This is a genomic window from Ruminococcus sp. AM26-12LB (genome assembly GCF_003480785.1).
Classification (GTDB): domain Bacteria; phylum Bacillota; class Clostridia; order Lachnospirales; family Lachnospiraceae; genus Blautia_A; species Blautia_A fusiformis.
In genome coordinates, this window is record NZ_QUJX01000022.1 from 1 (window position 1) to 57671 (window position 57671).

55 protein-coding genes, 1 pseudogene and 1 riboswitch (1 of these 57 running past the window's edge) are annotated in these 57671 nt (G+C 41.8%); of the genes and pseudogenes, 48 read left to right on the plus strand and 8 right to left on the minus strand.

What is annotated here, in order from left to right:
- Positions 1–505 precede the first annotated feature (505 nt).
- The 15 genes from DW694_RS14825 to DW694_RS14890 all read left to right on the plus strand — a co-directional run bounded on the left by DW694_RS14825 (position 506) and on the right by DW694_RS14890 (position 10559).
- On the plus strand, positions 506–916 hold the full coding sequence (locus tag DW694_RS14825) for a single-stranded DNA-binding protein (RefSeq protein WP_015526710.1): 411 nt from the start codon (positions 506–508) through the stop codon (positions 914–916).
- A 29-nt stretch (positions 917–945) separates the two neighbouring features.
- Positions 946–1173, plus strand: a complete 228-nt coding sequence (locus tag DW694_RS14830) for a helix-turn-helix transcriptional regulator (protein ID WP_015526709.1) — start codon at positions 946–948, stop codon at positions 1171–1173.
- A 242-nt stretch (positions 1174–1415) separates the two neighbouring features.
- On the plus strand, positions 1416–1781 hold the full coding sequence (locus tag DW694_RS14835; RefSeq protein WP_015526708.1) for a DUF3847 domain-containing protein: 366 nt from the start codon (positions 1416–1418) through the stop codon (positions 1779–1781).
- Positions 1781–3424, plus strand: a complete 1644-nt coding sequence (gene mobQ, locus DW694_RS14840; RefSeq protein WP_110103167.1) for a MobQ family relaxase — start codon at positions 1781–1783, stop codon at positions 3422–3424. Before DW694_RS14835 ends, mobQ begins: the two co-directional genes overlap by 1 nt.
- A gap of 37 nt (positions 3425–3461) precedes the next feature.
- Positions 3462–5336: an AAA family ATPase gene (locus DW694_RS14845; RefSeq protein ID WP_015526705.1), complete on the plus strand. Its 1875-nt coding sequence runs from the start codon at positions 3462–3464 to the stop codon at positions 5334–5336.
- A 140-nt stretch (positions 5337–5476) separates the two neighbouring features.
- Positions 5477–5944 (plus strand): helix-turn-helix domain-containing protein, encoded by a 468-nt coding sequence (locus DW694_RS14850; RefSeq protein WP_044961321.1) that lies wholly within the window; start codon positions 5477–5479, stop codon positions 5942–5944.
- Positions 5937–6311, plus strand: a complete 375-nt coding sequence (locus DW694_RS14855) for a hypothetical protein (protein WP_044961323.1) — start codon at positions 5937–5939, stop codon at positions 6309–6311. The genes DW694_RS14850 and DW694_RS14855 overlap by 8 nt, the downstream gene beginning before the upstream one ends.
- 242 nt (positions 6312–6553) lie before the next feature.
- Complete coding sequence (locus tag DW694_RS14860; RefSeq protein ID WP_005609451.1) at positions 6554–6793, plus strand: hypothetical protein; 240 nt, start codon at positions 6554–6556, stop codon at positions 6791–6793.
- A gap of 12 nt (positions 6794–6805) precedes the next feature.
- Complete coding sequence (locus DW694_RS17330) at positions 6806–6982, plus strand: hypothetical protein (protein WP_286187194.1); 177 nt, start codon at positions 6806–6808, stop codon at positions 6980–6982.
- Between the two features lie 10 nt (positions 6983–6992).
- Positions 6993–7175, plus strand: a complete 183-nt coding sequence (locus DW694_RS17335; protein ID WP_286187195.1) for a hypothetical protein — start codon at positions 6993–6995, stop codon at positions 7173–7175.
- A gap of 92 nt (positions 7176–7267) precedes the next feature.
- On the plus strand, positions 7268–7477 hold the full coding sequence (locus tag DW694_RS14870; protein ID WP_005609464.1) for a DUF6462 family protein: 210 nt from the start codon (positions 7268–7270) through the stop codon (positions 7475–7477).
- A 93-nt stretch (positions 7478–7570) separates the two neighbouring features.
- Positions 7571–7741: a hypothetical protein gene (locus DW694_RS17015; RefSeq protein WP_015526701.1), complete on the plus strand. Its 171-nt coding sequence runs from the start codon at positions 7571–7573 to the stop codon at positions 7739–7741.
- A 35-nt stretch (positions 7742–7776) separates the two neighbouring features.
- Entirely contained in the window at positions 7777–9012 is a 1236-nt protein-coding gene (locus tag DW694_RS14875) for a tyrosine-type recombinase/integrase (RefSeq protein WP_015526700.1), read from the plus strand.
- Between the two features lie 140 nt (positions 9013–9152).
- Entirely contained in the window at positions 9153–9656 is a 504-nt protein-coding gene (locus tag DW694_RS14880) for a methionine--tRNA ligase subunit beta (RefSeq protein WP_227574222.1), read from the plus strand.
- 315 nt (positions 9657–9971) lie between these two features.
- Positions 9972–10559: a helix-turn-helix transcriptional regulator gene (locus tag DW694_RS14890; protein ID WP_110103169.1), complete on the plus strand. Its 588-nt coding sequence runs from the start codon at positions 9972–9974 to the stop codon at positions 10557–10559.
- Between the two features lie 295 nt (positions 10560–10854).
- Here the strand turns inward: DW694_RS14890 and DW694_RS14895 are convergent, their stop codons facing one another.
- Positions 10855–12006, minus strand: coding sequence for an IS91 family transposase (locus DW694_RS14895; RefSeq protein ID WP_118753251.1), 1152 nt, complete (start codon positions 12004–12006; stop codon positions 10855–10857).
- Positions 11999–12850: a site-specific integrase gene (locus tag DW694_RS14900; RefSeq protein WP_118753252.1), complete on the minus strand. Its 852-nt coding sequence runs from the start codon at positions 12848–12850 to the stop codon at positions 11999–12001. Before DW694_RS14900 ends, DW694_RS14895 begins: the two co-directional genes overlap by 8 nt.
- 693 nt (positions 12851–13543) lie before the next feature.
- Here DW694_RS14900 and DW694_RS14905 point away from each other — a divergent pair.
- From DW694_RS14905 to DW694_RS15005, 21 genes and pseudogenes are all read left to right on the plus strand, one after another.
- Positions 13544–13750 (plus strand): helix-turn-helix transcriptional regulator, encoded by a 207-nt coding sequence (locus tag DW694_RS14905; RefSeq protein ID WP_008789334.1) that lies wholly within the window; start codon positions 13544–13546, stop codon positions 13748–13750.
- A gap of 17 nt (positions 13751–13767) precedes the next feature.
- Positions 13768–16953, plus strand: a complete 3186-nt coding sequence (locus tag DW694_RS14910) for an HsdR family type I site-specific deoxyribonuclease (protein ID WP_173740862.1) — start codon at positions 13768–13770, stop codon at positions 16951–16953.
- Positions 16954–16964: 11 nt separating this feature from the next.
- A complete protein-coding gene (locus tag DW694_RS14915; protein WP_180214239.1) occupies positions 16965–18599 on the plus strand; it encodes a class I SAM-dependent DNA methyltransferase in 1635 nt (544 codons plus the stop codon).
- Positions 18592–19836, plus strand: coding sequence for a restriction endonuclease subunit S (locus DW694_RS14920; protein ID WP_110103170.1), 1245 nt, complete (start codon positions 18592–18594; stop codon positions 19834–19836). The genes DW694_RS14915 and DW694_RS14920 overlap by 8 nt, the downstream gene beginning before the upstream one ends.
- Positions 19837–19874: 38 nt before the next feature.
- Positions 19875–20669, plus strand: a complete 795-nt coding sequence (locus tag DW694_RS14925) for a hypothetical protein (RefSeq protein WP_015526683.1) — start codon at positions 19875–19877, stop codon at positions 20667–20669.
- A gap of 43 nt (positions 20670–20712) precedes the next feature.
- The gene (locus DW694_RS14930; protein ID WP_015526682.1) at positions 20713–21345 is read left to right on the plus strand and encodes a GyrI-like domain-containing protein; all 633 of its coding nucleotides are present in this window, start codon (positions 20713–20715) and stop codon (positions 21343–21345) included.
- A gap of 35 nt (positions 21346–21380) precedes the next feature.
- A complete protein-coding gene (locus DW694_RS14935; protein ID WP_110103171.1) occupies positions 21381–21701 on the plus strand; it encodes a TfoX/Sxy family protein in 321 nt (106 codons plus the stop codon).
- 38 nt (positions 21702–21739) lie between these two features.
- Complete coding sequence (locus DW694_RS14940) at positions 21740–22723, plus strand: WYL domain-containing transcriptional regulator (protein WP_110103172.1); 984 nt, start codon at positions 21740–21742, stop codon at positions 22721–22723.
- Between the two features lie 31 nt (positions 22724–22754).
- Positions 22755–23873, plus strand: a complete 1119-nt coding sequence (locus tag DW694_RS14945) for a PDDEXK nuclease domain-containing protein (RefSeq protein WP_118753269.1) — start codon at positions 22755–22757, stop codon at positions 23871–23873.
- Positions 23874–23920: 47 nt separating this feature from the next.
- Positions 23921–24040, plus strand: a pseudogene (locus DW694_RS14950) (tRNA-binding protein); the annotation flags it as partial.
- 167 nt (positions 24041–24207) lie between these two features.
- Positions 24208–24582: a GntR family transcriptional regulator gene (locus tag DW694_RS14955; RefSeq protein WP_015526677.1), complete on the plus strand. Its 375-nt coding sequence runs from the start codon at positions 24208–24210 to the stop codon at positions 24580–24582.
- 2 nt (positions 24583–24584) lie between these two features.
- Positions 24585–25433, plus strand: a complete 849-nt coding sequence (locus tag DW694_RS14960; protein ID WP_059086424.1) for an ABC transporter ATP-binding protein — start codon at positions 24585–24587, stop codon at positions 25431–25433.
- Positions 25430–26104: an ABC-2 transporter permease gene (locus DW694_RS14965; RefSeq protein WP_059086423.1), complete on the plus strand. Its 675-nt coding sequence runs from the start codon at positions 25430–25432 to the stop codon at positions 26102–26104. Before DW694_RS14960 ends, DW694_RS14965 begins: the two co-directional genes overlap by 4 nt.
- Positions 26105–26259: 155 nt before the next feature.
- Entirely contained in the window at positions 26260–27618 is a 1359-nt protein-coding gene (locus DW694_RS14970; RefSeq protein WP_015526673.1) for an MATE family efflux transporter, read from the plus strand.
- Positions 27619–27759: 141 nt separating this feature from the next.
- A riboswitch (cobalamin riboswitch) is annotated at positions 27760–27934 on the plus strand.
- 135 nt (positions 27935–28069) lie between these two features.
- On the plus strand, positions 28070–28999 hold the full coding sequence (locus DW694_RS14975; protein ID WP_015526672.1) for an ABC transporter permease: 930 nt from the start codon (positions 28070–28072) through the stop codon (positions 28997–28999).
- Between the two features lie 15 nt (positions 29000–29014).
- Positions 29015–29878 carry a nickel transporter permease gene (nikC, locus tag DW694_RS14980; RefSeq protein ID WP_286187204.1) on the plus strand — a complete coding sequence of 288 codons (864 nt, stop codon included), beginning with the start codon at positions 29015–29017 and terminating at the stop codon, positions 29876–29878.
- Entirely contained in the window at positions 29859–30650 is a 792-nt protein-coding gene (locus DW694_RS14985; RefSeq protein ID WP_015526669.1) for an ABC transporter ATP-binding protein, read from the plus strand. The genes nikC and DW694_RS14985 overlap by 20 nt, the downstream gene beginning before the upstream one ends.
- A 9-nt stretch (positions 30651–30659) precedes the next feature.
- Positions 30660–31598, plus strand: coding sequence for an ABC transporter ATP-binding protein (locus tag DW694_RS14990; RefSeq protein ID WP_118753253.1), 939 nt, complete (start codon positions 30660–30662; stop codon positions 31596–31598).
- Between the two features lie 29 nt (positions 31599–31627).
- Positions 31628–33196 (plus strand): nickel ABC transporter substrate-binding protein, encoded by a 1569-nt coding sequence (locus tag DW694_RS14995; RefSeq protein ID WP_256164004.1) that lies wholly within the window; start codon positions 31628–31630, stop codon positions 33194–33196.
- Between the two features lie 3 nt (positions 33197–33199).
- Positions 33200–33952 carry a class I SAM-dependent methyltransferase gene (locus DW694_RS15000; RefSeq protein WP_021650930.1) on the plus strand — a complete coding sequence of 251 codons (753 nt, stop codon included), beginning with the start codon at positions 33200–33202 and terminating at the stop codon, positions 33950–33952.
- Position 33953: 1 nt separating this feature from the next.
- The gene (locus tag DW694_RS15005; RefSeq protein ID WP_118753255.1) at positions 33954–34700 is read left to right on the plus strand and encodes a class I SAM-dependent methyltransferase; all 747 of its coding nucleotides are present in this window, start codon (positions 33954–33956) and stop codon (positions 34698–34700) included.
- A gap of 11 nt (positions 34701–34711) precedes the next feature.
- On the opposite strand, the gene DW694_RS15010 is transcribed toward DW694_RS15005, so the two are convergent.
- Positions 34712–35485, minus strand: coding sequence for an alpha/beta hydrolase (locus tag DW694_RS15010; protein ID WP_118753256.1), 774 nt, complete (start codon positions 35483–35485; stop codon positions 34712–34714).
- 205 nt (positions 35486–35690) lie between these two features.
- On the opposite strand from DW694_RS15010, the gene DW694_RS15015 reads away from it, so the two are divergent.
- The 4 genes from DW694_RS15015 to DW694_RS15030 all read left to right on the plus strand — a co-directional run bounded on the left by DW694_RS15015 (position 35691) and on the right by DW694_RS15030 (position 39855).
- Positions 35691–36566: a NifB/NifX family molybdenum-iron cluster-binding protein gene (locus tag DW694_RS15015; protein ID WP_118753257.1), complete on the plus strand. Its 876-nt coding sequence runs from the start codon at positions 35691–35693 to the stop codon at positions 36564–36566.
- 86 nt (positions 36567–36652) lie between these two features.
- The gene (locus DW694_RS15020) at positions 36653–38035 is read left to right on the plus strand and encodes a hypothetical protein (protein WP_147238639.1); all 1383 of its coding nucleotides are present in this window, start codon (positions 36653–36655) and stop codon (positions 38033–38035) included.
- Between the two features lie 23 nt (positions 38036–38058).
- Positions 38059–39135 carry a U32 family peptidase gene (locus tag DW694_RS15025; protein ID WP_353615833.1) on the plus strand — a complete coding sequence of 359 codons (1077 nt, stop codon included), beginning with the start codon at positions 38059–38061 and terminating at the stop codon, positions 39133–39135.
- Positions 39136–39372: 237 nt separating this feature from the next.
- Positions 39373–39855 (plus strand): GNAT family N-acetyltransferase, encoded by a 483-nt coding sequence (locus DW694_RS15030; protein ID WP_022426115.1) that lies wholly within the window; start codon positions 39373–39375, stop codon positions 39853–39855.
- A 131-nt stretch (positions 39856–39986) separates the two neighbouring features.
- On the opposite strand, the gene DW694_RS15035 is transcribed toward DW694_RS15030, so the two are convergent.
- The gene (locus DW694_RS15035; protein WP_118753258.1) at positions 39987–41006 is read right to left on the minus strand and encodes a LacI family DNA-binding transcriptional regulator; all 1020 of its coding nucleotides are present in this window, start codon (positions 41004–41006) and stop codon (positions 39987–39989) included.
- Positions 41007–41400: 394 nt separating this feature from the next.
- Here DW694_RS15035 and malQ point away from each other — a divergent pair, with 394 nt between their 5' ends.
- A complete protein-coding gene (malQ, locus tag DW694_RS15040; RefSeq protein WP_118753259.1) occupies positions 41401–42909 on the plus strand; it encodes a 4-alpha-glucanotransferase in 1509 nt (502 codons plus the stop codon).
- Positions 42910–43185: 276 nt separating this feature from the next.
- Positions 43186–43815 (plus strand): metal-dependent hydrolase, encoded by a 630-nt coding sequence (locus DW694_RS15045; RefSeq protein ID WP_118753260.1) that lies wholly within the window; start codon positions 43186–43188, stop codon positions 43813–43815.
- 164 nt (positions 43816–43979) lie between these two features.
- On the opposite strand, the gene sstT is transcribed toward DW694_RS15045, so the two are convergent.
- Complete coding sequence (gene sstT / locus DW694_RS15050; protein WP_118753261.1) at positions 43980–45188, minus strand: serine/threonine transporter SstT; 1209 nt, start codon at positions 45186–45188, stop codon at positions 43980–43982.
- A gap of 233 nt (positions 45189–45421) precedes the next feature.
- Positions 45422–46777: an MATE family efflux transporter gene (locus tag DW694_RS15055; RefSeq protein WP_118753262.1), complete on the minus strand. Its 1356-nt coding sequence runs from the start codon at positions 46775–46777 to the stop codon at positions 45422–45424.
- Positions 46778–47014: 237 nt separating this feature from the next.
- Here DW694_RS15055 and DW694_RS15060 point away from each other — a divergent pair, with 237 nt between their 5' ends.
- Complete coding sequence (locus DW694_RS15060) at positions 47015–48172, plus strand: FprA family A-type flavoprotein (protein WP_118753263.1); 1158 nt, start codon at positions 47015–47017, stop codon at positions 48170–48172.
- A 98-nt stretch (positions 48173–48270) separates the two neighbouring features.
- Here DW694_RS15060 and DW694_RS15065 read toward each other — a convergent pair whose 3' ends face one another.
- The gene (locus tag DW694_RS15065; RefSeq protein WP_182465508.1) at positions 48271–50106 is read right to left on the minus strand and encodes an amylosucrase; all 1836 of its coding nucleotides are present in this window, start codon (positions 50104–50106) and stop codon (positions 48271–48273) included.
- Between the two features lie 161 nt (positions 50107–50267).
- A complete protein-coding gene (locus DW694_RS15070) occupies positions 50268–51296 on the minus strand; it encodes a substrate-binding domain-containing protein (RefSeq protein WP_118753264.1) in 1029 nt (342 codons plus the stop codon).
- 296 nt (positions 51297–51592) lie between these two features.
- On the opposite strand from DW694_RS15070, the gene DW694_RS15075 reads away from it, so the two are divergent.
- The 5 genes from DW694_RS15075 to DW694_RS15095 all read left to right on the plus strand — a co-directional run.
- Complete coding sequence (locus DW694_RS15075) at positions 51593–52531, plus strand: ABC transporter permease subunit (RefSeq protein WP_015526649.1); 939 nt, start codon at positions 51593–51595, stop codon at positions 52529–52531.
- A gap of 11 nt (positions 52532–52542) precedes the next feature.
- Positions 52543–53439 (plus strand): carbohydrate ABC transporter permease, encoded by an 897-nt coding sequence (locus tag DW694_RS15080; protein ID WP_015526648.1) that lies wholly within the window; start codon positions 52543–52545, stop codon positions 53437–53439.
- 16 nt (positions 53440–53455) lie between these two features.
- Positions 53456–55141, plus strand: a complete 1686-nt coding sequence (locus DW694_RS15085; RefSeq protein WP_330673476.1) for a hypothetical protein — start codon at positions 53456–53458, stop codon at positions 55139–55141.
- A gap of 52 nt (positions 55142–55193) precedes the next feature.
- Positions 55194–56717 (plus strand): glycoside hydrolase family 32 protein, encoded by a 1524-nt coding sequence (locus tag DW694_RS15090; protein WP_118753265.1) that lies wholly within the window; start codon positions 55194–55196, stop codon positions 56715–56717.
- Between the two features lie 122 nt (positions 56718–56839).
- A protein-coding gene (locus DW694_RS15095; protein WP_118753266.1) for an SEC-C metal-binding domain-containing protein crosses the window boundary here: on the plus strand, positions 56840–57671 show its 5' portion. The gene runs 824 nt beyond the window's last position; the window shows 832 of its 1656 coding nt (coding positions 1–832); its start codon is at positions 56840–56842; the stop codon falls past the right edge of the window.

A 57671-nucleotide genomic window follows, 5' to 3' on the forward strand; every position in this document is an offset into this window, starting at 1 on the left:
TGTACCGACGATTTCAGAATAGGCGTACCGTTCGAGCAGAATTTGCAGCTTTATAGGTAGAGGAACAATTATTTTTCAAAATCATGTCCGTTTTTATACGCCTCAGTACAGAGTATATGAAGGAACTAACGAAAACAAAAGGTAAGGTAATAAAAACGCAAAAAAATATCACGAATTTTTTGCATCGTGCCAGGTCATTTGACTTTAGTAATTAGAGGACGTTTTGAAAATGTTCCTTTGTTGAACCTTGACAACTGATAAGTGCACCCTGGAAGTCTACCAGGAGTCTTGCCATGACCTTTCTTTTCTGAAAGTGAGCGAGATCATAATGACACTCCCGATGATGGGCGGCTGACCGGAGCCTTATGGTCAGTGACCTGTATATGCAGGCAGAGGCAGTCTGAGATGGCTGCAGGTGACAGGGAAACGCACGGAAACCGCTGGCGAAAAAGTAACTGATAATAATATTCACAGGGCGAAATGCCTGGAAAGGATGATAATGACTATGAATAAGGTTATTTTAATGGGAAGATTGACAAAAAATCCGGAAATTAAATATGCCGGGAAAGATAATGATATGGCAGTAGCAAGATACATGCTGGCAGTAAACAGAAGATATAAACGTGATGGGGAACAGGAAGCAGATTTTATTTCCTGTGTAACATTTGGAAAGAGTGCAGAGTTTGCACAGAAATATCTTCATAAAGGAATGCGGATTGTGATCGGTGGTCGTATCAGTACTGGTAATTATAAGGACAAGGATGGAAAGATGATTTATACCACGGATGTAATTGTGGAAGAGCATGAATTTGCTCAGAACAAGGACAACAGCGGTGGTGAAAACTCAACTGGTACACCGAAAACAGATAAGGACGGATTTATGGAAGCAGCAGAAGGTGAGATCCCATTTGACTAATCTGGAATAAGTGGTTGGAGGTGTGGATTATGGGTGTGAGTTATAACAGATTATGGAAAATGCTCATTGATAAAAATATGAAGCGAGTAGAGATGCAATACCTCGCCGGAATCAGCGGAAATATTCTTGCCCGGATGGGAAAAAACAAGTATGTGTCCATGGAGACAGTTGAGAAGATCTGTAAAAAAATGGACTGTACCATTGATGAGATGATGGAATTTACGGATGATGAAAATAGCACGCCGGATACGGCATAATTCTCTTAGCAAGCTAAGAGCGCACTTCTATACAGGCAATTACATCTGCCTGTATCGTGCGACCTGCGGTGCTGTTCCCGGATTTGAGAAATCTTAATCCGGGAATGTAGCGAAATCATAGATTTCGGACAAGGGGATAGCTCCCCTTGCGGCACAGGTGCCTATCTCATTTATATCAGGGAATCAGCATTTATGAGAGAAAGCTGGTTCTTTTTGTTTGTGAAAATAAGGAGAGACAGACAATGACCAGAGAGAAGAACCCCAAATATGAATCCATGTCACTGGAAGAATTGAAAGCCAACATGGAAAAAAGTAAAAAGGAACTTGAACAGGCAATGCACAATAAGAATATTCTGGAACAGAGAAAAAAGCTGATCGAGAGGAAAGAACGATCACACCGATTGGTGGTTAAAGGTGCTGAGTTTGAAAAAGCGTTTCCTATGTCCAAAGATCTTGAGCAGGAGGATTTCCAGAAAGTAATGAATGAAATGAAAGTTCTTAAATACAACAGAGATACAGTCCGGGATAGATATCTGGAGGCAGGAAGAAAGGAACGACAGCAGATTGCTGAAGAAGTAGAGAAAACCACGAAGGGAGATGATAGCTGATGGCACTTTATCATTTTTCTGTAAAGCAGGTATCCAGAGGAAAAGGGCAGACAGTGGTGAATTCGGCTGCGTATATTTCCGGGCAAAAATTGTATAACGATTATTATGGACAAGTCCATGATTACACGAGGAAATCCGGTGTGATGTTTACAGAAATCCTCAAACCGGATTATGTGCCGGAACGATTATCAGACAGGGAAACATTATGGAACGAGGTAGAGAGAGCAGAAAAGGGCAAGCGGGCACAGCTTGCCTATTCTTTTGACATTGCATTGCAGAATGAACTGACGTTAGAGGAGAATATCCAACTGGCGAGAGAATTTTGCCAGGAACAATTTGTGGCACGTGGCATGATTGTGGATCTGGCAGTTCATGAGGGAAAATCAAAAGATGGAGATGAACCGGATAATCCTCATTTTCATGTACTTGCTCCAATTCGTCCTTTTACAGAAGAAGGAATTTGGGGAAATAAACAGAAACGGGAATATGTTTTAGACGAAGAAGGAAACAGGATAAAAGATGCCAAAGGAAAGTATGTCTTCAATGCTGTTTCTACTACCGGTTGGAACGATCCTGAACTTTTAAAGGAATGGAGAAAGGCATGGACCGAGAAAGTGAATGATAAATTCCGGGAGTGTCATATGGCAGCAAGAATCGACCATCGTTCCTATAAAGAACAGGGAATTGATCTGATCCCGACAATTCATGAAGGGTACGAAGTCAGAGCAATGGAGAAGAAGGGAATCAAAACAATCATTGGAGAGTTGAATCGGGCGATCCGGCAATTCAATCAGATGTTCATTTCCTTAAAAGAATCTATCCAGTGGATGAAAACAGCCTATGAAGAAATGAAAATGGAACTGGATCGAAGGCAGCAGAACCCGACGCTTTTGGAGAGTCTGCAAGATTATTATGATAAAAAAACGCAGAATAGCCCGAAACTTTCAAATTTTTATGCGGAGATGGAACGAAGGGGAAAGAAAATTTCAAACTTACAGGAGTTTGCAAAATCCATCAATTATCTTCAGGTACACAACATTGAGACAATGGACGATTTACAAACACGAATTCAGGAACTGAATGGAATTATTTCTGCCAGCAAAGCTGAAATCAGTGAAAAGAGAGAACAACTGAAAAACCTGGAAGATTTGGAAAAGAAGATGCAGGTATTGAAGCAGAATCAGCCGTTGATAGATGAATACAACCACTTCTTTTTCCAGAAAAGACGGGAAAAGTTTTATACGGAGCATAAAAAAGCGATCAATTATTATCGTAAATGTGAGCGTGAACTAAAACCATACCGGGATAAAAAGGGACGGCTGCCAGAATCCAGATGGAAAAAAGAAAAAGAAGATCTCCGTATAATGATTGAAGAATTAAAAGCTGATAATCAGCCCTATCAGGATGAGCTTGCCTTTGTGAAAAAGGTACAGAGATGTGCTGATATTGCCAGGCGAGATCGTGAAATGCCAGAAACAGATACTTCCGGGCTTTCAGAAGAAAAAAGAGAAATGCCGGAGCAGGAATCGAAACAGAAATCTTCTATTCATGGCAGACTGGCGGAGAACCAGAAACTGATTGAGGAAGAAAAAGTGAAAAATCGACAAATGAAGAAAAAACGAAGTAATGAGATAAGTTTATAAAAATCTGTTGCAGGACAGACGGGAAAGGATGATGAAAATGCAGTATACAGAAGAACAGATCGCAAGAGCAAACCAGACAGATCTTGCTTCTTTTCTGAATGCACGGGGAGAACAGTTGGTAAAAAGTGGCAGAGAATACCGTTGGAAAAAGCATGACAGTGTAACGGTATCAGGAAATCGCTGGTATCGTCATAGCCAGAATAAGGGTGGCTATCCGGTGGATTTTGTGATGGAATTTTATCATGCCACATTTCCGGAAGCGGTGAAGATGTTGATCGATGAAGAAGGCGAAGGCAGGCAGAAGTCCTGCCTCGCCCCGTCACCTGACTTCCGGTTACCGGAGAAAAGTGAAACGAATGAGACGGTCATAAAATATCTGACAGAAATCAGGAGGCTTGAGAAAGATCTGGTGGAGGAATGGATTGCCGGTGGGAATATTTACGAAGAAAAGAAACACCATAATGTTGTATTTGTCGGCAGAGATGCAGACGGTATTCCGAGATATGCGCACTGCAGGGGAACTGGCGGGATAAAATATCGGGGAGATGTAGCTGGTTCGGATAAATCTTATGGATTCTGTCACAGAGGAGAGGATAATCAACTGTTTGTATTTGAAGCAGCCATTGATCTGCTGTCATTTATCCAGTTATTTCCAAAAGACTGGAAGAAACGTAGCTACCTGAGCCTGGGCGGAGTCTCCAGTGTGGCACTGATGACTTTTCTTTCTGAACGCCCTCAGATTACTTCGGTTTTCCTGTGCCTGGATAATGATCACGCAGGAAATGAAGCTTGTGAAAAATTGGCAGGAGAAATTCCGGATGGATATCGTGTGATCCGGTTGAAACCTGCCAGAAAAGACTGGAATGAAATTCTCTGTGACGAAAATGCTGACAGAAAGAAAGTGATACAGGAAACCGTTACAATGAAAATGCAGGAGAAAGAAGCACTGGTGCCGATGTTATGTTATAAAGATATTGAACAGACCAGTGTGGAATGGCTGTGGTTCCCTTATATTCCATTTGGAAAACTAACAATCATTCAGGGCAATCCGGGAGAGGGAAAAACCTATTTTGCCATGATGCTGACAGCAGCGTGCACGAACCGTAAGTTGTTTCCAAACATGGAAGATATTGAGCCATTCAATGTGATTTACCAGACAGCAGAGGATGGCATGGGCGATACTATTAAGCCAAGACTGGTGGAAGCAGGAGCAGATCTGAGCCGGGTTATGGTAATTGATGATTCGGAAGAAGTATTGACCTTATCCGATGATCGGATTGAAAAAGCGGTCAGACAGAATCATGTCCGGCTTGTAATCATTGATCCGGTACAGGCATTTATCGGAGCAGATGTGGACATGAACCGGGCAAATGAAGTTCGTCCGGTATTTCGCAAATTGGGTATGATTGCAGAGAAAACCAGTTGTGCTATCGTACTGATTGGTCATTTGAACAAATCTTCTGGGACACAGAGTACTTACCGGGGGCTTGGCTCTATTGATATCATGGCAGCAGTAAGAAGCTTGATTTTTATTGGAAAAGTGAGAAAAGATCCGACAACGAGAGTGTTGATTCATGAAAAAAGTTCTCTTGCACCGCCAGGGGAGACAATGGCTTTTAAACTGGGAGATGAAGAAGGTTTCCGATGGGTGGGAGCTTATGAAATTTCGGCAGATGAATTGTTAGATGGAAAAGAAGGAAAAGCAACCGAAACAAAGCTGGAACGAGGAGCAAAGCTGATTCAGGAACTGCTTGTTGATAAAAACGAAATTTCAATCAGGGAATTAGACGACAAAGCAAAGGAACAGGGAATATCCGGGAGGACAATGCGTGATGTAAGAAGCCGGATGAAGAATGAACTGGAGTATTGGATAAATGAGAAGCAGGAAAACTGTATTCGGTTAAAAGTGTGATTAATATTAAAGAATAATCCAACCAATCAGAACCGTTTAACAATTGTATAGATCGTTGAATTTAATGCTACATTTTAATGCTATAAAAATTGACAAATGTAGCATTAAAATGTATACTTGATTTTAGGAGGTGAGATTCTTTGGACACGTACACAGTAAAAGAAGTTGCCAAAATGATGAATACGTCTGAAGAAACTGTTAGAAGATGGATTCGCTCAGGGAAATTAAAGGCTAATATGGATTCGCGGAAGAAGGGGAGTGTTATCACTGATGCAATGTTGAGAGAATTCACAAGGAATACGCCTAAATATGCTGCTGCATTGGCTAATCCGATAGGAGGAATTGTTGCTGCCTCGACATTGTTGTTAGGAACTTTTGTAGCAAAGAATATTGAAAAAGGTGAAGCAATAAAGAATTCTACTGTTGATTCGGAGGAAATAAAAAAGATATTGAAAGAGAATCTTGTAACGGTTAATGCAAATATAAAAAATAAGAAGAAGGCTATTGCCCAGCTTGAACAGGAAATAGTTGATGAAGAAACAAAGGTAAAAAGCCTGGAATATTTATTGAAAAACATTGAGAATGTAAAGGGGGATGCAAATGAGTGATCTTAGTAAAAAAATAACAGAGTTATTGTCTAATGAATGTAAAGCTGCACCGGATATGACGCATGGTCTGAAAAATATCGGTGATGGGGATATGAAAGAGGGAATGAAAATTATGGTAGATTTTTTTGAAGAAAACGGTATGAGAAAAGGCGCATTGCTTGGTGCAACAGCAACTCTTGCTGGGGTAGGACTAATAGTTGGAGCAAAAAAACTTTATTCAATGAAAAAAGTTCATAAAGAAAAAGGTGAGAAAATTCTTAATGGATTAAAACAGGGAATAGAGAATGAACTGACGGAAAGCATTGAAGATTATGAGTGTACTAAAGAAAGTGAAAAAGCAGAAAACATTCAGGCAGATAATGTGTGATGTAAGAGACCGAATGAAGAATAAACAGGAATATCTGATTAAAAAACGGATGGTGGCAGACAGATTAAGAAGGTACAGCGTTTTATAGATACCTTATCTGCCGTCTGCCACCTGCCGGCGTATGGATATTTTTAAGTGTATAGGAATAAGTAAATTTGGATTGACAGAAAATATAGAAAAGCGTATTATAATAGCAAGAGGTGGGATTTCCCACACAAATGCTTGCGTAGGAGGTGTTGATAATGGAAGCAATGAAAGATTATGTTGCTCATCTGGACAATAAAAAAAGGATTACCCTCAGAGGAGCTGCTTATCAGTATTATAATGTAAAAGAATATGGAAATGGCTGCATTATTCTGGAACCTCGGGAACTGGCAGTGCCAGAGAGCATTTCAGCCAGAACCCTGGCAGATATGGATCGTGCAGTAAGTAACTTTAAAAGAGGAGATGTTTCTCCGGCTATTGACCTGTCAGATTTTTAAAAGGAACAAAGAATGAACTTTAATATACGAATGGGAATCCCTGAAATGCAGGAACTTTGGCTAGATCTGCAGGAGAAATATCGTTCTGGGAATATAAAAAAGAAGGAAGAACAGTTGTATAAAAAAATGGGGAAAGGCTTTAAAGCTGTTATCGGCAGATCCAGGGTATCCAAGTCTTCAAACCCATGAGATAGAGCCATTGTCCAGACGTTATGGAATGAAAGTGTGGCAGTCTTATCTGGAAAACAAAACCAGTGGCGCAATGAGAATGTACTGGGTTTATGGACCAGACCAGAAAGACATTACGATTATCGGACTGGAACCACACCCGGAAGATAAGAAAAATGGCGCATATGACCGAATTTCACTGTCGGATTTATAGAATAAAACTGAATATGGAACTTAACACGAGCAGTTAGTCTATGAAAAAAATAGGGTAGCTGCTTTTTTCATGCCCAAAAGGAGGTGTCGTGTATGGGATATGCACGTAAAGATGTAGAAAAGACAAAGAAAATAGCCAAGAAATTTGTCCGTTATCAGGAAGGGGCAGAACTTTACAGCATTGGGCTGACAAAATTCCAAGAGCTGGCAAAAGAGGCGAAAGCAGTGTACAAGATTGATAAAGTTGCGCTTGTAAATTGTGAGATCTTTGAGAAATATCTGGAGACATTTCGGATTGCGTAGAAAACAGAAGAAACTTGCGGAAGGACGAAAAACAGGGATTGACTTTTTGTCATACGAAAATTATAATGTGGATGTGGAGGAATAAGAACAGATATGGCGAGAACAGGGAGACCAAAATCGGAAAATGTAAAAAAGAAAGTATTGAGTATCCGGGTGGAAGATTCTATGTATAAGCGTATCTGTGATTATGCCGGAAAACACAAAATGACTGTGACAGAAGTTGTCTTGCAGGGACTGGAGAAAGTTTTGAACAGACCTGAATAATATGGAGTCCTTCCTTTATTTGAAGGAGGATTTATATGGCACAGACAAGAAAAGATCTGCGGGGCAGAGTCCTGCGGAAAGGTGAATCACAGAGACGTTCCGATGAGAGGTATGTATATACTTATACGGACCCACTTGGAAGACGTAAATATGTTTATGCACAAGACCTTGTAACGCTTCGGGAAAAAGAAGCACAACTCTTGAAAGATCAGATGGACGGTCTGGATATCTATGTTGCCGGAAAGGCTACTGTAAATTTTGTATTTGACCGTTACATGAGTCTCAAAAACAATCTGAAACCGACGACCAAGAGCAATTATCTGTATATGTATGACCGCTTTGTGCGAGATACATTTGGAAAGCGGAATATAGCAGAGATCAAGTATTCAGATGTAGTGCAATTCTATAATTACCTGGTTGAGAAACAAGAATTGCAGATCAATACACTGGAAACAGTTCATACGTTACTGCATCCGACTTTTCAACTGGCAGTGAGGGATGACATTATCAGAAAAAATCCTTCGGATGGTGTCATGGCAGAGTTAAAGAAAAATTTGGGTATGAAAACCGGTGTGAGACATGCACTGACAATTCCACAGCAGAGAGCATTTATTGAATATATTGCCACGCATCCGATTTATTATCACTGGTGGCCAATCTTTACCGTTTTTCTTGGAACTGGCTGTCGTATCGGTGAAGTGTTGGGATTGAGATGGGAAGACATCAATTATAAGAAGCGGATTATCTGCGTTAATCATAATCTGACGTATTATCCGGTAGGTGAGGATCGTGCCTCAGAAAATCACATTTCAACACCGAAAACAGAAGCTGGGATGCGGACGATTCCTATGCTGGATGCGGTAAAAGATGCTTTTGAAATGATCTGGGAAGAACAGAAAGAGAAAGGCTGGACGGATGCAGAGATTGATGGAATGACAGGATTTATTTTCTGTAACCGTTATGGAAATATAATGAATGCACAGTCAGTCAATCGGGCAATCAAGAGGATATCTTCTTCCTACAATGCGACGGAAGAAGTAGAAGCAAGAAAAGAGCATCGAGAGCCAGTGCTGCTCCCCAACTTTTCGGCACACAATCTGAGACACACTTTTTGTACAAGACTTTGTGAAAGAGAAACCAATCTGAAGGTTATCCAGTCGATCATGGGGCATAAGGATATTCAGACTACTATGGATATCTATGCGGAAGCGACCGAGGAGAAAAAACAGGAAACATTTGAACATTTGGCTGCAACAATGGATGTATTTTAAGAAGGGCTTATGAAGACTTCCATCTGACAACAGAAAGAACCAAATGACATCAAATTGACAACAAATATAATTTGACAATGGTTCATCATGAATAATGATGAAGAGAAGACAATTTAATAGAAACAGCCCAGCGAAGCGTTATGAAGAATAACGAAGAAATGCTAAAAAAATTCCCGACAATGAAGTCCCTGGACGCTGATAAGAAAGCTTCCAAGACTTCCGAAGCAGCTCCGGCAGCTGCAGAAGTGAAAGCTGAGCCTGAAAAGATTGATTTTTCTAAGGTAAAGATTGAGCCTTTGTTTGAGGAAGCAGTTGATTTTGACACATTCAGCAAGTCAGATTTCCGTGCAGTAAAGGTTAAAGAGTGTGTTGCAGTACCGAAGTCAAAGAAACTCTTACAGTTCACTCTTGATGACGGAACAGGCACAGACAGAACTATTTTAAGCGGTATTCACGCTTATTATGAGCCTGAAGAACTGGTTGGAAAGACGCTTATCGCTATCACAAATCTTCCACCGAGAGCTATGATGGGCATTGACTCTTGCGGTATGCTCCTCAGTGCTATCCACGAAGAAGAAGGCGAAGAAAAGCTCCATCTTCTGATGGTTGATGACCATATTCCAGCAGGTGCAAAGCTCTATTAAGATGATGTAAAGATGTACCGTTTTACCGAATAGACGGGACGTACTTCATTTGATAAAAAACTAAAAAACAGCGATTTACATCAAACTTACATCATTTGATGCAGAAATCGGTGCAAGCAAGAAAAAATCGCATAATTAGTACAATGAGTGGGCAATTCCAATCGGAGTTGCCCATTTTTAAAACAAATAGAAATACAAATCGGAAGTTTACGGTCTGTAAAAGACCTTTGACACACGGAAAACATAGATGTCAATGCACTTTGATAGCGAAAATAAGACCTTTCGATTAGTATGAGTATGCAAGGAGGTGACGAGATGGAACTTGGAAAGCAAATAAAAATGCATCGTCAGGAAGCACATTTATCCCAAGAGGAGTTAGCCAATCGTGTTTATGTTTCAAGGCAAACAATCTCAAATTGGGAAAATGATAAAAGCTATCCAGATGTGAATAGTTTGGTATTACTGAGTGAAATCTTTCAAATTTCCCTTGACAATCTAATCAAAGGAGATATTGAAGTTATGAAAGATGTAATTCAAAAAGAAGAAATTGAAAAGATGAATCGCTATGGAAAATCCTACACTATAATGCTAATTGCAACTGCTGTTTCTGCAGTTCCGCTATTTATGTGGCTTGGTGTTTGGGCATTCATTCCTTGGGGAATCATTTGGGCAATCTCTATGTACTTTGCCTTTAAGGTTGAAAAGGTAAAAAAAGATAATGATGTTCAAACCTATAAAGAAATTGTCGCATTTTCTGAGGGAAAACTTTTGGATGATATTCATAAGCAACGAGAAATAGGCAAACGTCCTTATCAAAAAATTCTTTTAGTTATAGGTACTGCGTTGACAACATTTGTTGTTTGCGTTTTAATTGGTTTTCTGATGCACATCCTTTTGAACTAATAGTGATGGAACGCCAAATTCTTTAGGTTAGAATCGATGATGGAGTAAACGAAAAAGCAGTTTTGACATTTCAGTGAACTGCCCCTTCGTTTACTCCATTTTCGATTTGACCTAATTGAACAAAGTGAGCGTCCGAGTAGCTACTACCTATGGACTTTTAATCTTTTGTTCTTATCCATGATTATACAGGATTTCCTATGCTGACGCTACAAAAATCAAGGATTTTCAGATAAATAGGTATAACAATTAAACCTCAGGATTTTGAGGCTTAGAAAACATATAAAAGATTTGGATTTTAACACCTTTGCGGTATTCTCAGTTGTGGTTTCCCAAGATGTCCACCGCAGGATTTACATACATAGATGTTTATCCCGTATAGCTGTTTCAATATTTCTGGCATCTCCTTATCCCTGAGCTTTGAAAGATATTTTTTACATCCGAGGAGATTTCGGCATAAAGTGAGCTTTTTGTGTTTGCTGCGGGAACATAGAAGCCCATAATGCCGGATTCTGACAAAACGTCTGGGTGGCACATGCATCAGAAAACGCCATATAAATTCAACACCAGAAAGGGTCAGTTCCTTCCATTGTCCTTCCTTCCGGTAATCCTTAACAGAAAAAGTAACATTTTCATTGTCCATATGGATGATGCGGTGATTGCTGATAGCGATCCTATGGGTATATTTTCCGAGATAATCAATCACAGATTGTGCACCGTTAAAAGTTTTCTTACAGTAAGGAACCCATTCTATATCATAACAGGAATCTATCAGCTTTTTGAAAGCATAATGATTACGGTATTTTTCTGCTGTTCCATGAAACTCAAGCTGATCTGTATTCCAGAGATTTTTCAACTCATCCATATATTTCTCACGAAAGACTCTGGAGATAGCCCATATGGGTAGAAAAAACTCCGTACCATTGTCTTTCCACTCATTTTTCGGTGTCAGGCCGCCGCCAAGCAGTATCGTATGGATATGGGGATGAAAATTCATTTCTGAGCCCCATGTATGCAGGATGCAGATATAACCAACAGAAGCCCCGAGGTGCTTTGGGTCGGATGTCAGTTCCTGAATGGTAGCGGAAGCCGCATGATACAGCGTGTCATATAACAGTTTCTGGTTACTGTAAATGACAGAGTTCAGAATATCAGGGACTGTAAACACCAGATGGAAATAAGGGGCATCAAGCACATCCTCTCTGCGAGCATCCATCCACATTTCCTTCGGAACAGCCTGACACATGGGACAGCAACGGTTCCGGCAGGAATTATAATGGATCTGGACAGCACCACAGTCTTCGCATACACTGACATTCGCACCATAAGCTCCTGTTTTGCACTTCAGGATGTTCCGGGCAACTTTTGCCTGTTCCGGGGATGGGGAACAGCTTTCAAGGTATGCCGGATAAAAATGCCGGAAAATATCCTGGACGGTGGGTTTATTCATGGCCGGCACCTTCTTTCCTGTCAAAAGGGCTTTGAATGCCCATCAGGGATTTGTTGCTGACATGAAGATATACTTCCGTGGATTTCGGATCACGGTGTCCAAGTAGAGCTTGAATGTTCTGCCGTTCTATGCCCTGTTCCATCAGATGGGTTGCAAAGCTATGGCGCAGACAGTGCGGGGTTGCTGTCTTCGGAAGTTCAGCATCAGCTACTGCCCGCCGCATGACCTGTTCCAAAGTACTGACTGTCAGGTAATTACCGGTAAATTTATTTGGAAACAGGATGCCACGGGGACGACCTTTCTCAAACCAGTATTGTGTAAGGATATCCAGACAACGCTTAGAGAGAATGGTATAGCGGTCCATCCGGTTTTTCGTATCCCGGACATGGATCTGCATATTTGAACGTGAGATGTCATCATAGTGAAGATGGATCACTTCAGAAACCCTCATGCCAGAAGAATACATGATTGCGAACATAGCCTTATATTTGATATCGTCAACAGCAGATAACAAACGGTCAATCTCAGAGGCGGTCAGTACAGTCGGAAGTTTATGTTCCAGGATCATACGCGGAACCGTGATATCATCCCAAAGGATATGCAGGACATTCCGATAGAAAAAACGGATAGCAGAATTATAGAGATTCAAGGTTGTGGCTTTCAGTCCTTCCTCTTTTTTCGCAAGCAAAAAAGTCCTGACATCCTGACAGGTAAGCTCTTCAGGATTCTTATTCTGATATTTCAGAAAATAAGAGACATAGTTTTTATAGCAGTTGATGGAACGTTCTTTAAGGTTACGGATTTTTCCGGCTTCCTCAAGCTGTTCTAAATATTTTTCATACATAATAAAATCCTCCATATAAAATCAGTAGTTATCCAGAACACTGCTTTATATGGAGGTGCATTTGGGTCATAAAACCGCTTGCCAACCAAGCGGAAGGGTGGTATTCTTTTCATAGGCAGTGGGAAGGTCGATCCTGTTTGATTGTTTCGTTGTGGTGACTTAACAATACTACTTTTAGGACTTGCTTTCCACTGTTTTGTTATAGAAAAAAGAAAATCGCTATGCCATAGCCTTGGTAGGCCATCGCGCAGCGATTTTGTTCAATTCCAGTTTGTCAGGTTGCCCTTTGAGAGAGGAGAAATCCTTTTCTCAAAGGGCTTTTTCTATTTATACGGATATTCGCAAACTACAAGATAAAGCCAAAACTTCATATACTCTAAGCACAAGGAGGTTGAGGTTTGGCTATGAATAACAGTTTAGCAAAAGTACACCCGGAGCTTGTTTCGGAGTGGTCGGAAAAGAATTTAACGCTTGCGATGAATGTTAATAATAGAATGTATAATTGAGGTGCTTCGGCATCTCTTTTTTATTATTCTTTAAAAGAGTCGTATTAGGTGTTTGTAAAAAGTGACACCTTGCCGGATAGGAGTTGCGAATAAACCCCTATATCTTGAAAAAATAGATTATTTATAGTATAATGTCAAATGAGTAACTGTAACCAAAAGGAACGGAGAATACGAAGGAGCGTTACAGATGAGAATAAGCTACAATAAACTTCAAAAACTTATGATTGATAATCAAATGAAAAGACAAGATTTAATGCGTGCTGCGGAAATTTCATCGTCTGTTGCAACAAAATTAAATAAGAATGAAACAGTATCCCTTGATGTGCTTATGAGAATTTGCAAAGTATTTCATTGTGATATTGGCGATGTATGTGAAGTCATATTAGACGAATGATATGAGGAGGTCTGAAGATGGCGGCAAGTGGTAAGAAAAATATGTTTAACGAAGCTACCCGTGTCCAAATGCCAGCAATGGTTCATTTGACACGCCTTGGTTATACTTATTTTGGAAAAATAACTGAGGATATGGCAGGGACAGTATATGACCCTGATACCAATATCTTAATAGATGTTTTTAAGGAGCAGTTTGCACGGCTTAATCCTACTCACGTAGGAGAAGCGGAACAGACATTGAAAACTATTAGGCAGGAATTAGATAATGATGATATAGGACGCAGTTTTTACGAGCGTTTATCGTCTGTTTCGCCTGTTAGATTGGTGGATTTTGAAAATCCCCAAAATAATACATATCATTTTACCGCTGAGTTCACTTGTAAGCGTGACCAAGATGAATTTAGACCTGATATTACGTTGTTTGTAAATGGACTTCCACTTGTGTTTGTTGAAGTAAAGAAGCCGAATAATCACGGCGGTATGGTTGCAGAAAGCAAGAGAATGAACCAAAAGAGATTTCCTAATAAAAAATTTAGGAGATTTTTGAATATTACACAGTTGATGATTTTTTCTAATAATATGGAATATGACACTATGGGTGGTATTGTTCCGGTTCAGGGGGCATTCTACTGTACGACGGCAAAACAGTCTGCACCGTTCAACTGTTTCAGAGAAGAAAATCCTACTAATTTGGATATTGCACCTTATAATGCAGATTTCCCATATAAGGATATTGACTCGATTGTTGAAAAGAAGATATTGACTGACTTTAATTGTCAGGTTATTCATACTTCTCCGGAATATCAAACAAATTTAGATACCTATACACCAACCAACCGTGTACTGACATCTATGTGTAGTCCTGAAAGATTGCTATTTATATTAAAATATGGAATTGCCTATGTTCGTTTTCATAAAGAAATAAATGGCAAGATAGAGTTTATTGAGCAGAAACATATAATGCGTTATCAACAGATGTTTGCTGCATTAACAGTAAGAAGTAAGATTGATGAAGGTGTTAATTCAGGTGTTATATGGCATACTCAAGGTAGTGGAAAAACAGCCCTTTCTTATTACCTGACTTATGTTCTTTCTGACTATTTTAGCAAGCAAAATAAAGTTGCAAAGTTTTATTTCATTGTTGACCGCCTTGATTTGCTGAAACAGGCTTCAGAAGAATTTGAAGCTCGTGGATTGGTTGTAAAAACAGCAAGTTCCCGTGCTGAACTTATGGAACAGTTCCGTAACAATCAGGCACAAGAGGGAAATACTGGAAAACCAGAAATTACAGTTGTAAATATACAGCGTTTTGCTGAAGATAGGTCAAAAGTTGACCTTCCTGCGTATGCAACGAATTTGCAGAGAGTGTTTATTATTGATGAAGCACATAGAGGATATAAACCAGAAGGCTCATTCTTGGCTAATCTTCTTGATGCGGATAAAAATGCGATTAAGATTGCGTTGACAGGAACACCACTTTTGAAAGAAGAAAGAGAATCTTGGAGAGTTTTTGGTAATTATATTCATACATACTATTATGACAAATCAATTTTAGATGGATATACGCTGAAAATTATCCGTGAGGATATAGAAACGCAGTATAAGGAGCGACTTTCTGAAATTTATGAAAAACTTGAAACCTTGGTAGAAAAGAAAGACGTAAAGAAAAGTCAGATTGTTGAACACGATAACTATGTCAAAGAGTTGCTTAGATATATTATTTCTGACCTAAAGAGATTTAGACAAATTCAGGGAGATAATACGCTCGGCGGTATGGTCATTTGTGAAACAAGTGAGCAGGCAAGGAAGCTGTTTGCGTATTTTGATGAAATTCAAGCAGAACTTAATAAAGACGCTTCTATGAAAAGTCATTTGCGAGCTGGACTTATACTTCACGATAGTGATGACAAAGATACAAGAGATAAGATTATTGATGACTTCAAAAATAATATGACAGTTGATATTCTTATCGTTTTCAATATGCTTCTTACCGGATTTGATGCACCAAGATTGAAACGCCTGTATTTTGGTCGAAAATTGAAAGACCATAATTTGTTGCAGGCAATTACAAGAGTCAACAGACCGTATAAAGAAAACCATTATGGTTATGTCATTGATTTTGCAAATATAAAAAGGAATTTTGAGGAAACAAATGAAGCATACCTCAAAGAGCTGAACCGTTTTAATGACCCGAATGAAGTTGGTGCGGGAAATGAAACAGATACATTCAAACAGGTTATTGAAGACCCGGCAGAACTCATTAAACAAATGCAGGAAGTGCAGCAGGTTCTTTTTAACTACACCACAGATAATGCAGAAGAATTTAGTTCTGAAATATCCACGATTGAGGATAAGCAGGAATTGCTTAAACTTAAAAAAATTCTTATTGCTGCTCGTGATTGTTGTAATTTGGTAAGAACCTTTGGCGATGATGAGTTAAAGGAAACATTTGCAAAAATGGAATTAACAAAATTGCCATCATTGATTTCAGAGGTGCAACATCATATTGATAACATAAATCAGAAAGAACTTTTTGCAAGTGATGATACCACAAAGTTGCTTGTCAATGAAGCAATGGAGGATATTACTTTTAATTTCAGCAAAATCAGCGAGGAAGAATTGAAAATCGTCGGTGGTAAAGACGCAGTAACAGAAAAGTATAAAAAGACTGTTCGTGCCTTTACTCAGAATATCGACCCTGATGACCCTGAGTTTATTACTTTGCAGGAAGCATTTTTGCTTCGCTTCAAGCAACATGGTTTTGAACCTAAGAGTGTATCTGAGATTGAGGAGCAAGGAAAGGAATTGGAAGATATTCTGAAAAAGCTTGATGAATTGCAGAAGAAAAACACGGTTCTGCTGAGAAAATATAATGGCGATGCGAAATTTGCAAGGGTTCATAAAAGAATCAGGGAAGAAAATCTTGCTCGAAAAGCAGCAAATAAACAGCCGATTGTTTCAGAATATGATATGTCTATTATGAATGTTTTGCTTTCTATTAAGTCTGATATTGACCAGAAAGTGTATGACAGAAATGATATATTGAAGAAAGACGCATATTTTGAGAGAACGGTTATGACACAAATAAAAGCAGGCATTGATAAGTTGGGAATAGCGAGTGCTCGTGAGGATAGAGTATTTATACAGAGCAGGATTACAAAACAGTATCTTGACCAGTATAACCAGACTTATTCAGTGGCATAAAGGAGAACACAATGGAAGAAATAAAGACGATAAAAGAAAAAACCATAGAGTTGATAGATGCCTTAAAAGCAACTTGTCAGACCTATGGTATGGGAAACGATGGTAACGAATATAAAATTATCACTCAGGTTTTCCTTTATAAGTTCCTTAATGATAAATTCGGATATGAAGTAAAAAAAGTCAGTCCTGTTCTTAAAAATGCCGAAAAATGGGAACTTGTTTATGCAGAAATGTCGGAAGATGACCGATTGGATATTTTTGATAGTTTACCGTCAGATATTCCATTGCTTAACCCGGAACATCTCATTGCCAACTTGTGGAATCAGCAAGCAAAAGGCGATTTTGATTTGATTTTTGACAGCACGATGACAGATATAGCAGATAAGAATATTGATATATTTTCAACTCAGACTGCTCAGAATACAAAAATACCGCTTTTTGAAAAGCTGACACAGTATGTAACGGACGATACAGCAAGAGCACCTTTTGCCCGTGCTTTGGTTGATAAGTTGGTAAACTTTTCTTTTGAAGAAGCATTTGAGAAGCACTATGATTTCTTTGCAGATATATTTGAATATCTGATAAAGGACTACAATACCGCAGGCGGTGGTAAGTATGCAGAGTATTATACTCCTCACGCTATTGCAACGATTATGGCAAGATTGCTTGTTGGAAATGCAACTGATTTACATAGCATTGAGTGTTATGACCCATCAGCCGGAACAGGGACACTTTTGATGGCTCTTGCCCATAAAATTGGCGAAGATAAGTGTACGATTTTTGCACAGGATATTTCACAGCGAAGTAATAAAATGTTAAAACTTAATCTTATCCTGAACAGCTTGGTATCTTCTCTTGACCACGCAATTCAAGGAGATACGCTGATTGCTCCATATCATAAGAGTGATAATGGACAGGAATTAAGAACTTTTGATTATGTAGTTTCAAATCCGCCTTTTAAGATGGATTTCTCAGATACAAGAGAACGTATAGCAGCAATGCCCGTTCGTTTTTGGGCGGGAGTTCCGAAAGTACCTGCCAAGAAGAAAGAGAGTATGGCAATTTATACGTTGTTCATTCAGCACGTTCTTAATTCATTGAAATCAACCGGAAAAGGTGCGATTGTAGTTCCTACTGGATTTGTAACCGCAAAATCAGGTGTAGAAAAGAAGATACTACAACATATTGTGGACGAGCATATAGTTTATGGCTGTATTAGTATGCCGTCAAATGTATTTGCTAATACCGGAACTAATGTATCAGTATTGTTTTTCGATAATTCAAGAAAAACAGATAAGGTTGTACTGATAGATGCTTCAAAACTGGGAGAAGAATATAAGGACGGTAATAATCAAAAACGCAGACTTCGTGATTTTGAGATTGATAAGATTGTTGATACATTCCTTAATAAAGAAGCTGTTGATGATTTTTCAGTTGCTGTTACCTATGATGAAATCAAAGAAAAGAAATATTCACTTGCAGCGGGACAATATTTTGATGTAAAAATTGAATATGTTGAATTGTCACAGGACGAGTTTAATGCTCGTATGAGTGCCTATGCAGAGAAGTTGCAGGAATATTTTGCGGAGGGCGACAAACTGAAAACGGAAATTATGGAACAGTTAAAGAAGGTAAAGTATGAATAGAATGAAACTTGGAGAAATACTATCCGTAAAGCATGGTTGGGCTTTTAAGGGAGAGTATTTTGCAGAAGATGGAGAACAAAGTATTTTGACTCCGGGAAACTTTTTTGAAAAAGGTGGATTTAAGCCTAATAATGGGAAAGAACGTTACTATACAGGAACTTATCCAAAGGAATATTTGTGTCATAAAGGCGATTTGATAGTTGCCATGACACAACAGGCAGAGGGACTTTTAGGAAGTACAGCGTTAGTTCCTGAAAATAATAAATACTTGCATAATCAGCGAATAGGACTGATTACTTGTGATGAAAAACGTTTGAACAAATTATTTGCATATTATCTTTTTATGACCAAAAGTGTAAGAGAGCAGTTAGAACGTAGTTCATCAGGTACGAAGGTAAAGCATACATCGCCTGAAAAAATTTATGATGTTGAGGTTGAAATTCCCGATGTGATTTCTCAACAAAAAATTGCAAATTTGTTATGGTCTATTGATGAAAAAATTGCCAATAATAATGCGATAAACGATAATTTAGAGCAGCAAGCTAAGCTACTTTACAATTATTGGTTTATTCAATTTAACTTTCCAGATGAAAATGGAAATCCATATCATTCATCAGGAGGACAATTAGTGTGGAACAAAAATCTCCAACAAGAAATACCTCAAGATTGGCGTTCCGGTAATCTTTATGATATAGCGGATTATATCAATGGAATTGCATGTCAAAAATATCGTCCATCTGACGAAGAACATTCATTGCCAGTTGTAAAAATACGTGAAATGAATGGTGGCATTACTAATGACACTGAGCGTGTATCATCAACAATTCCTGCTAAAAATATTATTTCTTCAGGAGATATTTTATTTTCATGGTCAGCATCTTTAGAGGTAATAATGTGGTATGGGGTTGATGCAGGATTGAATCAACACATCTTTAAAGTCGTTCCTAAAAGCTATTTTTCTTCAGAATATGTATATTTGCAGTTGTCAGAATATCTTATACATTTTATAAAGATAGCTGAAGCAAGAAAAACAACAATGGGGCATATAACTAGTGAACATTTACAGGACAGCCACATTATATTGCCTCCAGCTAATATAATTAAAAATTTTTCTGAATATGTACGACCTATATATCAAATGAAAAAACAAATCGCTAATGAAACTAGTGAGCTAATTAAATTGCGTGATTGGTTGATACCTATGCTGATGAACGGTCAGGCTACCATCAGTGATTGATGTGGTAAATTATCGTTTACAGTAGAAGGGAAAACTATATGATAAGTGTTTCAGATTGGATAAGTATTATTTGTGCGGTGGTTGCCTTAATAGTCACGGTTATTATTGCAGTCCTGCAAATAAGACAAAGCAACCGTATGGAGAGGTTTGAAAAAAGGCAGGACAAGCGAGATGAACAGCGTCATCAAGAAAGCGTAAAAGCACAAGCGGTTTCATTCATCTCTAAATATTATAAGGATAGAGGGCTTATTCCATTATGTGCAATAGCCACGATGTATAATGATTTGTTTTATTACAACAGAGAGATGTATAGAGAATTTTGCTGTTGTACTAAAGAGGTTCAAAATAGAATTTTGGAATATTGCGGTTTGGATTTACGAGTCAGTGAGTACAGTATTTATGAAAAGTGTTTGGTTGCAATAGAAAGTGTGCTAAATAAACGCTTCCCTGATGATAAAAGTGTTTTTTACGATGGAGGGAAGTATTTTACTCGTAGCTTAGAATACTATGCTGCTAAACCAATTCCACATCAAGAGTTTGAGTATCAAAATCATATTACAGATGTTTTGGCTAATGCGTTTAATAGTAATGACAAAAAGGCTACACCAATTCAGCAGTTGTCGGTAGAATATAATTTTGAAAGTTGCGAAGGAATAGAAACATGCCAGTTGGTTACTGTTATTGCAGAGTTTTCAGCAATCTATGGGAATAAAAATAAAAACATTGATAAATCATACGGTTCTCCGGGAGGATACGATGGAGAAGTCATAGAAACAATGGAAGATTTATTCCTATTAGCCTTATTTGAAATATATACAAATTGTGTTTTATAAATTATAAGGTAAGTAAAATGATTTTTCAGAGAGGAAATGATGAATGGCATTCGATTTTAAGAAAGAATATAAAGAATTTTATATGCCGAAGAATAAGCCGCAGATTGTGGCAATTCCAAAGGCAAATTATATAGCAGTACGAGGTAAAGGAAATCCTAATGAAGAAGGCGAGGAATATAAAACTGCTATTGGTGTTTTGTATGCTGTTGCCTATACTCTCAAGATGAGTTATAAGACGGATTACAAAATAGACGGATTTTTTGAATATGTTGTACCACCGCTTGAGGGATTTTGGTGGCAGGACAATGTTGAAAGTGTAGATTATACCAACAAATCAGCTTTCAACTGGATTTCTATTATTCGTATGCCTGATTTTATTGCAAAGAAAGATTTTGATTGGGCGGTGGAAACTGCTTCAAAAAAGAAAAAGATGGATTGCTCTGGTGCAGAGTTCTTGAGTATTGACGAAGGTTTGTGCGTACAAATAATGCATATAGGAGCTTTTGATGATGAACCTGCAACCGTGGCAATGATGGATAAATATCTTGAAGAAAACGGTTATGTAAATGATTTTACTGGTGAGCGACGCCATCACGAAATCTATTTATCAGACCCAAGAAAAGTTGCACCGGAGAAATGCAAAACAGTAATAAGACACCCAATAAAGAAGGCATAAATTGAGTAAAATGAAATTAGGTCAGAGGACAACTAATGGCATCAAGTAAAGAATATTTGGAATTTGTATTAGAGCAGTTGGCAGAATTGGACGAGATTACTTACCGTGCGATGATGGGCGAATATATTATTTATTATCGTGGTAAAATTGTCGGCGGAATTTATGATGACAGATTACTTGTAAAACCGATAAAATCAGCAATTTCATATATGCCGACAGCTACTTATGAATTGCCGTATGATGGGGCAAAGGAAATGCTGCTTGTAGAAGATGTGGATAATAAGAAATTTTTAACAGGACTATTTAATGCAATGTACGATGAATTGTCAGCACCTAAGATTAAAAAGAAAAAGTAGACAGATACTATTGATGGAGCGATAGGTATATAAAAATTATGGAAACAAAGCCAAGGATTTTATATTTACAAAAGATTTTACTGGAAAGAACTGATGAAGAAAATCCTCTTTCCACAACACAGTTAATCAATATATTGAATGATGAGTACGGAATATCTGCACATAGAACTACAGTCACAAAAGACATTGCAGCACTTCAGGAGTTTGGGATGGACATTGTTACTATCCATTCTACTCAGAGCAAATACTTTGTAGCCAGTCGTAAGTTTGAATTGCCGGAACTGAAACTGCTGATAGATGCAGTAGAGTCATCGAAGTTCATTACAAAGAAGAAAAGCGAAACCCTGATTGAGAAGATACATACGATGACCAGTCCGGGACAGGTGGCAAAGCTGAAACGTAATAACTATGTGGTCAATCGAATTAAGCCGGATAATGAGCAGATATATTATATCATCGACGCTATAAATGATGCCATCAATGCAGGTAAGCAGATTTCTTTTCAGTATTATGATTATACCGGATTGAAGAAAAAGGTTCTGAAGAATAAGGGCGAAGTGTATAAGTTCAGTCCGTATAAACTTCTCTGGTGTGGGGACTATTATTATGTTCTCGGATATTCAGAGAAGAAAAGCAAGGTTATCAATTTCAGGGTAGACCGTATTGCTTCTAAGCCGGAGATACTGGCTAAGGACATTATTCCTATGCCTGATGATTTTGATATTGAGAATTACACAAAGGAAGTTTTCTTTATGTTCTCAGGCGAGAAAGTTTTGGTGGATTTACGGTGTGATAACAGCCTGATGAAAACAATGGTTGACCGTTTCGGAGAAGATGTGACAACCCTTGCGTATGATATGACGTCTTTCAGAGTACAGACCGAAGTATCAGCCAGTCCTACTTTTTTCGGTTGGGTGTTTGGCTTCAATGGCAAAGTACAGATACTTGCACCGGAAAGAGTGAAAGAACAGTACAGACAGATGATTGCAAAAGCTGATGAGAATATGCAGGAAAGCGAATAATTTGAAAATGAAATCCAAAGGAGCGGTAGCTATGGAGAATAAATTAGAAAAAATCGGTCAAAATAATTTTATGGATAATTTTGTTAAAACCGATGACATCTTAAAAGATATGTGTGGGATTATCGAATCTTCACAAAAAGCTGCATATCGAGCGGTCAATACAACGCTTATACAGAGAAATTGGCTCCTTGGTTATAGAATTGCAAGTGAAGAATTGCAGGGCGAGGATAGGGCAAAATATGGAGCTGAAATTATAAAAAAGTTAGCAAAAGAATTATCGGCTGAATATGGAAAAGGTTATACAAAGTCGAATCTATATAGCTTTTATTCTTTCTATAAGACCTATCCTGAAATTTTCCAGACATCGTCTGGAAAATCTGTTGGGTTACTGTCTTGGTCGCATTATGCAACATTATTACAGGTTAAAGAGAAGGCAGCTCGCGACTGGTATGAGAAAGAAGCCGCAAAACAGACTTGGAGTGTCCGTACTTTGCAGAGGAATATTTCTTCTCAGTATTATTACCGTATGCTCAAAACTCAGAAAAAAGAGCTTGTAGAAAGTGAAATGAAGGAACTGACTGCACCGTATCAGAATGATAAGTTGGAGTTTATCAAGAATCCGGTAGTTGCGGAGTTTTTAGGCTTTTCGCAGAATACAGATTTTACAGAGAGTGACCTTGAGAAAAGTATTCTTTCCAATTTGCAGAAATTTTTGATGGAGCTTGGAAAGGGATATGCTTTTGTGGCAAGGCAGCAGCATATCCATACGGAGAAACAGGACTATTATATCGACCTTGTGTTTTACAATTACATACTGAAATGCTTTGTCCTCATCGACCTGAAAACAGAAAAGATAACACATCAAGATGTAGGACAGATGGATATGTATATCCGTATGTATGATGAATTGAAACGTAGTGAGGGCGATAACCCAACAATCGGTATTGTTCTTTGTTCCGATACAGATGATGATATTGCCCGTTATTCTGTTATGCATGACAATGAACAATTATTTGCTTCCAAGTACAAATTATACCTGCCGACAAAAGAAGAACTGAAAGCGGAGATTGAAACTCAAAAGGCAATGTTTTATCTTCAGCAGCAGGATAATGAAGACAGAAACAAAAACTATACTTTTAACATTGAATGAGTTAAAAAGAAATAAAATAAGAGCATTTGATCAGAATGAATTCCTTCATGATGGGAATCGATTCCGAGGGTATGCTGATCTCAGCAGTACCTGAGGAAGATGGTCATGAAGGACTGAACCTTCTGATGGTAGATGACAGAATCCCGGCAGGTGCAAAGCTGTACTAAAATTAGATATAAAACAAGAGCACTTCTCAGAGTTAATAATCAGAAAACCGAGAGGTGCTTTTTTCGTGCTAAAAAATATATCCCGGCAGTCAACTACTGCAAAACAGTATATAACAGTTGACAACAGTATTATACTGTTATATACTGTTTGCAACAGGAGGGAACATATGAAGATTATAATCAATAATACATCGATGGTACCAATTTATGAACAGATCATGGAGCAGATCAAGGCGCAGATCATCTCCGGAGAGTTAAAAGAAAATGATATATTGCCGTCCGTGAGAACAATGGCAAAGGAACTGAAGATCAGTGCACTTACTGTGAAGAAAGCATATGACAATCTGGAAGCAGAGGGCATGACAGTCACAGTTCATGGGAAAGGAACGTATGTAGCGGCTTCGAATACACAGCTGATGGAAGAAGAGCGCAGGAAAGAGGTTGAGGCGGATCTGGAAGCAGCAATTCAGAAGGGAAGGCGCTGCGGAATGAAAGAGGAAGAGATCCGTTCGTTGTTTGAACTCATCATGGAGGATGAATGATTATGTTGGAGATCAAAGGAGTAAAGAAAAGCTACGGTGAATTTCAGTTAGACTGTTCGTTAAATGTAGAAAAAGGAAGAATCACCGGTCTGGTTGGAGAGAACGGAGCCGGTAAGAGTACTTTGTTCAAGGCAGTGCTCGGACTCATTTCTTATGATGCCGGTGAGATAAAGATCCTGGGAAAAATACCGGAAGAGTTAAGTGAAAAAGAGAAAGAAGAGCTGGGAGTTGTCCTGGCAGAAACCGGATTCAGTGGATACTTGAAAGGGAAAGATGTTGAGGCAGTCCTTGCCAAATTATATCCAAAGTTTGAAGCAGAAAAATTTCATCAGATGTGTGAAGAATATCAGATTCCGTTGGATAAATTTATAAAAGAGTACTCAACAGGAATGAAAGCAAAGCTGAATCTGATCGTTGCATTGACACATCAGGCAGAATTCCTGATGCTGGATGAGCCGACAGCAGGGCTTGATGTCGGAGCGAGGGAAAGGATGCTGGATATTTTAAGAGAGTATATGGAAGAAGAGCCGGAGAGAAGTATCCTGATCAGCTCACATATTTCTTCGGACTTAGAACATCTGTGTGATGACATTTATGTGATACATAAAGGAAAGATTGTACTTCATGAAGCGATGGATACGATTCTTGAAAAATATGCAGTGTTGAAGGTCAGTGAGGAACAATATCAGGCAGTGGACAAAAGGTATCTTTTGAAAGAGAAAAAAGAGTTTTTTGGAGTTGCCTGTCTGACGAACGAGAAGCAGTATTATATAGAAAATTATCCGGAAATCGTAGTAGAGAGCGGATCACTCGATCAGGTGATCCTGATGTTGACAGGAGGCGAAAGATGATGAAAGGAATCAGAGGGCTTTTGGAAAAGGATTTTCGATTGTTTTTTCGACAGGGTGGTAATCTTTTTTTGGTGTTAGTGTTTGTAGCATTGTTTTTTATACTTACAGGAAAAAAGGCAGCTGCTTTCATTGCAATGTATATCCCATCTGTTCTGGCGATATATTCAGGTAATACGATCAGTTATGATGAAAATGGCCATGGTTACACATATTTATTTTCTTTACCCGTAAATAAAAAAATATATGTCAGAGAAAAATATATTTTTTCCTTTATCATGACAGCATGTGGATGGTGCATTGGAATGATCTGTGCAGGAATTATGGTACTCATAAATCCTGAAGAGGTGTTTGATCTGGAAATGCTGGCAATGGAGTTGATCACATTTTTTGTGTTTCAGGCAATTGCGGGAATTATGATCGCGATCAGGATAAGGTTCGAAGGAGAGAAAGGGCGAATTGTGCTGCCAATCGCAATTTTAATTATTTTTGCGATTTGTTATACAATTAGATCTTTTGTGAAGACTAACTTGGGATTAAAAGAAAGTATTCTGCATATGATAGGGGGAATAGGGGATCTTGAAATCGGGATTGCCCTCATTGTGCTAAGTCTGCTTATATGGTTTGCTTCGTATAAGTATAGTATGAGCGCCATGAAGAAGAAAGAGTTTTAAGATAGGCGTGGCAAAGATGATCCATTAAAAATAATGATTATAAAGATGTAATAGCTACCAAAAATATGAGAAAAACTTTGTGAAAAAATAGGCTTGTGTTTCGTAAGAGTCCCTTGTAAAATAGCGGTCAAGGATGAAAAGAAAAGGAGATTCTTATGGGAACTAATGAAAAAGATATGACTGCCGGATCTCCCGGAAAACTGATCATAACTTTTGCCATACCAATGATGCTTGGAAATATTTTTCAGCAGTTTTATACAATGGCAGACACCATGATCGTCGGACAAGTGGTAGGAGTTAAAGCACTGGCGGCAGTAGGTGCCGGAGATTGGCTGGTATGGCTGGTGTTGGGGATTATGACAGGTATCACACAGGGTTTTTCTATTCTTGTATCTCAGTATTATGGAGCAAGGGAAAAGGAAAATCTGAAATGTGCAGTAGCGAAAAGCTATATCATGACAGCATTACTGTCTGTGGTCGTACTCGCAGTAAGTGAAGGTACAGTTTATCATGTTCTTTTATTTTTACAGACACCGGATAATGTCATTGATCTGACAATGCTATATTTGCGGCTGATCTTTGCAGGAATCCCGATCATAGCTGCTTATAATATATTTGCAGCGATCCTTCGGGCACTTGGAAACAGCAGATCTCCGTTGATCGCAATGACAGTGGCAGCAGTGATCAATGTGGGACTGGATTTGTTATTTGTGGCGGTTTTTGGCTGGGGTATAGCCGGAGCAGCAGTGGCGACCGTTATCGCGCAGGGATTTTCTGCCTTGTACTGTTTGATCGTATTACGTAAAATCCCGGATATCCGCCTGGAAAAGAAGGACTTTTACAGGCAGCCCTCTATGAGCCTGCGGCTTTTGGAACTGGCGGTTCCTCTTGCGATACAGAATGTGATCATCTCCGTGGGAGGACTTGTGGTACAGTATGTGATCAATGGATTTGGTTTTCTGTTTGTGGCGGGATTTACGGCATCGAACAAGCTGTATGGGGTTTTGGAGATGGCTGCCGTTTCATATGGATATGCTATTACAACCTATGTGGGCCAGAATCTTGGTGCAAAGAAATATCAGAGGATTCGAAAAGGCGTGCGCAGCGGCACTTATATGGCAGTGCTCACTTCGGCTTTCATTTCCGGCATGATGGTACTGTTTGGACGTAATGTACTGTCCCTGTTTGTATCCGGTGAACCGGATCAGACCCGACAGGTATTGGATATAGCATATAAGTATTTGTTTATCATGGCTGTCTTTTTGTGGGTGCTGTATCTGCTGTATGTGTATCGTTCCGCTATCCAGGGCCTGGGTAATACTTTGATTCCGCTTGCCAGCGGCATTGCAGAATTTATAATGCGTGTCAGTGTTGCGCTGCTGCTGCCAAAACTGATCGGTGAAGATGGAATATACTATGCAGAGATCTGTGCATGGAGCAGTGCAGCTGTTTTATTATTCGTAAGTTATATGATCATTATACGGAAATATAAAGAAGTCACCGTTCATACATAATGTTATTTACTTAAGGGATCTATAATAATACAGGCAGAAAATATCCGGGTTTCACTATGAAATGTTCAGATATTTTATATTTGACAAAAAAACTATTTATATAAAAAGAAAAGTATGATATTATGATACTTACAACTATGAAAATTGAATAGTCAGAAGGGTGTACAAAGTACTTAATAAGGAATCTGGTGAAATGCCAGAACAGCCACCGCTACTGTGACAGGGACGAAAACCAAAATATCACTGGAGAGATCCGGGAAGATGGTAAGTAGGAAGAACTGGAGTCAGGAGACTTGCCTTTTTGACAGAAGAATTCTGATTCGGATGGGATACAGAAGGAATAAGCTCTGCCTGAGGTAGAGGTTTGTTTTTTGTGCTGATATGATGCTGGATCATATCAGCTTTTTTTATTTTAACCGAATAAACAGATGAAAAATGAGGAGAAATGAAAATGGGAAAAGTAATTGCAAAGCGTTTTATATTTATGATTCCGGTAGTGCTGGCGGTTACATTTATTATTTTTATGTTGAGTTTTATATCGGCAGGTGATGCTGCCAGAGTGCTGGCGGAGAAAAAATATGAGCATCCGTCACCGGAGCAGGTAGAAGAAGTACGGCATGAGGAAGGACTGGATCAGCCGGTGCTGGTACAATACGGGAAATGGCTGGATCAGGCACTTCATGGCGATTTTGGGAAATCATATTCTACCAGAAAACCGGCTTTTGAGGAATTAAAAAGATATTTTCCACAGACATTTAAACTGGCAGTTACTTCGTTTTTATTGTTGATGATCGTGTCAGTCCCTCTTGGAATTTTGTCGGCAATTTATGAAAACAGAGTTCTGGATAAAGTCATTCGCATTTTGTCGTCCCTCAGTGTATCTATGCCGTCTTTCTGGATCGGTCTGATGCTGCTCTATATATTTGGAGTAAAGCTAAAAGTGATTTCCGTGATCGGAGGAGATGCCGGAGGCATCCCGATTCTTGCGGCATTTGCCATGGATATCAGTTTCTTTGGAATTATGACGAGATTGATCCGTACCAATATGATACAGGTGCTGAAGCAGGATTACATACGTGCCAGCAGAGCTAAGGGATTGTCATCTGTAAATGTAATTTTGCGTCATGGTCTGAAAAATATCCTGATTCCTGTGCTGACACGTCTGGTATCAATTGTGATCGGTTTTTTCTGTGGCTCAGCTGTGATAGAAAGTATTTTTTCAATTCAGGGAATCGGAAATCTGGCATTGAAATCCGTGATCTCAAAAGACACTCCGGTGCTGCAATGTTTTATCTTTATTCTGGCTGTTGGCATTGTAGTATTAAATTTTCTTGTGGATATCGCCTATTCTGCGATTGACCGGCGAATCCAGTTAAAGTAAAGGAGAGATCATAGAATGGAAAGCAGAAGAAAGCAGAAAACAGAAAAAAGCATGATCCAGAATCTGTACTGGAAACAGGTATTCCGGTCACCGAAAACAAAAATAGGATTGATGGTGGTCATAATTTTTGCATTGGCAGCTATTTTTGCACCTGTACTGGCGCCGCATGATCCACTGCTTGTGGATGTTTCGATAAAATTAAAGAATCCGTCGGCGGCATATCCTTTAGGTACTGATCAGCTGGGACGATGTATTTTATCAAGACTTCTCTGGGGCAGCCGGTATTCACTGAGCTATAGCTTTACGGTGCTTCTGATTACTGTATGTGTCGGGGTGCCTATCGGACTGTTTGCCGGATATGTAGGTGGAAAAATCGATTCCATAATTATGAGGATCATTGATGTATTTATGGCTATGCCGGTCTTTATTGTGGCACTTGCCATTGCAGGAACCGTAGGAGCCAGCGGCGCTCATCTGATTCTGTCCTTATCGGTCGTATCCTGGGCAGAATATGCAAGGCTTGCCCGAGCATTGACACTTCAGGAAAAAAATAAAAATTATATGACCGCACTAAAAGCCGGCGGCTGCGGCCACGCAAGGATCATATTTAGGCATGTATTGAGAAATATCCTGCCATCTGTGATCGCACTGGCAACAATGGAAATCGGTTCGATCATTCTGTCAATTGCCGGTTTTTCCTTTATCGGCCTTGGTGTGCAGGCACCGACACCGGAATGGGGGATCATGCTCAGTGACAGTAGAAGTTATATCCAGACTTATCCAAGACTGATGTTTTATCCGGGCATACTGATCATGATCATTGTTCTGGCATTTAATTATCTGGGGGAGGGAATACAGAATGGAACAGCCCAAAAATGATGTCCTAAGGGTAAAAAGACTACATGTGGAGTTTCAGACATCTCACGGAATGGTTCATGCAGTAAAAGATGTCAGCCTGGAAGTAAAACGCGGAAGGATCCATGCTCTGGTGGGAGAAAGTGGAAGCGGCAAGTCAGTTACCTCTCTGACGATCATGAATCTGCTTGCAGGAAATGGAAAGGTGATATCCGGAGATGTGACACTGAACGAAAAGAGTCTTCTGAAGTTATCAGGAAAAGAAAAACGACAGTTATACGGAGACAGGATCGGAATGATCTTTCAGGATCCGACTGCTGCTCTTGATCCGCTTTTTACAGTTGAACAACTGCTTCTGGAAGGACTGAGAAAACATCGCAGAATGAGCAAAAAACAGGCAAGGGAAGCAGCGTTGGAAAGTCTGCGGATGATGAATCTGCGTGATCCGGAAGAACTGATGAAGAAAAAACCTTACGAATTGTCTGGTGGTATGTGCCAACGTGTTATGATCGCCATTGCCATGTCCATGAAACCGGATTATCTGATCGCAGATGAGCCGACGACAGCCTTGGATGTAACCGTACAGAAGCAGATCCTGGAAGAAATCTATCAGCTATCCAGGAAAGAAAATCTGGGCGTGTTATTTATTACGCATGATCTGGGTGTGGTGGCAGAGATCGCGGATGATGTTTCGATCATGAAAGACGGCGAAATAGTGGAAAACGGAACGGTTGAAGAGATCTTTTATCATCCGCAGCATTCATATACAAAAAAACTGTTGGATGCAGTTTTATAGGGGAAAAGTATGAGTACGTTACTAAAGACAGAACATTTAAAAAAATATTATGGCAAGAAAAAAATTGTGAAGGCAGTGGATGATGTAAGTCTGGAAATCCATGCAGGATCATCCATGGCCCTGATCGGTGAAAGTGGAAGTGGTAAAACTACATTCGGAAAGCTGATCGCCGGCCTGGAGAAACCTACAGATGGAAAATTCTGGTTTCAGGGACAGGAAATGCAGGATTTGTCTGAAAAGCAGTTTCGTCCATATCGCAAGAACCTTCAGATGGTCTTTCAAAGCAGCAGTGGGGTATTTGATCCCGGTTATACCATTGGAGAAAATATTCTGGAAATTTTGAAATTACATGAAAAACTGCAAGAGGGTGAGTATGAAGAGCGAGTAAAGGAGGCTTTGATCCAGACGGGGCTTGATCCGGATATCCGCAACCGTTATGTTGGACAGATTTCAGGAGGTCAGTGTCAGAGAGCTAATATTGCGAGGGCGTTGGTATTAAGACCGGAGCTTGTGATCTGTGATGAACCGGTATCCAGTCTGGATTATTCCATACGAAAGCAGATCCTGCATCTGTTAAATGAGCTGCAGGAAAAATATGAGATGACTTATTTACTGATCACTCACGATCTGTCCAACGTTCCATATCTCTGCAAAGAGGTGGCTATTATGTATCAGGGACGCGTGGTCGAGTTTATCGATCATACAGACAACTTAAAGGAGACTGCCGTACATCCTTATACAAAAGATCTGTTTGATTCTATTCCGGTAAAAGAACCGAAAATGCGAAGAATCGGATCGCAGGAAAAGAAAATATTTTCAGATACCATTCCGGAACAGGGATGCCCATATCAGAACCGGTGCAGAAGATGTACAAATATATGCAGAGAGCATATACCGGAATTGACAGAAATTGCGACAGGACATTTTGCGGCATGTCATATGCTGTAAAATATAAAACAAACAAAGGAGAGGAAGAAATGAAGAAAAGACGTGTAGCAAAACTGATAGCATTGAGCATGGTGGCGGCAACTTTACTGACAGGTGTCAATGTACAGGCAAAAGAGGAAAAAGTAGTTACGGCAATGACCTCCATTGATCTGACGCCTGAACTTTGTGACCCGGTAAAAAGTGGTCCGGATTTTCGCCTTTATGAAATGATCTATGATCCTCTGGTACGTTACGGAGAAAATGGAGAAATCAAACCGGCATTGGCAGAATCCTGGGATATCAGCGAAGATGGCACAACCTATACGTTCCATTTAAGAAAAGATGTGAAATTCTCGGACGGCACAGAGTTTAATGCAGACAATGTGATGTGGAATTATAACAGATGGGTGGAACAGGATGTGATCGGTAACTTTTCAGCCAAACTGGAAAATGTTACAAAGGTAGATGATTATACTGTAGAATTTAAGTTCGCAGAACCATGCTATACACTGCTGATCGAATTCAGCTATCCAAGACCATTCCGTTTCACCTGTGAAAGTGCACTGGATGAAGACGGAGAATTTTGTCAGGAAGTGGGTACCGGAATGTGGATGATCGACAGTTATGAAAGCGGTCAGGAGGTTGTCCTGGTACCAAATCCTAATTATTACGGTGAGAAACCAAATATTGATAAAGTAGTTCTGAAACAGGTGGTAGACGGTGATGCCAGAGTGATGGCACTTCAGAGTGGAGAGGCAGATCTGAATCTTCAGGATATTCCATCCGAAAGCTTCAGTATTATCCAGGCAGATAAAAATTTATCGACAGAACAGCAGGTTTCCACACTTTCTTACTATCTGATCGAAAATTATGATACACCGGCGCTTCAGGATATAAACGTACGTCAGGCACTGAACTATGCAACAAATAAAGAAAGCATTGTAAATGATCTGCTGGATGGTTACGGCAATCCCGCAACCGGACTTATGTCTCCGACAGTTCCTTATGTAACAGAAGAAAACAGCAAGGGCTATCCATATGATCCGGATAAAGCAAAGGAACTGTTAAAGGAAGCAGGATATGAGGATACAGATGGAGATGGTATTGTAGAAAAAGACGGAGAACCACTGAGCCTCAGATTGGTATTCCAGACTGAAGAATATGCTTCATGGAAATCTCTTTGTGAATTCCTGAAATCTGAATATGAGAAGGTCGGTGTAGGTATTGAACTGGTAGAAAAAGAATCCGCGGCTTACTATGATGAGATCTGGAACACCAGAGATTACGATCTGTGCATTTACCGCAGCTATGAAGATTCCTGGATGCCTCATGGATTCCTGAAATCAATGTTCTATGCGGAAGATGGAGCAAAGGCAGTAAACTGGTACGATGAGGAGCTGAACAAAGATCTCGGAGAAGTATTAAAGACACAGGATGAAGAAAAGCGGACGGAATTATACGATAAGATCCTCACACGTATCAATGATCAGGCAGTAACAGTGCCGCTGTATTATCCGAACCGTGATTATATCTATAACAATACCAGACTGACCAATGTAGAGCTTGCACCGACTGCCTATGAAGGCATTAACTGGGCAACACTGGATGTAGTGGAGTAAAAAATGTTTGAAAAGATCGAGAATAAATGGACAGAAGATTCCGGCGATTATGATGATATGATCCAAAAACAATTGAGTAACAAAAGAACGGTATCTCACTGGACAAAAGAATTGAAAAGACTTCTTGGACCTGAGCCCCTTCGTATTTTAGAAGTGGGCTGCGGCCCGGGTTTTATGAGCATCATAGCAGCGCGTCTGGGACATGATGTAAAAGCGATCGATGGTTCATCAGGAATGGTAGAAAAAGCCAGAAGGAATATGCGACAGTATCATCAGCAGGTGGAAATCTGTGAGGAAGATGGTGTAACTTTGCCATTGGAACAGGAACAAAGCTATGATGTGATACTTTCCAGAGATGCGGTGTGGACATTATATGATCCGGAAAAAGCTTTCAGACGCTGGAAGGCTGTATTAAAACCAGGTGGAAGGATCATTTATTTTGATGGGGACTATCGGACCGTCGAACCCACATTAAAAAATAAGATCCATATGAAAATTGCTGATTTTCTTATTTATGTTACAGAAAGAAAAACATATGGATCTGACGTGAAGGAAAACAGCGGAATTTATGAAAAGCTGCCATTTACATCGCAGAAGCGTCCGGAAGCGGACTTTCAGATATTAAAAAAGGTACGCTTTGCCAGAATCCAGATCAGAGAGAACCGCTGGCTAAACAGACCATGGACGATGGATTTCTGGAAATACGGATATCAGGGAAAAAAATTTATTGTAGTAGCCACAAAGAAGGAGAAGTGACATGCAAAACGATAAGATCAAAGAGTACTGGGAAGGAGAAGCCGGCATTTACAGCGAAGGGATCAAGGCAGAACTGAAAAGTGAAACAGCAGAAAACTGGAAGAATCTGATTCTGGAGTATGCGCCGGAAAAAGAATATCTGGAAGTACTGGACGTAGGCTGCGGGCCGGGATTTTTTGAAATTATGCTGGGAAAAGAAGGACATCATGTGACCGGGATCGATATTACTGAAAATATGATCCATGAAGCAAAGGAAAATGTAAAGGCAGCAGGTTTATCCGCAGATCTGATGACTATGGATTGCCACAATCTGAATTTCCCGGATGAGACATTTGATATGGTTATCTGCAGAAATATCACATGGACGCTGGACGATCCACAGAAGGCTTACAAGGAGTGGCTGCGTGTACTGAAAAAAGGCGGACGTCTTTTGGTATCGGACGCCTGCTGGTATCTGCATCTTTATGATGAAGAAAAGAAAAAGATTTACGAGGCACATGATGCTGCTATGTGGGAAAAATATGGAAGAGGTATCCATGCTCATGAAGATGCGGAAACAGGGAAAGAGCTCAGCAGTAAGCTGTTTATGAGTGATAAAAAGCGTCCGGTATGGGATCTGGATTACATGATGGAGATCGGCTTTTCCAAAGTGTTTGCCCTGAAGGACATCAGTGATATTTCCAGAACTTCCATGGAACGTGAGCTGAACAAGCTGACACCTCAGTTTTTGGTGGGTGGAGAAAAATAAGCAGGCCGGCGTTAAATAAAACGCTGGACCCGCTCCATTGTGGTTTTTAGAATAAAGATATCCGTCAGTACATCACCGGTTTCCAGAGAATGGTTGGCGTTTTGGGTGAGAAAGAGAGGTAGATCTTTTTGCGCTGCCAGTTCCCGGATGGAATCGGTTTCGGCCAAGGGATCTGCGGTGCCGTGGAAGGCGATGCTTCCGGCAAGTGGGAAGGAAAAGGTCTCTGCAAGAGGCGTGAATAGGATGCTTTTTACAGTCAGATCGTGTCGGGAAGCATAGGCAGAGGAGATGACTGTACCAATACTTTTGGAAATAAACAGAATGCTGCCATAGGAATTCCAGTCGATGCTGCCTAAGGAGCGTTCTGTTTGTTCCAGGGCAAGGTCAAAGGCCTGTTTCATTTTTTCAGGATCTCCTTTGACATTTTCCGGGAGGGTGCCATAGGATACAGTGCGGATTTTGTAACCGTGTTTGCTGGCAAGGCGGCTGGTATAGTACAGAAGCGGCTTGTCAGCAGTGTATCCGATGCCCGGAAAAACAACAGCTAATTTTGGGGCATTTTTATCTGCTCCGGCTGTATGAGCGGAAACTTTTGTATAGAGCATCTGCAGCTGAAGCTTTTCCTGAAGCTCCTTTAAGGTAATGGAGATCGTACAGGAATCGGATGGAAGATAATCATAATCAGTAACAATGTCGTCCTCTTCCATGGAATAAACAATGTGTGAGGAACCCATGAGCTCCATGTCTTCTTCAATATCTGAAAGTAATTCTTCGTATGATTTCATTTTAGTTCAAACCTTCTTATTCAAAAAATCTTTTATTTTTACAGATGCTTCTATTATACTGGATTCATTGAATGACAGCAAGAGGTTGCTGTTCACTGGCAATGTCCCGCGAGGTGTTTTTTGTGAGAGAAGTTAAACCTTGCTTTTATCCTGCCTGCACGATATACTAATATAATACATATCTGACTAATGGAGGGTTTTACAAATGAAAATTGCAGCAACATACGATAATGGAAACATTTTTCAGCACTTTGGAAAAACGGAGTTTTTCAAGGTATATGAGGTGGAAGATAACAAGGTTGTTTCCAGTGAAGTGATCAGCTCCAATGGCACCGGACATGGTGCACTTGCAGGACTTCTTGCAGAGCAGGGAATCAGCGTTCTGATCTGTGGAGGAATCGGCGGAGGCGCTCAGGCAGCACTTGCTGAGGCTGGTGTTGAGTTATGTTCCGGAGCACAGGGTGACGTAGATGCGGCTGTGGATGCTTATCTGAAGGGCGAGCTGGTATCCACAGGTGTGAATTGTGATCATCACCATCATGAGGATGGACATTCCTGCGGAAGCCATGAGAATGGACACTCCTGCGGCGGTCATGAAGACGGACATTCCTGCGGAGGCTGTGGCGGAGGATGTGGTTCCCAGCCATCTATCACAGGCCCTAATGTCGGAAAAACCTGCCGTACACATTACAGAGGAACCTTTAATGACGGAACACAGTTCGATTCTTCCTATGACCGTGGCGAGCCACTGGAATTCATCTGCGGAGCAGGACAGATGATTAAAGGCTTTGATGCGGCAGTTGCAAACATGGAGGTTGGCCAGGTGGTAGATGTTCATCTGATGCCTGAGGAAGCTTACGGTATGCCGAATCCGGATGCGATTTTTACACTTGAGATCGAACAGCTTCCGGGTGCTGAGGATCTTACTGTAGGACAGCAGGTATACCTCTCCAATCAGTATGGTCAGCCGTTCCCGGTTAAAGTTAACGCAAAAGATGAAAAAACCATTACTTTCGATGCTAATCATGAGATGGCAGGTAAAGAGCTGAATTTCAGAATTGAATTAGTAGAAGTGAAATAAGAAGGAACAGTGGGAGGTGCTGTATGGGAGCATATGGCATCTCCTTTTTTGCCTGAAGGGAGGAAGCTTTCCTGATGAGGATCTCTATGATACCATTTGGATTACTGTCCGGTTTTATGGATAGCAAAGAAATCCGGATCACAGAGCTGGGTGAAGATGGATTTCGATTTCGGCTGGCAGAGGAATGCCCGGAACCGGAGCAGTTTCTGATCTATTTTTATGATATGAAAAAAGCCGGGTACAGGAGAGTGGAGATCCGGAAGTTTGGGATGAGTGCAGCAGAGGATCAATGCCTGCAGGATCAACAGCCAGTTGAAAAGAAAACCGGAAAATATTTTTACAGGGAATATTCTGTGAGAGTGGAACAGAAGGATTATGTACAGGAGGTTCGGCGGCTGGCCGGAGAGTACAACAGATATATCCGTCTGAAGCTGGATGGAGACGATGGAGAGCTGGCGAAATCACTGACCGGTTATCCTGCGGAGCTGGATGAGATGCACTGCAGGAGTCTGGAGGAACAGAAGAAGCGGTGGTTTTTCAGAGAAAATGAAAAGGCTTCCGGAAATCCACAGGATACAATGGGTGCAGAAGAATTAAGGCTTTTGGATAATGCAGAGTTTGCCCTGGAATTAAACTGCACTTCCCTGTATGAAGAATATCTGTGCCAGCCGCTGCAGGCTTTTCTGGCGTCTTACTGGCAGAAGAATTATCTCACTCACAGTTATTTTGCAGGCCGGATACCGGACAGATTTTATATTGGAAATCAGTTCTGCCATAATCTGTTTCCGACAGAAGAGCAGCTTTTTTCTATCATGGATAAAATGTATTTGGAGGGCTCGGAGATCACACTGGTATTTTCTTATATCCGGGAATTTATGCTTTTGTCTGTGGGAAAGCTTCTGGAAAAGGTGGATAACTGGTGCTGTATTCATGGGGTGAATGTGGAAATCGTAGTCAATGACTGGGCCATGGTGGAAATGCTCTGTGGAAAAACATCCCGCCTGCATCCTGTTCTGGGCACATTGCTTAATAAACGAAAAAAGGATCCGCGAATGAAATATAAATCCGGTGATACCTTATTATTTCAGCAAAACAGCCTGAATGCGGGGTTTTATCGGGATTTTCTGGCTGAAGAATTTCATATCCACAGATACGAGTGGGAGTCCTGTGGATATCCACAGGAGCTTCCCCCGGGAAAAAACAGTCTGCATCTGCCTTTTTATCAGACAAACACTTCGCAGTATTGTCCATTGTATGCTTTGTGCACCACTGGGGATCGTGGTACACAGCAGCTTGCGGAGCACTGTCCGAAATTTTGTGAAAAATACACACTTCTTTATCCGGAACATTTACACATGGCAGGGAGGTATAATTCCCTGTTCGGTGTGGATAAAACATTTCCGGAGATACCTGAAATGTGGAAAAATATAAAAGGCACAAAGCCGGATCGCATTGTTGTTAATATATGACAGGTGATGAGCAGGCTGTGAAGGTGGAGCACGAATATCTGTTTGACAAGAATACATTGCAGAAAAAGGAACAGGACATGGATAACAGTATGAAAATAACAGCCGGGTTAGGCTCCATAGATGAATATGAACGTTTTGTGCAGGCAGGAGCAGATGAATTTTTCTGTGGCTATGTACCATTTTCCTGGGCGGAAAAATATGGCACAGTAATGCCGTTAAATCGCAGGGAGGTTCTCTGTTGTAATGTTCAGCTTGGAGCATACAGTGAGCTGGAAATTCTTTCCCGGATGGTAAAAAAATATAAAAAGCCGGTGCATCTCACCTTCAATTCCCTGTATTATCTTCCGGAACAGTATCCGGAGATCGGAGATATCATAGAAAAGTGCATGGGAATTGGATTTCGAAGCTATATCATTGCAGATCCGGCGCTTCTTGTTTATCTGAAAAACAGGGGGATTTCCTGTGAGATCCATCTCAGCGGAGAGACAGGGGAAGTGAACAGCGAAATGCTGAAGATGTTCCGGCGCTTTCCTCTGAAGAGATTGATCTTTCATCGGAAAAACACGTTCCGGGATATGCAGTCTGTTATTGCATCTCAGAGAGAAGTGGAAAAACAGGCCGGGATCCGACCGGAGGCGGGAATGGAGTTCGAGGCCTTTGTGCTGAATGAAATGTGCCAGTTTACGGGAGCATTCTGTAATTCGCTTCACTGTGATGAGATGGGATATCTTTGCAGGGTGCCCTATTGGCTTGGAACTGTACGGAATGGTGAGGCTGTTCCGGAAAAAATAGTGGCTCTTCAGGAGCAGGCGTGGGATCAGGAACCGGATCTGGATCTGAAAGCATATGATGAATCCGGATATCTTTGTGGTGAGACAGGCTGTGGACTGTGTGCACTGTATCAGCTGAAGCAGGCAGGGATCACGCATCTGAAGCTGGTTGGCCGGGGAAACTATGTGGATCACATGGAAAAAGATATCCGGAATTTGCGAAAAGCGTTGGAAATTCTGGACGCTGCAGAAAATGAGAGGGAATTTCAGTATACATTAAAACGGACAGTGTTTCCGGCGGGGTGTAGCGGAAGATGTTATTATCAGTAACAAAAAGGGAAGCTTTTTTGAGTTAGAATAAATGATAAATGGGATGAAAACCAGAATCAGGAAAAGACATGGTGCAGATTGCAGATTTGACGGTCCTGGGAAAAAGCTATTTCCGGATTATTTGGGATCAATGGCGTGTGTCCTTCCTGAGTTCAGAGATCATTACATTTGCTGTGATCCTGATACTGGCGAGATCCGGGCGGAAAAAGAATGTATTTTCAGGAGAAAGGATATAAAATGAATTTCGAGCGTGTAAAAAGAGAAGAAGCAGATACAGTTCTGAAGCTGTACCGTTCATTGCTGGGGACGCCCTATTGTGTGTGGACAGAGGAGTATCCTTCAGAAAAAGAAGTGGAATTTGATCTTTCCAGAGATGCGCTGTTCTGTATGCGGGACGATACGGGAAATATCGCAGGTGTGATCTCCATTGATGATGATCCAAATGTGGAATGTCTCACATGCTGGTCAGAAACCATGGTGCCGTCAGCGGAGGTCTCCCGGGTGGGAGTATGTCAGGAATTCCAGAATCAGGGGATTGCCGGGAAACTTCTTAAGGGTGTGATGGAAGAACTGAAGAAGCGGGGCTATAAAGCTGTACATCTTCTTGTTGCGAAGGACAATGTAAAAGCACTCCGTTCTTATGATAAGCTGAATTTTGAGAATGTGGGAGAGTGTGAACTCTGGGGACATATGTACTGGTGTTATGAGAAAGCATTATAAAAAGTATTATAAAAAATGAAAAACAGGTATCTTTTTGCCGGGCGGTAGATCGACCACCAATGTCAGATCGATAAGTGGTGGTCAATACACAGTCAGCAGAGAAGATACCTGTTTTTTTGTTTGAAAGCAGATCAGATCCTTCGGCAGCTGTCCCTTTCGATCAGCTGGTGAGGTACAATGATCTTTGTGGCCGGAAGGCTCGGATTTTCGATATGACTGATCATCTGCGTGGCTGCTTCCATTCCAAGCTGCCCGGAGTTAATATCAATGGAGGTCAGCTGTGGGGAAGTCAGTCTGGCAAAAAGTGAGTTGTTAAAGGAAAGAATGGACAGATCCTCCGGTATGGAGATATCTGCTTCTATACAGATCCGCTCCAGGGAAAGTGCCAGAATATCATCACTGACAAGCACAGCTGTAGGGCGCTCCTCACTTAAAAGCAGCTTTCGAAGCTCCTGAAACTCATTCTGGGAAGCGGCAGGAACCTCTATACAGTATTCGGGCTGTACGGTTAATCCGTGGCTGATCAGCGCAGTCATGTAGCCGGTTTTGCGGTCTGCGGAAAAGACCAGGGAATTATCTACACCCAGATAAGCGATCCTCCGGTGGCCCAGAGCATAAAGATACTCCGTTGCCTCCTGTCCGGCCAGAAGGTTGTCATTATCGATATAGATCGTATGATTGGTGTATTGTGCCGGTTTTCCGATCAGGATATAGAGAAGTCCTTCACTGAAAAGAAAATCAATAACAGGATCATTCACACGGGAATAAAGAACAATAAATCCGTCAACCTTACCGCTTCTGGACATGGAACGTACTGCGTTAAGGATCTCTTCTTCATTCTGACCGGTAACAATGGTGCTGATATACTGATGTGCGTTACAGTAGTGGCTGATCCCCCGGATCGTCTCAAGGTAAAAGGAATTCTCGTATGTCTCCTTTGGGGATGGAGGCAGGATGATACCGATGGAGCGGGAAATCTGTGCTGCCAGGTTACTGGCCTGGAAATTCGGCTCATAGCCAAGCTCCGCCATGGCTCTGCGTACACGTTCCTTGGTTTCTTCACTGATAGATGGATTATTTTTGCAGGTTCTGGAAACAGTGGACGGGGACACCCCGGCCAGAGCTGCCACATCTTTGATGGTTACTGCCATAAATTTGCCTCCTCACGGATATGCCGGATCAAAGCGGAAGTATGCCTCTGATCCGGCTTTTTTTATCTCAGTCTGATAGAGATATTGTAGTTCATAACAAGGATACTGTCAAACATATTGCACGGAAAATTGCATGAAATTGCGTAAAAACAGATGCACAGAAAATCAGGTAGTGAGATGCAGACAGATTCTGTTTGACATAATGAAAAACTGCACAAAATCAGGATGTAAAAATTGTAAGAAAGGTAGAAAAGACAAAAACGCATTGCACTTCATGCAAAATGGACGTATAATTTACGCAAACGGTTGCGTAGATTATATGAATATGCATCCGTGAGAGGATAATAGATAAGATGCTCTGAGATGCAGGGCTCAACATAAGGAGAGAAAAGATATGGATAAAAGAGCAGCCGGCATTCTGATGCCGATCACAAGCCTGCCGTCAGAGTACGGCATCGGATGTTTTTCAAAGAGTGCCTATGATTTTGTGGACTGGCTGAAGGAAGCGGGACAGAGCTACTGGCAGATCCTTCCGCTGGGACCTACCAGTTACGGAGATTCTCCGTACCAGTCCTTCTCCACTTTTGCGGGAAATCCGTATTTTATCAGCCTGAAGGCACTGGTGGAGGAAGGCGTCCTTACAAAGGAGGACTGTGATAAGGTCAGCTGGGGAAAAAGAGCAGACAGCGTAGACTATGAAAAAATCTACAAAGGCCGTTATAAGCTTCTCCGCAAAGCTTACGAAAACAGCAACATCAGCGAGAATCCGGATTATCAGAAATTTGTTGCAGAAAACAGCTGGTGGCTTTCCGACTATGCACTTTTTATGGCAGTAAAGGATCAGTTCGGCGGTGTTGAGTGGACAAAATGGGCAGAGGATATTCGCCTTCGCTGGGCAAATGCCATGGACTACTATCGCAGAGAATTATATTTTGATATTGAATTCCAGCAGTATATGCAGTTCAAATTCTATGAGCAGTGGATGAAACTGAAAAAATATGCCAACGAAAAAGGCGTTCAGATCATCGGAGATATCCCGATCTATGTAGCTATGGACAGTGCAGATACCTGGGCTCATCCGGAACTTTTCCAGCTGGATGAGGAGAATGTGCCGGTGGCTGTAGCCGGATGCCCGCCGGACGGTTTTTCCGCAACAGGACAGCTTTGGGGAAATCCACTGTACCGCTGGGATTACCACAGAAATACAGGATATCAGTGGTGGATCTCCAGACTGAGCTACGTATTCCGCCTTTATGATGTGGTAAGGATCGATCATTTTCGTGGCTTTGACGAGTATTTTTCCATTCCGTACGGTGCAGAAAATGCCATTGGCGGTCACTGGGAAAAAGGTCCCGGGATCGATCTGTTCCGCAAAGTGGAGCAGGCCCTTGGCTGGAAGCAGGTCATTGCGGAGGATCTTGGCTATGTGACAGATTCTGTGCGTCAGCTTGTCCATGACAGTGGATTCCCGGGAATGAAGGTCCTGGAGTTTGCGTTTGATTCCAGAGATTCCGGCTGTGCCAACGATTATCTTCCGCACAACTATCCGGAGAACAGTGTGGCATATACAGGAACCCATGATAATGAGACCATCGCCGGATGGTGGAAGAGCATTATGGCAAAAGAGCGTAAGCTTGCCAGGGATTATCTCTGTGATAACTATACACCGGATAAAGAGCTGCATAAATGCTTTATCAGCCTGGTTATGAGAAGCAGTGCAAAGCTCTGTGTGATCCCTATGCAGGATTATATGGGACTGGATAACAGCTGCAGAATGAACCAGCCTTCCACAGTAGGAAAGAACTGGAAGTGGAGGATCCGCAAAAGGGAGCTGACTGTGAAGCTTCAGAAAGAGATCCAAGGTATTGCACTTCGCTACGGACGTATGAACTGGTCTGATTAAAAGAGAGATCCAAGAGACATATTCCATTTAAACGGGACGTGAAAGAAAGTAGAAAGATTTTAGATAGAATCGTGATTTTTTATGTGATATAATGCTGTTTCGTGGAGGCAGCTGTCAGTAAAAGGTAAGGCTGACAGCTGCCTTATTGTATTTTCAGATCTGCGGTAAATGATAAAGTGATACATTTATATATGCAGAAGATCAGAAGAGAGTGTCTGATCTGTAGCAGTGGATAATCCTGAATAACGGAAGATTTTTTACAATAAGGGGAGAATTATGACAGGAAAAACACACGCGGCAGTCGGACTCGGAACAGTGCTGGCAGTTACACAGCCCTCTACGGTTTCCGGTCTGGTACTTGCGGCAGGAACAGGAATGCTTGGAGCATTGATCAGCGACATTGATGTAGGAACCTCCAAATCCCATAAGGATGCGGACCGGATCACACTGATCGCGGCACTGCTTGTGGCAGCAGAGATCGCATTGAATTATTTTTATGATTTTTCCATCTGGGAAAAGATCCGCAATAACCAGTCTATGGCGCCGGTTGCCATGGGAGTTATTATTTTTATTGCAGTCTGCGCCTTTGGAAAAAATCAGCCGCACCGGTCATTTATGCATTCGATCATGGCTATGGCCATTTTAACTGCAGCCATATCCATGGTGTCCGTGAAGCTGGTCCTTTATTTTGTGGTTGGATTCGTATCACATCTGGTGCTGGACTGCTTTAACCGGAAACGGGTACGGATCCTGTATCCGCTGCCGGGCGGCATTGCGCTGGATTTCTGTAAGGCAGGAGGCTTTGTGGATTCCCTGCTTTTTAAGCTTGGATCTGTAGCTGTGATCTTTGAGATCGTATATCTGGCTGTGCAGATGGGAGAGAACTGGAAGCTTTTTCGAATGTAGAGGATGTTTTATTTACCGATTACGGATAATTTTATATGGGGCAGATATTGTTAAGCCAAAAAAGGAGCAGATTTTCCAAATACGGAAGATCTGCTCTTTTTAACCGAATCAAGGGAGTTCCCTGTTTCAATTACGAATATCCGCCTGACGGTTTATAAGTGTGATCATTTATTCTTTCTGATCCTGCAGGCGCATGCTGTGTAAAGTACGTCTGTGGAAGAGTTCAGTGCTGTCTCACAGGAATCCTGGATCACGCCTACGATGAAACCGACACCAACTACCTGCATGGCAACATCATTGGGGATTCCGAAAAGGCTGCAGGCCATCGGGATCAGAAGAAGAGAACCGCCGGCAACTCCGGAAGCACCAGCCGCACTTGCAGCAGCCAGGATGCAGAGGATCAGAGCGGTCGGGAAGTCTACGCTGATACCGAGTGTATGTGCAGCTGCCAGAGCCATGATGGAAATGGTGATCGCTGCACCACCCATGTTGATGGTCGCACCAAGAGGGATGGAGATGGAGTAGGTATCCTCATCAAGTCCGAGATCTTTGCACAGCTCCATGTTTACCGGAATGTTGGCGGCAGAGCTTCTTGTAAAGAAGGCTGTGATACCACTGTCCTTCAGGCAGCGCAGAACCAGCGGATACGGATTCTGGCGTGTGCAGATGAAAGTAATGATCGGGTTGATCACCAGTGCAACAAAGAGCATGGTTCCCACCAGTATACAGATCAGACGGCCATAGCTTAACAGTACGCCAAGCCCCTGCTCGGAGATGGTTGTGAAGATCAGGCCCATGATACCAAATGGAGCAAGGCTGATGATCCATCTTACGGCTGTGGAGGTTGCATCGGAAATGTTTTCGATGACAGTCTTGGTAGTTTCACTTGCGGCCTTCAGTGCGATACCGAAGATGATGGCCCATGCAAGGATACCGATATAGTTGGCGTTGACAAGTGCGTCAACCGGGTTGGAAACAATGTTCATCAGAAGGTTTTTGAGGACCTCTGCAACACCGCTTGGCGGAGTGACGTCGGAAGTATTTGTATTTTCGGAAAAAGTCAGCATGATCGGGAACAGGCGGCTGGAGATCACGGCTGCCAGTGCTGAGAGTATATTTCCCAGAAGATAAAGTACAACAACGAATTTCATGTTTGTTTTCTGGCCTTTTCCCATGTGGCACAGAGAGCTCATTACCAGGAAGAACACCAGAAGCGGAGCAATTCCACGAAGAGCACCGACGAACAGATCACCGAGAATGGAGATCACAGATGCCTGAGGGATCGCAAGTCCGAGAATGATACCAACGATCAGACCACAGATGATACGCTTGATCAGGTTGATGCTGTTCCATTTTTGAATCAGGTTTTTCATAACTAGTTTCCTCTTTCCTATTGTGTGAGTGTGCTAAAAAATGCTGAGCCGCAAAGCAACGATCCAGTGTAAAGGGCGGATCGTTCTAAGTGGTATTACTGCATCGCGTAAAAGCACAACAGGATAATTATATACAATTATGTCCGCCTTGTAAAGACAAATGTACATAAAACGCGAGAAAGATATAAAAAGCGCCAGATCAATGCTTCGTCTGGCGCTATATATTTGAAGTATCAGGTCCGAATTTTCCGGAAGCTTACAGCAAAGAACAGAACCTCCGCAAAGCCTGTAATTCCCCATGAGAAAATATACAGGAGATAAAGTGAGGAAATGGTCTGGAAGTGTGCAAACACCGTATAGAACCAGATGACACGGAATACACAGGATCCCAGAATGATGATGATGGTCGGTGGGATACTTTTTCCGATGCCACGGGAAGCGGCGATACTGCAATCCATAAAACAGCTGAAGGCATAGCTGAAGCCCATGATCCGGATCCTCTCCATGCCGGCATCGATGACTGCCGGTTCTGTGGCAAACAGTGACAGAAACTGCGGACCGAAAACAAGAAGCAGTCCACCAAGGATCGCGCCTGCGATGAAGGCATATGTAAGGCTGATCCCATAAGTCTTCAGCATACGTTTTTTATTTCCGGCACCCCAGTTCTGGCCGATGAAGCTTGCGCATGCAGTATAGAAGGCGAACATGACGTTGTAGATCAGAGAGTCTGCATTTGCAGCGGCAGCATTTCCGGAAACCGTGACTGCATCGAAGGAGTTGACGCCGGCCTGTACGAACAGATTTGCAATGGCAAAAATTCCGTTCTGCAGACCTGTGGGAATACCAAGAAGCAGTACTGCTTTACAGGCCTTTGGGTGAAGATGGAGCTTACGCAGGGATACCCTGCATTCGTCTTTTCTCCGGAGGAGGTGGATCATTACCAGAGCAGCGGATATATACAGGGCGATCGCGCTGGCAGTTGCCACACCTGCGGCGGCCATATGACAGACGATAACGAAAAACAGGTTCAGAAGAACGTTGATCACTCCGGCAATGGAAAGATAGATCAGCGGTCGCTTCGTATCGCCGCGGGCACTTAATACGCCGTTACCGAAATTGTATACAGCCATGGCCGGCATACCCAGAGCATAAATCTTCATATATAAAACAGCCTGGTCCATCAGCTCCGGTTTCGTATTCATCATGGACAGCATCTGTCCGGAAAACAGAAGACAGACGACACAGACCAGAAGTCCTGCGATGGCACAGAGAAGAAGAGATGTATGGATTGTTTCTTCGGTACCTTTTCTGTTTTCGGCACCAAGCTCGTGTGCTACACGAACATTGACTCCGGCGCCCATGCCGATCAGGATTCCGGTAAATAAAGTGACCAGCAGAGTTGTGGAACCCACAGCTCCAAGTGCCATGTAATCTGCAAATCGCCCCACAACCGCAACATCACTTAAATTAAAAAGAACCTCCAACACCTGGGACCCCATCAGGGGAAGGCTGAAAAGGAGGAGATTTTTCCAGAGAGAGCCGGAGGTCATCTCAATGGAATGCGTTTTCTTTTTTTCATTTTCACACATAGTTTACCTCATAAAAATTATAAAAAATTCCTTCATCCAAGGTATACAATACTATGTTGGAATAGGTTTGTAAAGAGGGGAAAATAGCTCTTTTACCAGGCGCAGAGGTTTGTTTTTATTTATGATTCTACATTGATTTCAGTACGAACAATGATATAATAAATGAGAGCAATAAGAAAGTATTTTCAGAGATATTGGAAATATAAAATACAGCAGACTAAGGAGGAACTCAATACAATGAAAATCGGAAATGATATTTATTATGTAGGAGTAAACGATCATCAGGTAGACCTGTTCGAGGGACAGTATGTAGTGCCAAACGGAATGTCCTATAATTCCTATGTGATCAAAGATGAGAAGATCGCAGTCATGGATACCGTAGATGCCAACTTCACAGAAGAGTGGATGGGAAAAGTAGCAGAAGTTCTGGATGGCGCGAAACCGGATTATCTTGTAGTTCAGCATATGGAGCCGGATCATGCAGCAAACATTGAGAATTTCATGAAAGCATACCCGGATACAACTGTTGTTGCCAACACAAAAACTTTCACCATGATGGAGAATTTCTTCCGTGGAATGGATCTGGAAGGAAAGAAACATATTGTAGCAAATGGTGACACTCTGACACTTGGAAAACACGTCCTTACCTTCGTATTTGCACCGATGGTTCACTGGCCGGAGGTCATGGTTACATATGACAGCACAGACAAGGTCCTGTTTTCTGCTGATGGCTTCGGCAAATTCGGAGCCTTTGATGTAGAAGAGGACTGGGACCGCGAAGCACGTCGCTACTATATCGGAATCGTCGGAAAATACGGTCCGCAGGTACAGAAGCTTCTCAAGGCAGCAGCAACTCTTGATATCCAGACCATCTGCCCGCTTCACGGACCGGTTCTTACTGAGAATCTTGGACATTATCTGGAGAAATATGATATCTGGTCTTCTTATAAAGTAGAGAGCGAAGGCGTAATGATCGCCTACACATCTGTATACGGACATACAAAGAAAGCAGCAGAGCTTCTTGCACAGAAGCTGGAAGAAAAGGGCTGCCCGAAGGTTGTTGTCTGCGATCTTGCAAGAGAAGACATGGCAGAGGCAGTGGAAGACGCTTTCCGCTACGGCAAGCTGGTACTGGCCAGCATTACATACAACGGAGAAGCCTTCCCGTTTATGCGTACATTCATCGAGAACCTGACAGAGCGTAATTACCAGAACCGCACCATCGGCCTCATTGAGAACGGAAGCTGGGCACCGACTGCAGCTAAAGTCATGAAAGGAATGTTCGAGAAGAGTAAAAATATCACATGGCTTGAGAACAATGTAAAGATCATGTCCTCCCTCAGCGATGAGAATGTGGCAGAGATCGATGCAATGGCAGAGGAGCTCTGCAAGTAATTTCTGAATGTCAGAACAGCTTATAAAAAATAAAGATATAACATAATAAAAAGACGTGGATCCGTAAGGCCACGTCTTTTTTATTTACCAAGTAACAGTTACATCCTCTTACACCACATAAATCCATAAGCCGGAAGCTCCACGTCCTTAAGCTCCAGTGTCTGGTCAGTGATCAGATCACGGAAGGTTCCTTCCTCCTGCATCCAGGCAGTTTTTTCGCTGTCACTGAAATTGAAGATTCCGATGAAACGTTCGTTTCCTTTCTGGCGGAGGATGCAGAGGATGCTGTCATCATGAACATCGTATGTATACACGTCACAGTCCTTATCAAAAACAGATTCCTGGCTGCGGATCTGCTCCATGCGGCTAAGAGTCTGGAAGATCTGTCCCTCAACGGAGGATTTGGAGTTTCTTTTTTCGGCAAGCTCCCACTGGAAAGCACCACGGTGGATATAGCGGGAATCTGCAGCCTTATCCGGATCCTCTTTATAGGAATAATCATTGAGACGTCCGATTTCATCGGAGCTGTAAAGCATCGGGATTCCGGACTGGGTAAGCATATATGCGTGAAGCATCAGATCCTCGCGGATACCCCTTTTCAGCTTCTCGTCATCTTTTTCAAAAAGAGCAGCCTCGATCCCGCACATGGAAGCAGTAGTTCCGCAGAAGCGGGCATCCTGAGTTACCGGGTCATCATTATAGAGCTCTCCGCGACTGTCGCTTCCCGGATACTTTCCTGTAAAGAAATCATTCAGGTAACGCTTATGGGATGGCTCATCCATGTCCCATTCTTTCAGGGTGGCGAAATCAAGTCCCCAGCCGATATCGTCATGGCAGCGGAGATAATTCAGGAAGGTGTACTGCTTCGGAAGGCTGTTTACAATATCCATTTGTTTTTTCAGAAGGCGGATATCACGAGTGGCAATGCTGTTCCAGGTTGTAGCCATGGTTGTTACATTGTAAAGCATATGGCATTCCGGCTTCTCTACGGTTCCGAAATAGGGAACAACCTTCTCCGGCTCCATAACGACCTCACCCAGAAGTACAACACTTGGGCAGACGATCTCGGCGATCATACGCATCATACGAACGATCGTATGCACCTGCTTCAGGTTACGGCAAGGAGTTCCCAGTTCCTTCCAGATATACGGAACCGCATCGATACGGATCACGTCCATTCCCTGGTTTGCAAGGAAGAGGAAGTTGTACATCATCTCATTGAAAACACGGGGATTGCCGTAGTTCAGATCCCACTGGTACGGATAAAAGGTAGTCATGACATAGTGACCGATATCCGGAAGCCAGGTAAAGTTCCCCGGAGCAGTGGTTGGGAATACCTGTGGTACGGTCTTTTCGTACTCATCCGGGATTTCACGGTTGTTGTAGAAGAAGTAGCGGCTCATATATTCGCCGTCACCCTGGCGTGCTTTTTTGGCCCACTCATGATCCTCGGAGGTGTGGTTCATAACAAAATCCATACACAGGTTCATCCCGTTTTTGTGGCATTTATCTGCAAGGGCAGCCAGATCCTTCATAGTACCAAGGTCCGGGCGGACTTTGCGGAAGTCGGCTACTGCGTAACCACCGTCGGAACGGCCCTTCGGGGTATCCAGGAACGGCATTAGATGAAGGCAGTTCACGTTGCATTCCTTAAGATATGGAAGCTTGGCAGAAACTCCCTTGATGTTGCCGGCAAAATTGTCAATATAGAGCATCATGCCAAGCATATCCTTCTGGCGGAACCAGTCCGGATTTTTTTCTCTTTCCAGGTCGCGGTTTTTGAGCGCGCGGCGGCGTGCTGTAAAATACTGGTACATCTGGTCGCAGAGCTCCGCAAACATATCGTCATTGTGATAAAGCTCTGTGTACAGCCATCGAAGCTCGTCGTGATGATGGTTTAAACGTTCCTGAAAAATTTCCTGATCTTTTTTCATGATTTCCTCCCTGAATAGATATTTATAGATGCCGGGAAACCTGTAAAATATTTCCCGGCGGTAATGGTTATCTGACATTTTTCCACAGAATTATAGCATGAAGTTTCCGGTACATGAATATACGGGTTGTTATGGAATATGGAAAAATGTTGTAAGTATTTTCAGTCTCCGGTTGTCTGCCGTCGTATCAGAACAGGAGTGATCTTTTTGTGGAGCGGTTTTTGAAGCGGTGCCGGTTTTCTTTTCTTCATTTCGTTCATCTGTTCCACAAGCAGTTCCATGGTAGTCTGTGCGATCACATCAATCTGCTGTCCAATAGTAGTGATCGGAATGATGGACTCCGCAGCAATGGGTGAATTATCGAATCCGATGATCTGATATTCATCCGGCAGACAGTTGTATTTCTGGAAGATCAGATTGAGAAATATATTTGCGTAAGTATCATTGGATAAAAATATGCCTTTTTTCTGACCGGAATATTTACTGTCAATATCTTGAAAGATCACACGCATCTGTTCAAAAAGCTCCTGATAGGAATCACCGGAAACATTAAGGTTCAGTTCATAAGGAACATGATATTCCCGGCATGTTTCCTCAAAGGCACGGATACGGTCATAAGCCGGAATATTCTCAGGTACATGGACATTGATGTGGATCAGTACATCACACTGATTACGTATCAGCAGAGAAGTAGCCTGCATGCTGCCCATGTAATTGTCTGTTGTAACGCTGCATATATGTTCTGCTTCACGTTCAATGGCGATCACAGGAATATTATAGGAAGCCAGTTTTTCAGAGGAAAGAGTATGGCTGAGAACAATAAGTCCTTCAATCTTATAAGCCATCAGCTCGTCCAGATACTGCATTTCTTTCTCCGGGCCGCCATCACTGACAAAAACCAGAAATTTGTAATGATAGTCGGAGTAACTTCGAAGAAGCTGTGTCAGCATTTCGGAATAATAATGAAGATAAAGGTTCGGGACAATGATCCCTACAAATTCGCTTTTTCCATTGGCAAGAACCCTGGCAAGCTTGTTTTTTCTGTAGCCGAGCTCATCAAGGGCTTTTGCGATCTTTTCCTGATTTTCCAGGGTCAGAGAATCCGGATGATTGAAATATCTGGAGATCGTGGTCTTGGAAAAACCAGTGTATTCTGCAATATCGGCAAATGTTACCTGTTTTTTAGCCATAAAAAAATATTCTCCTTTTAACAGCAGAAAGTTATGATACGGAATGCAGATGTGATCATATAAGAGAAAGCTGCAGACCGTACAGGATGATTGGATTGATATAATAAGTATAACAATACAGACGTTAAATAGCAATAAAAAAATAACCAGTTAAGTTACCGGTAACTTTTCTTGAATAAATTAACAAAAAAGGTTGACAGAAGCTATGTCATATAGTAGTATCAAATTATAAAGTAACCGGTTACTTTACCGGTTACTAAACAAGAACGAAAGAACAAAAAAGGGAGGAAAAGAGAATGAAAAAAGGTTCTGCGAAAGCTGTTCCGGCAGGAAAAAGAACTGCTGCAGAAAAGCTTCAGTATGTGAAAAAGAACTGGCAGCTGTATGTGTTTTTTCTGCTGCCTGCACTTCTTCTGACGATCATCTTCAAATACGTGCCCATGGGTGGCGTACTGATCGCTTTTGAGGACTACAATGTCATTGATGGTGTATTTGGAAGCAAATGGGTAGGACTGGAATACTTCCGGAGATTTCTGGCATCACCGGATTTTATGAATTATCTTGTGAACACTCTGAAACTGAGTATTTACGGACTGCTGTGGGGATTTCCGATTCCGATCATCCTGGCACTTCTTCTGAATCAGATCAGGAGAGCCGGGATCAGGAAAAAAATTCAGCTTCTGATCTATGCGCCGAATTTTATTTCCGTTATCGTACTCTGTGGTATGGTTCGTATGTTTCTTTCACCGGTAGGTCCGCTGAATAAACTGATCGGTTCTGATGCCAACTGGATGACCATGCCGGCGGCGTTCCGTACGATCTACATAGCCAGCGGAATATGGCAGACAGCCGGATGGGCGTCCATTATGTATACAGCAGCACTTGCCAATGCAAGTAAGGATCTGGAAGAGGCAGCAGTGGTGGATGGAGCAAATATCCTGCAGCAGATCTGGTATGTACAGCTTCCGGCTATTAAAAACATCATTGTGATCCAGTTTATTCTTCAGGCCGGAAATATTATGAGTATTGGTTTTGAAAAAGCATATGCACTGCAGACAGATATGAACCTCCCTGCATCTGAGATTCTTTCTACTTATGTATACAGAATCGGTCTTCTGAATGGAGACTATGGATATTCTACAGCAGTGGGGCTGTTTAATTCAGTGATCAATGTAATTCTTTTGATCTTTGTAAACTGGGTAGTCAAGAAACTGAATGACGGAGAGGGATTATAGGAGGTGCTGTTATGGCAAAAGCAAAGAAAAAGAAATATTCGGCATCTGACAAAGCCATTTTAGGAATCGGATACGTACTTCTGGGTGCATTTGTACTTTCCATTCTGGTTCCGCTTTTATATGTTGTGATCGCATCCTTTATGGATCCGAATGTGCTGAACAGCCAGGGGATCAGCTTTGATGTGCGGAAGTGGACAATCGATGCGTACCGCAGAGTTCTTGAAAATAATATGATCTGGAGAGGCTTTGCAAACTCATTTTTTTATTCCCTGGTGTTTACCATTATTTCAGTTCTGGTAACTCTGCTGGCAGCATATCCAATGTCCAAGAAAGAATTTGTGGGAAGAAATTTCTTCAATGTTATTTTTCTCATTACCATGTTTTTCGGTGGAGGAATGATCCCGACTTTTATCCTGATCAATCAGCTGCATCTGGTAAATACAATCTGGGCAATCCTGCTTCCGGGTGCGTTTAATGTCTGGAACATGATCCTTGCCAGAACCTATTATCAGTCTATCCCCAAGGAACTCAGAGAGGCATCTGCCATTGACGGTGCCACGGAAATCGAGCATTTTTTCAAGATCATGATGCCGGTATGCAAACCGATCATCGCAGTGCTTGCACTGTGGTCCTTTGTAGGAATGTGGAACAGTTATTTTGACGCTATGATTTATTTGAATGATGCGAAACTGCAGCCATTGCAGCTGGTACTTCGTTCCATCCTTGTACAGAATACACCGCAGCCCGGAATGATCGCAGATATCCAGAGTACTGCACAGATGGCAAAGGTAGCGGAGCTTCTGAAATATGCTACGATCATTGTATCAAGTTTACCGCTTCTGATCATGTATCCATTCTTCCAGAAATATTTTGACCAGGGCATTATGGTTGGTTCTGTAAAAGGCTGATGACAGGAGGTTGATAATGATGAAAAAAAGAATGAAGGCATTATTGGCAATCGGGCTTTCTGCAATTATAATGGTATGCAGTGCCGGATGTGGAAATGGAAAAGAACACATGAAAGCAGAAACAGATCCGGATACCCCGGTGGAAGATGTGTCCTTTCCTCTGAAAGAAAAAGCAGAGCTGTCTTTTATTACCAGTGCACCTGCAACATCTACACAGGAACCTAATGAAAGAACGATCTTTGAAAGACTGGAAAAGCAGACCAATGTCCACATTGACTGGACCTGTTTTGTGTCGGATCAGTTTGATGACAAAAAAAATCTGGCGCTGGCACAGTTCGGAAATCTTCCGGATGGACTTTTTAACGCAGGGATGAGTGATTATGATCTTCTTCGTTATGCCAAACAGGGAATCATTATTCCGGTAGAAAATCTCATTGATAAATACATGCCGAATCTTAAGGCTGTATTTGAAAAATACCCGGAATACAGAACAATGTGTACAGCACCGGACGGACATATTTATTCTTTCCCATGGATCGAGCAGCTTGGTGCGGGGAAAGAAGCCATTCAGGCAATTGGAGATATTCCCTACATTAATAAAAAATGGCTGGATTATCTGAAGCTGGACGTTCCAACTACAACTGAGGAACTGGAACAGGTTCTGATCGCTTTCCGCGACAATGCAGATAAACTGGAAAAGAAATTCAACATTGAGGGTGGTGTGATCCCGATGTCCTTTATCATCAATAATGGTGATCAGGATCCTGCAATTCTCATCAACGGATTCGGAGAAGGATATGGTGACACCGGTGATCATTTTGCAGTAAAAGATGATGGAACCGTTATTTATACAACTGTACAGGAAGGCTATAAAGAAGGTATTCAGTGGCTCCATCAGCTGGTAGAAGAAAAGCTGGTGGATCCGGAGGCTTTTACCCAGGAATGGTCAACTTATGTCGCAAAAGGTAAGAACCACAGATATGGTCTGTGTTTTACCTGGGATATTGCAAATATTGATAACAATGAAGATTATGTAATGCTCCCGGCGCTGGCCGGTCCGGATGGTCTTGTAAATATCACAAGACAGAATAACAGTGAAACCAGTGGCTTTGACAGAGGACGCTGCGTTCTGACTACAAGCTGTCGGAATACGGCACTGGCAGCAGCATGGATCGATCAGATGTATGCACCGATCCAGTCTCCGCAGAATAACTGGGGTACTTACGGGGAAAAAGATTCATTTAATATCTTTGAGATGTCCGAGAATGCAGAAGGTGGCCAGATGCTGAAACATATGGATCTGGGAGATGCATCTCCGGTAGAGGTTCGTGAAGCACAGTCTGTAAACGGACCGTTGGCAATACTTAACGAGTATTACGATGTATATGTAACAGAGCCGGCAGATGCAAAATGGCGTCTCGACAATATGCATGAAACATATCTTAAGGATATGAAAAGTAAATATGTGTATCCGAATGTATTTATGAGTATTGATGATACCAATAAAGTATCTCAGTATGACACGGATATCAAGAAGTATGCGGAACAGAAAAAAGCAGACTGGATCCTGAATGGCGGCATCGATAAAGAATGGGATTCCTATCTGAAAAAGATGGAGCAGTATGGACTGTCTGATTATCTGGCAATCAAACAGAAATATTTTGACCAGTATCAGAAGTCTCTTAGTGAGACAGAGAAATAAAAACAGAAAAAGATACCGGTCAGAAACATAAAAAAGAAAGAGAGAGCAGAGTATGAGTGAAAAACTTGAAAAAGCACGTCTTTATGAAATAGAGGAAGCAAAAAATATCCCGCAGGAAGAGAAACCGGCCTTTCATGTATCTGCACCGGTTGGCTGGATCAATGATCCCAATGGATTTTCTGTTTTTAAAGGAAAGGTACATCTTTTTTACCAGTATCATCCTTACAGCCGTGACTGGGGCCCTATGCACTGGGGCCACAGTGTGACGGAGGATATGATCAGATGGGAGCAGCTTCCTACAGCGCTTGCACCGGATCAGGAATATGATCGAGAGGGATGCTTTTCCGGAAGTGCTATTGAAGCGGATGGAAAACAGGCTTTGATCTACACAGGAGTTACAACAGAAAAGCTGCCTGATGGAAAAGAAGAAGTCCGGCAGAATCAGTGCATTGCCTGGGGGGACGGAAAAGATTATGTAAAGGCAGAGAAAAATCCGGTAGTCACCGGGGATATGCTTCCGGAGAAATGCAGCAGAGTTGATTTCCGTGATCCGAAGATATGGGAAGATAACGGAACATACCATATGCTCGTAGGATGCCGCAGCGAAGAAATTCCTGGACAGGTAGTTCTGTTTTCCAGTAAAGATCTGAAAGAATGGAAATTTGAAACAATTCTTGCGGAGAACTCCACAGGAGAAATCGGTGTTATGTGGGAATGCCCCGATTTCTTTCCGCTCGGGGATAAACATGTGCTGATCTGTTCTCCGCAGCATATGCGGGCAAAAGGGTATGAGTTTCATAATGGACATAATTCCCTATATTTTACGGGAGATTATGACAGCGAAAAACATACATTTGAAAAAGACGCACCGGTAAGTCTGGACTACGGACTTGATTTTTATGCGCCGCAGACAACCCTTCTTCCAGATGGAAGAAGAGTGATGATCGCCTGGATGAAATCTTGGGATAGCTGTGTGATCAAGGAAAAGCAGAGATGGCAGGGAATGATGACTCTTCCGAGAGAGCTGGAATATCGTGACGGAAAGATCTGGCAGATGCCGGTCCGGGAAATTGAGAATTATCGGAAAAACCGTTGTTGTTATGAGAATGTAAAAGTGGGTGAGAGCTTAAGCCTTGAAGGCGTCCGTGGCCGAATGATCGATCTGACTGTGGAACTGCAGAACGCAGATGGCATCATGGATGGAAGCAGGAACTCCGGAAATCCAAATCAGGAAGCATTGGATGTGTACAATGAATTCCGGATCGAGCTTGCACGCAATGAAGAATATACAACGGTCTTTACCTATGATCGAAAAAGACAGATACTGGAGATCGACAGAACCTGGAGCGGGGTGCAGCGTGATGTTGTATGTACAAGAAAGCTCCAGATCACAGATGACAGACAAAATCTGAAGCTGCGTTTTATCCTGGATCGAAGCTCCATAGAGCTTTTTATCAATGATGGAAGCAAAACTGCGACTACCGTGATCCCAACACCAGTGGAAGCAGATGAGATCCTGTTTCACAGTGACGGAAATGCTGTGATCCAGGTTGAGAAATATGATATTGTGTTGTAGAAGCCTCTCAAATATTGACAATTTCTCTATTTTTGTATAACATAGGGGAAGTTGCTTACGCCGGATCAGGAGTTATTCGTATCTCCTGATCCGGCATATATTTACAGGAGAGGAACACAGGAATGTTTTATCAGTTAAAAATCACAAGAAAAGGAACGAAACCGCCGGTATGGAGACGTTGTACTGTTGCGGCTGACGTTACATTTGCAAAGATGGCAGCCATGCTTGAAAAACTGGTTCAGTATCCGGCAGGCAGCCTATATGAGATTGAATTTTTTCAGAAAAAAGTACAGATCCGTGAGAACGGTGACGGAGAAGCAAAGAATAATTTCACATTATTAAATGCAGGCGAGACAGAGACTGCAGAGCTTATGGATTCCGAGAAATGGTTTACCTTCCGTCAGTATGGTGCGGATAAGGAAGCTCCGGAATACAGAGTTGATATTGAGAAGAAAGAAGAGGGAACAGCAGAAGCTCCTTCTATTATAAAAGAAGTAAAGGGTGAGGATGATCCGTACTGGACAGAGGCACCAGAGCTGGGATGCACTGCAGCAGTTGAAACTGAGGTGGAAACAGCCAAAGCATCGGAAGACATTGCTGCAACAGTAGCGGCAGTAGAGGCAGCAACCAGAGCTGCAAAAGCAGATGAGGCAGCCACAGGCAGCAGAAGAAATCCTACAGTAAAAGATTTCCTCATGTCCTATCGTAAAGAAGACCTTCTCAGCATTGCAGGTGAGCTTGGACTTCACTGCAAGGGAATGAATCAGGAAGAGATCGCCGCAAAGGTTGCCGCAGAGGTTCTTAAACCGGAGGTTATGAAAGCAAGCTTCCTCGTAGCAGACGATCAGGAGGTACTGGCTTTTGAGGCAGCTATTCAGAGAAAATGCTTCCATGTTGCAGAGGATGAGTGGAATACGTTAGAATGGCTGAACGATATGGGCTACCTTGTTTCCT

What these genes read in the sequence shown, in the direction of transcription:
- DW694_RS15005 (WP_118753255.1), top strand. Translation starts at nt 33,954, where the DNA reads ATGCAAAACGATAAGATCAAAGAGTACTGGGAAGGAGAAGCCGGCATT.
- DW694_RS14905 (WP_008789334.1), top strand. Translation starts at nt 13,544, where the DNA reads ATGAGAATAAGCTACAATAAACTTCAAAAACTTATGATTGATAATCAA.
- DW694_RS14965 (WP_059086423.1), top strand. Translation starts at nt 25,430, where the DNA reads ATGATGAAAGGAATCAGAGGGCTTTTGGAAAAGGATTTTCGATTGTTT.
- DW694_RS15080 (WP_015526648.1), top strand. Translation starts at nt 52,543, where the DNA reads ATGGCAAAAGCAAAGAAAAAGAAATATTCGGCATCTGACAAAGCCATT.
- DW694_RS15055 (WP_118753262.1), bottom strand. Translation starts at nt 46,777, where the DNA reads ATGTGTGAAAATGAAAAAAAGAAAACGCATTCCATTGAGATGACCTCC.
- DW694_RS14880 (WP_227574222.1), top strand. Translation starts at nt 9,153, where the DNA reads ATGAAGAATAACGAAGAAATGCTAAAAAAATTCCCGACAATGAAGTCC.
- DW694_RS14895 (WP_118753251.1), bottom strand. Translation starts at nt 12,006, where the DNA reads ATGAATAAACCCACCGTCCAGGATATTTTCCGGCATTTTTATCCGGCA.
- DW694_RS15045 (WP_118753260.1), top strand. Translation starts at nt 43,186, where the DNA reads ATGACAGGAAAAACACACGCGGCAGTCGGACTCGGAACAGTGCTGGCA.
- DW694_RS15030 (WP_022426115.1), top strand. Translation starts at nt 39,373, where the DNA reads ATGAATTTCGAGCGTGTAAAAAGAGAAGAAGCAGATACAGTTCTGAAG.
- sstT (WP_118753261.1), bottom strand. Translation starts at nt 45,188, where the DNA reads ATGAAAAACCTGATTCAAAAATGGAACAGCATCAACCTGATCAAGCGT.
- DW694_RS15015 (WP_118753257.1), top strand. Translation starts at nt 35,691, where the DNA reads ATGAAAATTGCAGCAACATACGATAATGGAAACATTTTTCAGCACTTT.
- DW694_RS15065 (WP_182465508.1), bottom strand. Translation starts at nt 50,106, where the DNA reads ATGAAAAAAGATCAGGAAATTTTTCAGGAACGTTTAAACCATCATCAC.
- DW694_RS14975 (WP_015526672.1), top strand. Translation starts at nt 28,070, where the DNA reads ATGGGAAAAGTAATTGCAAAGCGTTTTATATTTATGATTCCGGTAGTG.
- DW694_RS14855 (WP_044961323.1), top strand. Translation starts at nt 5,937, where the DNA reads ATGAGTGATCTTAGTAAAAAAATAACAGAGTTATTGTCTAATGAATGT.
- malQ (WP_118753259.1), top strand. Translation starts at nt 41,401, where the DNA reads ATGGATAAAAGAGCAGCCGGCATTCTGATGCCGATCACAAGCCTGCCG.
- DW694_RS15010 (WP_118753256.1), bottom strand. Translation starts at nt 35,485, where the DNA reads ATGAAATCATACGAAGAATTACTTTCAGATATTGAAGAAGACATGGAG.
- DW694_RS15060 (WP_118753263.1), top strand. Translation starts at nt 47,015, where the DNA reads ATGAAAATCGGAAATGATATTTATTATGTAGGAGTAAACGATCATCAG.
- DW694_RS14860 (WP_005609451.1), top strand. Translation starts at nt 6,554, where the DNA reads ATGGAAGCAATGAAAGATTATGTTGCTCATCTGGACAATAAAAAAAGG.
- DW694_RS15075 (WP_015526649.1), top strand. Translation starts at nt 51,593, where the DNA reads ATGAAAAAAGGTTCTGCGAAAGCTGTTCCGGCAGGAAAAAGAACTGCT.
- DW694_RS14830 (WP_015526709.1), top strand. Translation starts at nt 946, where the DNA reads ATGGGTGTGAGTTATAACAGATTATGGAAAATGCTCATTGATAAAAAT.
- DW694_RS14995 (WP_256164004.1), top strand. Translation starts at nt 31,628, where the DNA reads ATGAAGAAAAGACGTGTAGCAAAACTGATAGCATTGAGCATGGTGGCG.
- DW694_RS14955 (WP_015526677.1), top strand. Translation starts at nt 24,208, where the DNA reads ATGAAGATTATAATCAATAATACATCGATGGTACCAATTTATGAACAG.
- DW694_RS14970 (WP_015526673.1), top strand. Translation starts at nt 26,260, where the DNA reads ATGGGAACTAATGAAAAAGATATGACTGCCGGATCTCCCGGAAAACTG.
- DW694_RS14890 (WP_110103169.1), top strand. Translation starts at nt 9,972, where the DNA reads ATGGAACTTGGAAAGCAAATAAAAATGCATCGTCAGGAAGCACATTTA.
- mobQ (WP_110103167.1), top strand. Translation starts at nt 1,781, where the DNA reads ATGGCACTTTATCATTTTTCTGTAAAGCAGGTATCCAGAGGAAAAGGG.
- DW694_RS17015 (WP_015526701.1), top strand. Translation starts at nt 7,571, where the DNA reads ATGGCGAGAACAGGGAGACCAAAATCGGAAAATGTAAAAAAGAAAGTA.
- DW694_RS14870 (WP_005609464.1), top strand. Translation starts at nt 7,268, where the DNA reads ATGGGATATGCACGTAAAGATGTAGAAAAGACAAAGAAAATAGCCAAG.
- DW694_RS14940 (WP_110103172.1), top strand. Translation starts at nt 21,740, where the DNA reads ATGGAAACAAAGCCAAGGATTTTATATTTACAAAAGATTTTACTGGAA.
- DW694_RS14990 (WP_118753253.1), top strand. Translation starts at nt 30,660, where the DNA reads ATGAGTACGTTACTAAAGACAGAACATTTAAAAAAATATTATGGCAAG.
- DW694_RS15090 (WP_118753265.1), top strand. Translation starts at nt 55,194, where the DNA reads ATGAGTGAAAAACTTGAAAAAGCACGTCTTTATGAAATAGAGGAAGCA.
- DW694_RS15070 (WP_118753264.1), bottom strand. Translation starts at nt 51,296, where the DNA reads ATGGCTAAAAAACAGGTAACATTTGCCGATATTGCAGAATACACTGGT.
- DW694_RS14935 (WP_110103171.1), top strand. Translation starts at nt 21,381, where the DNA reads ATGGCATCAAGTAAAGAATATTTGGAATTTGTATTAGAGCAGTTGGCA.
- nikC (WP_286187204.1), top strand. Translation starts at nt 29,015, where the DNA reads ATGGAAAGCAGAAGAAAGCAGAAAACAGAAAAAAGCATGATCCAGAAT.
- DW694_RS14920 (WP_110103170.1), top strand. Translation starts at nt 18,592, where the DNA reads ATGAATAGAATGAAACTTGGAGAAATACTATCCGTAAAGCATGGTTGG.
- DW694_RS14985 (WP_015526669.1), top strand. Translation starts at nt 29,859, where the DNA reads ATGGAACAGCCCAAAAATGATGTCCTAAGGGTAAAAAGACTACATGTG.
- DW694_RS14825 (WP_015526710.1), top strand. Translation starts at nt 506, where the DNA reads ATGAATAAGGTTATTTTAATGGGAAGATTGACAAAAAATCCGGAAATT.
- DW694_RS14945 (WP_118753269.1), top strand. Translation starts at nt 22,755, where the DNA reads ATGGAGAATAAATTAGAAAAAATCGGTCAAAATAATTTTATGGATAAT.
- DW694_RS14845 (WP_015526705.1), top strand. Translation starts at nt 3,462, where the DNA reads ATGCAGTATACAGAAGAACAGATCGCAAGAGCAAACCAGACAGATCTT.
- DW694_RS14910 (WP_173740862.1), top strand. Translation starts at nt 13,768, where the DNA reads ATGGCGGCAAGTGGTAAGAAAAATATGTTTAACGAAGCTACCCGTGTC.
- DW694_RS14915 (WP_180214239.1), top strand. Translation starts at nt 16,965, where the DNA reads ATGGAAGAAATAAAGACGATAAAAGAAAAAACCATAGAGTTGATAGAT.
- DW694_RS15000 (WP_021650930.1), top strand. Translation starts at nt 33,200, where the DNA reads ATGTTTGAAAAGATCGAGAATAAATGGACAGAAGATTCCGGCGATTAT.
- DW694_RS14960 (WP_059086424.1), top strand. Translation starts at nt 24,585, where the DNA reads ATGTTGGAGATCAAAGGAGTAAAGAAAAGCTACGGTGAATTTCAGTTA.
- DW694_RS14875 (WP_015526700.1), top strand. Translation starts at nt 7,777, where the DNA reads ATGGCACAGACAAGAAAAGATCTGCGGGGCAGAGTCCTGCGGAAAGGT.
- DW694_RS14930 (WP_015526682.1), top strand. Translation starts at nt 20,713, where the DNA reads ATGGCATTCGATTTTAAGAAAGAATATAAAGAATTTTATATGCCGAAG.
- DW694_RS14835 (WP_015526708.1), top strand. Translation starts at nt 1,416, where the DNA reads ATGACCAGAGAGAAGAACCCCAAATATGAATCCATGTCACTGGAAGAA.
- DW694_RS15035 (WP_118753258.1), bottom strand. Translation starts at nt 41,006, where the DNA reads ATGGCAGTAACCATCAAAGATGTGGCAGCTCTGGCCGGGGTGTCCCCG.
- DW694_RS14900 (WP_118753252.1), bottom strand. Translation starts at nt 12,850, where the DNA reads ATGTATGAAAAATATTTAGAACAGCTTGAGGAAGCCGGAAAAATCCGT.
- DW694_RS15020 (WP_147238639.1), top strand. Translation starts at nt 36,653, where the DNA reads ATGATACCATTTGGATTACTGTCCGGTTTTATGGATAGCAAAGAAATC.
- DW694_RS15085 (WP_330673476.1), top strand. Translation starts at nt 53,456, where the DNA reads ATGATGAAAAAAAGAATGAAGGCATTATTGGCAATCGGGCTTTCTGCA.
- DW694_RS14925 (WP_015526683.1), top strand. Translation starts at nt 19,875, where the DNA reads ATGATAAGTGTTTCAGATTGGATAAGTATTATTTGTGCGGTGGTTGCC.
- DW694_RS17330 (WP_286187194.1), top strand. Translation starts at nt 6,806, where the DNA reads ATGAACTTTAATATACGAATGGGAATCCCTGAAATGCAGGAACTTTGG.